44 protein-coding genes and 1 tRNA gene are annotated in these 44,217 nt (G+C 68.2%); 20 read left to right on the top strand and 25 right to left on the bottom strand.

The annotated features are described in order from the left end of the window. The coding region (locus ON27_RS08420) for a zinc-binding dehydrogenase (protein WP_043722060.1) at positions 1 to 836 on the bottom strand (836 nt) is incomplete at its 3' end. A gap of 505 nt (positions 837 to 1,341) precedes the next feature. Between ON27_RS08420 and ON27_RS08415 the strand changes: the two genes are divergently transcribed. Continuing rightward, on the top strand, positions 1,342 to 1,851 hold the full coding sequence (locus ON27_RS08415; protein ID WP_373282752.1) for a glycine-rich domain-containing protein: 510 nt from the start codon (positions 1,342 to 1,344) through the stop codon (positions 1,849 to 1,851). 1 nt (position 1,852) lies between these two features. On the opposite strand, the gene ON27_RS08410 is transcribed toward ON27_RS08415, so the two are convergent. The 3 genes from ON27_RS08410 to ON27_RS08400 are packed head-to-tail and all read right to left on the bottom strand — an operon-like array spanning position 1,853 to position 5,659. Beyond that, on the bottom strand, positions 1,853 to 3,625 hold the full coding sequence (locus ON27_RS08410) for an SDR family oxidoreductase (RefSeq protein WP_043722053.1): 1,773 nt from the start codon (positions 3,623 to 3,625) through the stop codon (positions 1,853 to 1,855). 31 nt (positions 3,626 to 3,656) lie between these two features. After that, entirely contained in the window at positions 3,657 to 4,754 is a 1,098-nt protein-coding gene (locus ON27_RS08405; protein ID WP_373282753.1) for a PDR/VanB family oxidoreductase, read from the bottom strand. 2 nt (positions 4,755 to 4,756) lie between these two features. After that, positions 4,757 to 5,659, bottom strand: coding sequence for a metal-dependent hydrolase (locus ON27_RS08400; protein ID WP_043722048.1), 903 nt, complete (start codon positions 5,657 to 5,659; stop codon positions 4,757 to 4,759). A 190-nt stretch (positions 5,660 to 5,849) separates the two neighbouring features. Between ON27_RS08400 and ON27_RS08395 the strand changes: the two genes are divergently transcribed. Beyond that, positions 5,850 to 7,241: a WS/DGAT/MGAT family O-acyltransferase gene (locus ON27_RS08395; RefSeq protein ID WP_043722045.1), complete on the top strand. Its 1,392-nt coding sequence runs from the start codon at positions 5,850 to 5,852 to the stop codon at positions 7,239 to 7,241. Between the two features lie 40 nt (positions 7,242 to 7,281). On the opposite strand, the gene ON27_RS08390 is transcribed toward ON27_RS08395, so the two are convergent. Then, positions 7,282 to 8,178: an alpha/beta fold hydrolase gene (locus tag ON27_RS08390; RefSeq protein ID WP_051046347.1), complete on the bottom strand. Its 897-nt coding sequence runs from the start codon at positions 8,176 to 8,178 to the stop codon at positions 7,282 to 7,284. A 202-nt stretch (positions 8,179 to 8,380) separates the two neighbouring features. Between ON27_RS08390 and ON27_RS08385 the strand changes: the two genes are divergently transcribed. Then, the gene (locus ON27_RS08385) at positions 8,381 to 9,124 is read left to right on the top strand and encodes a glucose 1-dehydrogenase (RefSeq protein WP_043722042.1); all 744 of its coding nucleotides are present in this window, start codon (positions 8,381 to 8,383) and stop codon (positions 9,122 to 9,124) included. A gap of 1 nt (position 9,125) precedes the next feature. On the opposite strand, the gene ON27_RS08380 is transcribed toward ON27_RS08385, so the two are convergent. Beyond that, positions 9,126 to 10,127 carry a YdcF family protein gene (locus tag ON27_RS08380; RefSeq protein WP_043722039.1) on the bottom strand — a complete coding sequence of 334 codons (1,002 nt, stop codon included), beginning with the start codon at positions 10,125 to 10,127 and terminating at the stop codon, positions 9,126 to 9,128. Between the two features lie 186 nt (positions 10,128 to 10,313). Between ON27_RS08380 and ON27_RS08375 the strand changes: the two genes are divergently transcribed. Continuing rightward, positions 10,314 to 11,522 carry a lipase family protein gene (locus tag ON27_RS08375; protein WP_083887437.1) on the top strand — a complete coding sequence of 403 codons (1,209 nt, stop codon included), beginning with the start codon at positions 10,314 to 10,316 and terminating at the stop codon, positions 11,520 to 11,522. An 80-nt stretch (positions 11,523 to 11,602) separates the two neighbouring features. Then, positions 11,603 to 12,628 carry an FAD-dependent monooxygenase gene (locus tag ON27_RS08370; protein WP_043722035.1) on the top strand — a complete coding sequence of 342 codons (1,026 nt, stop codon included), beginning with the start codon at positions 11,603 to 11,605 and terminating at the stop codon, positions 12,626 to 12,628. On the opposite strand, the gene mbp1 is transcribed toward ON27_RS08370, so the two are convergent. Beyond that, entirely contained in the window at positions 12,625 to 12,876 is a 252-nt protein-coding gene (gene mbp1 / locus ON27_RS08365; RefSeq protein ID WP_043722032.1) for a microaggregate-binding protein 1, read from the bottom strand. The genes ON27_RS08370 and mbp1 overlap by 4 nt on opposite strands. A 238-nt stretch (positions 12,877 to 13,114) precedes the next feature. Here mbp1 and ON27_RS08360 point away from each other — a divergent pair, with 238 nt between their 5' ends. Further along, the gene (locus ON27_RS08360) at positions 13,115 to 13,513 is read left to right on the top strand and encodes a DUF6010 family protein (RefSeq protein ID WP_043722031.1); all 399 of its coding nucleotides are present in this window, start codon (positions 13,115 to 13,117) and stop codon (positions 13,511 to 13,513) included. 89 nt (positions 13,514 to 13,602) lie between these two features. On the opposite strand, the gene ON27_RS45780 is transcribed toward ON27_RS08360, so the two are convergent. The 4 genes from ON27_RS45780 to ON27_RS08340 form a co-directional block, all read right to left on the bottom strand. Beyond that, a complete protein-coding gene (locus tag ON27_RS45780) occupies positions 13,603 to 13,833 on the bottom strand; it encodes a restriction endonuclease (protein WP_373282751.1) in 231 nt (76 codons plus the stop codon). A gap of 86 nt (positions 13,834 to 13,919) precedes the next feature. Further along, complete coding sequence (locus ON27_RS08350) at positions 13,920 to 14,360, bottom strand: NUDIX hydrolase (protein WP_043722029.1); 441 nt, start codon at positions 14,358 to 14,360, stop codon at positions 13,920 to 13,922. 6 nt (positions 14,361 to 14,366) lie between these two features. After that, positions 14,367 to 15,620, bottom strand: coding sequence for a DegT/DnrJ/EryC1/StrS family aminotransferase (locus tag ON27_RS08345; protein WP_043722028.1), 1,254 nt, complete (start codon positions 15,618 to 15,620; stop codon positions 14,367 to 14,369). After that, positions 15,617 to 16,678 carry a Gfo/Idh/MocA family protein gene (locus ON27_RS08340; protein ID WP_043722027.1) on the bottom strand — a complete coding sequence of 354 codons (1,062 nt, stop codon included), beginning with the start codon at positions 16,676 to 16,678 and terminating at the stop codon, positions 15,617 to 15,619. The genes ON27_RS08345 and ON27_RS08340 overlap by 4 nt, the downstream gene beginning before the upstream one ends. Before the next feature lie 286 nt (positions 16,679 to 16,964). Between ON27_RS08340 and ON27_RS08335 the strand changes: the two genes are divergently transcribed. Beyond that, positions 16,965 to 18,203: an NsdA family TPR-like regulatory protein gene (locus ON27_RS08335; RefSeq protein ID WP_043722026.1), complete on the top strand. Its 1,239-nt coding sequence runs from the start codon at positions 16,965 to 16,967 to the stop codon at positions 18,201 to 18,203. Then, the gene (locus tag ON27_RS08330) at positions 18,179 to 19,081 is read left to right on the top strand and encodes a phosphotransferase enzyme family protein (RefSeq protein WP_245559865.1); all 903 of its coding nucleotides are present in this window, start codon (positions 18,179 to 18,181) and stop codon (positions 19,079 to 19,081) included. Before ON27_RS08335 ends, ON27_RS08330 begins: the two co-directional genes overlap by 25 nt. A 649-nt stretch (positions 19,082 to 19,730) precedes the next feature. On the opposite strand, the gene ON27_RS39775 is transcribed toward ON27_RS08330, so the two are convergent. Continuing rightward, a complete protein-coding gene (locus ON27_RS39775; protein ID WP_051046346.1) occupies positions 19,731 to 20,471 on the bottom strand; it encodes a MerR family transcriptional regulator in 741 nt (246 codons plus the stop codon). Between ON27_RS39775 and ON27_RS43850 the strand changes: the two genes are divergently transcribed. After that, on the top strand, positions 20,471 to 20,872 hold the full coding sequence (locus tag ON27_RS43850) for a phage integrase central domain-containing protein (protein WP_169334493.1): 402 nt from the start codon (positions 20,471 to 20,473) through the stop codon (positions 20,870 to 20,872). The two genes, ON27_RS39775 and ON27_RS43850, sit on opposite strands and share 1 nt — an antisense overlap. After that, positions 20,841 to 21,431: a site-specific integrase gene (locus tag ON27_RS08320; RefSeq protein ID WP_051046344.1), complete on the top strand. Its 591-nt coding sequence runs from the start codon at positions 20,841 to 20,843 to the stop codon at positions 21,429 to 21,431. The genes ON27_RS43850 and ON27_RS08320 overlap by 32 nt, the downstream gene beginning before the upstream one ends. 81 nt (positions 21,432 to 21,512) lie before the next feature. On the opposite strand, the gene ON27_RS08315 is transcribed toward ON27_RS08320, so the two are convergent. Further along, positions 21,513 to 21,585, bottom strand: a tRNA-Asn gene (locus tag ON27_RS08315). Between the two features lie 202 nt (positions 21,586 to 21,787). Between ON27_RS08315 and ON27_RS08310 the strand changes: the two genes are divergently transcribed. After that, on the top strand, positions 21,788 to 22,033 hold the full coding sequence (locus tag ON27_RS08310) for a hypothetical protein (protein WP_043688781.1): 246 nt from the start codon (positions 21,788 to 21,790) through the stop codon (positions 22,031 to 22,033). 81 nt (positions 22,034 to 22,114) lie between these two features. Here ON27_RS08310 and dnaG read toward each other — a convergent pair whose 3' ends face one another. From dnaG to ON27_RS08295, 3 genes are all read right to left on the bottom strand, one after another. Then, entirely contained in the window at positions 22,115 to 24,034 is a 1,920-nt protein-coding gene (gene dnaG, locus ON27_RS08305; RefSeq protein ID WP_043722025.1) for a DNA primase, read from the bottom strand. A 110-nt stretch (positions 24,035 to 24,144) separates the two neighbouring features. Beyond that, on the bottom strand, positions 24,145 to 24,894 hold the full coding sequence (locus ON27_RS08300) for a Mut7-C RNAse domain-containing protein (RefSeq protein ID WP_043722024.1): 750 nt from the start codon (positions 24,892 to 24,894) through the stop codon (positions 24,145 to 24,147). Next, on the bottom strand, positions 24,891 to 26,045 hold the full coding sequence (locus ON27_RS08295; protein ID WP_043722020.1) for an FIST signal transduction protein: 1,155 nt from the start codon (positions 26,043 to 26,045) through the stop codon (positions 24,891 to 24,893). Before ON27_RS08295 ends, ON27_RS08300 begins: the two co-directional genes overlap by 4 nt. Positions 26,046 to 26,418: 373 nt before the next feature. On the opposite strand from ON27_RS08295, the gene ON27_RS08290 reads away from it, so the two are divergent. Then, the gene (locus ON27_RS08290) at positions 26,419 to 29,124 is read left to right on the top strand and encodes a hypothetical protein (RefSeq protein WP_043722017.1); all 2,706 of its coding nucleotides are present in this window, start codon (positions 26,419 to 26,421) and stop codon (positions 29,122 to 29,124) included. A 13-nt stretch (positions 29,125 to 29,137) separates the two neighbouring features. On the opposite strand, the gene ON27_RS08285 is transcribed toward ON27_RS08290, so the two are convergent. The 3 genes from ON27_RS08285 to ON27_RS08275 all read right to left on the bottom strand — a co-directional run bounded on the left by ON27_RS08285 (position 29,138) and on the right by ON27_RS08275 (position 31,859). Then, on the bottom strand, positions 29,138 to 30,397 hold the full coding sequence (locus ON27_RS08285; RefSeq protein ID WP_043722013.1) for a deoxyguanosinetriphosphate triphosphohydrolase: 1,260 nt from the start codon (positions 30,395 to 30,397) through the stop codon (positions 29,138 to 29,140). 6 nt (positions 30,398 to 30,403) lie between these two features. Beyond that, positions 30,404 to 31,084: a YdcF family protein gene (locus tag ON27_RS08280; RefSeq protein WP_043722073.1), complete on the bottom strand. Its 681-nt coding sequence runs from the start codon at positions 31,082 to 31,084 to the stop codon at positions 30,404 to 30,406. 97 nt (positions 31,085 to 31,181) lie between these two features. After that, a complete protein-coding gene (locus ON27_RS08275) occupies positions 31,182 to 31,859 on the bottom strand; it encodes an MBL fold metallo-hydrolase (protein WP_043722011.1) in 678 nt (225 codons plus the stop codon). Between the two features lie 30 nt (positions 31,860 to 31,889). Here ON27_RS08275 and ON27_RS08270 point away from each other — a divergent pair, with 30 nt between their 5' ends. After that, complete coding sequence (locus ON27_RS08270; protein WP_051046351.1) at positions 31,890 to 33,881, top strand: TPM domain-containing protein; 1,992 nt, start codon at positions 31,890 to 31,892, stop codon at positions 33,879 to 33,881. A gap of 48 nt (positions 33,882 to 33,929) precedes the next feature. Then, positions 33,930 to 34,748 (top strand): MerR family transcriptional regulator, encoded by an 819-nt coding sequence (locus ON27_RS08265; RefSeq protein WP_043722007.1) that lies wholly within the window; start codon positions 33,930 to 33,932, stop codon positions 34,746 to 34,748. Positions 34,749 to 34,793: 45 nt separating this feature from the next. Here ON27_RS08265 and ON27_RS08260 read toward each other — a convergent pair whose 3' ends face one another. Continuing rightward, a complete protein-coding gene (locus tag ON27_RS08260; RefSeq protein WP_043722006.1) occupies positions 34,794 to 36,056 on the bottom strand; it encodes a phthiocerol/phthiodiolone dimycocerosyl transferase family protein in 1,263 nt (420 codons plus the stop codon). 70 nt (positions 36,057 to 36,126) lie between these two features. Here ON27_RS08260 and ON27_RS08255 point away from each other — a divergent pair, with 70 nt between their 5' ends. Both ON27_RS08255 and ON27_RS08250 read left to right on the top strand, forming a co-directional pair. Further along, positions 36,127 to 36,732 (top strand): TenA family protein, encoded by a 606-nt coding sequence (locus ON27_RS08255; RefSeq protein WP_043722005.1) that lies wholly within the window; start codon positions 36,127 to 36,129, stop codon positions 36,730 to 36,732. A 57-nt stretch (positions 36,733 to 36,789) separates the two neighbouring features. Next, on the top strand, positions 36,790 to 37,179 hold the full coding sequence (locus ON27_RS08250; RefSeq protein WP_051046350.1) for a DUF1707 domain-containing protein: 390 nt from the start codon (positions 36,790 to 36,792) through the stop codon (positions 37,177 to 37,179). A 49-nt stretch (positions 37,180 to 37,228) separates the two neighbouring features. On the opposite strand, the gene ON27_RS08245 is transcribed toward ON27_RS08250, so the two are convergent. Continuing rightward, positions 37,229 to 38,620: a glycine--tRNA ligase gene (locus tag ON27_RS08245; protein ID WP_043722004.1), complete on the bottom strand. Its 1,392-nt coding sequence runs from the start codon at positions 38,618 to 38,620 to the stop codon at positions 37,229 to 37,231. A 194-nt stretch (positions 38,621 to 38,814) separates the two neighbouring features. Here ON27_RS08245 and ON27_RS08240 point away from each other — a divergent pair, with 194 nt between their 5' ends. Then, positions 38,815 to 39,165, top strand: coding sequence for an ArsR/SmtB family transcription factor (locus ON27_RS08240; protein WP_043688763.1), 351 nt, complete (start codon positions 38,815 to 38,817; stop codon positions 39,163 to 39,165). A gap of 3 nt (positions 39,166 to 39,168) precedes the next feature. Further along, on the top strand, positions 39,169 to 39,603 hold the full coding sequence (locus ON27_RS08235; RefSeq protein WP_043722002.1) for a Fur family transcriptional regulator: 435 nt from the start codon (positions 39,169 to 39,171) through the stop codon (positions 39,601 to 39,603). Positions 39,604 to 39,925: 322 nt separating this feature from the next. On the opposite strand, the gene ON27_RS08230 is transcribed toward ON27_RS08235, so the two are convergent. Beyond that, positions 39,926 to 40,897 (bottom strand): ABC transporter permease, encoded by a 972-nt coding sequence (locus ON27_RS08230; RefSeq protein ID WP_043722001.1) that lies wholly within the window; start codon positions 40,895 to 40,897, stop codon positions 39,926 to 39,928. Positions 40,898 to 40,999: 102 nt separating this feature from the next. Here ON27_RS08230 and ON27_RS08225 point away from each other — a divergent pair, with 102 nt between their 5' ends. Next, positions 41,000 to 41,617: a TetR/AcrR family transcriptional regulator gene (locus tag ON27_RS08225; protein ID WP_043721999.1), complete on the top strand. Its 618-nt coding sequence runs from the start codon at positions 41,000 to 41,002 to the stop codon at positions 41,615 to 41,617. Positions 41,618 to 41,633: 16 nt separating this feature from the next. Here the strand turns inward: ON27_RS08225 and ON27_RS08220 are convergent, their stop codons facing one another. Next, positions 41,634 to 42,044 (bottom strand): YbjN domain-containing protein, encoded by a 411-nt coding sequence (locus tag ON27_RS08220; RefSeq protein WP_043722068.1) that lies wholly within the window; start codon positions 42,042 to 42,044, stop codon positions 41,634 to 41,636. Between the two features lie 14 nt (positions 42,045 to 42,058). Continuing rightward, entirely contained in the window at positions 42,059 to 42,877 is an 819-nt protein-coding gene (locus ON27_RS08215; protein WP_043721996.1) for an isoprenyl transferase, read from the bottom strand. Positions 42,878 to 42,998: 121 nt separating this feature from the next. Between ON27_RS08215 and ON27_RS08210 the strand changes: the two genes are divergently transcribed. After that, entirely contained in the window at positions 42,999 to 43,379 is a 381-nt protein-coding gene (locus ON27_RS08210; protein WP_157227120.1) for an Aca2/YdiL-like domain-containing protein, read from the top strand. Here ON27_RS08210 and recO read toward each other — a convergent pair. Continuing rightward, positions 43,336 to 44,187, bottom strand: coding sequence for a DNA repair protein RecO (recO, locus tag ON27_RS08205; protein WP_245559863.1), 852 nt, complete (start codon positions 44,185 to 44,187; stop codon positions 43,336 to 43,338). The genes ON27_RS08210 and recO overlap by 44 nt on opposite strands. Positions 44,188 to 44,217: the final 30 nt, after the last annotated feature.

Raw genomic sequence — 44,217 nt, 5'->3', positions numbered from 1 at the left:
TCCCCGCCGGTGACGTCGAACAGCCCGTAGACGCTGATGTCGCGCGCCGCTGCGGCCTCGCGGTCCACCGCGGCGAACTCTCCTGCGGCGGCGCCGTATCCGAGGAAACGCCCGCCGTCCGCGGTGGCCGTGAGGGCGGCCTCGCCGAGCGCGCCGCCCGCCCCGTCGAACACGACGTGCGCGCCCGCTCCCCCGGTCGCGGCGCGCGCCTTGGCCGCCCAGTCGGGTTCGGAGTAGTCGACCACCTCGTTCGCTCCGAGTCGCTGGGCGAGTTCGAGCTTCGCGGCGCCGCGTGCGGCGGCGACGACGTTCGCGCCCGCCGCGCGGAGGAGCTGGATCAGCAGGATTCCCAGTCCACCGGCCGCGGCGGTGATCAGTACCCATTCGCCGGGCCGGACCGCGGCGCGGTCGAAGACGGCGAGCGCCGTCCTGCCGTCGTGGGCGAGAGCGACAGCTTGCGGCGCGGTCAGCCCGTCGGGCAAGGCGACCAGTGTGTCCACCTTGGCCAGTGCTTTCTCGGCGTATCCGCCGATCGGCAAGCCACCGCCGATGCCGCTGGCCGCGGTCGGCGTCGACACCCGCTTGCCCACCCAGTCCGGGTCGACGCCGGGGCCGACCGACGCCACCACACCGGCGACAGCGCCGCCGGGCACATAGGGCAGCTCGATCTTGAAGAAGTCGGTGCCCCAGCCGCCGCGCAGCCGGGTATCCAGGAACATCACATCCGCGGCGGCCACGTCGACGACCACCTCTCCCGGTCCGGCCACCGGATCCGGTAGCTCTCGCACCACGAGCACTTCCGGTCCACCGAACTCATCGGCTTGTACAGCCCGCATGACGCACCCTTCGTTGTTCCTTGCCGTTTCGGACGAAGATCAGCATGGAACCTGAAGGGCAGTTGAGGTCAAGTCGTGTCAGGAACCGCCGCCACAGCTGGAACTACTGCCCCCGCCACAGCTGGAGCTGCTGCCCCCGCCGCAACTGGAACTGCTCCCGCCACTACAGCTGGAGCTGCTCCCCCCGCCACAACTGCTGCCGTGGTGGTGATGGTCGTGGTGGTGATGCCCGCCTCCGCCGTGCGGTTGGTCGAAGCCGCCGATCAGACCGGCGCCGCCGGCTGCCCAGAACGGATCCGTTGATCCCCCCTCGTTGTGTCCCCCGACTCGCCACCCACCGTAGGGCGGCGGTGGAAACCGATCGCGTTGCGATCGCAGGACGACGATTACGACGATGATCGGAACCGCCACGAGGAGCAGCACCATCAACAGGATGAACAGAACGATGAGTGCGCTCATGTCAAGACGGTAGCCGTCCATGGGGCCGCACGTACAGTGAACTGTGGTGAACTTCAGGTTCCGTCGATCCGCGGCGGGCGAGATCGATCTCGCGACCGTGCGCGCCGCGGTCGAGGCACTGGAATTGCCGGAGGCCGTCTTCAAGACCTGCCCCTGGCAGCCGCGAGCGCTGGTGGCCGAGGGATTGCGGCAGTGGCTGCTGTGCTGCGGCGCCGCCATGCGTGACGACCAGGTGATCGGCATGCCGTCGCACGCGGTGGACGAGGCGTGGCACGGGTTCATCCTGTGCACCAAGCGCTACGCCGAGTTCTGCGCGCGCGCCTACGGCCGCTTCCTGCACCACTTCCCGGAAGGCGCCGGGCCGCCGATCGATGCGCACGGAACCATGGCCGAGCAGCTCGGCCGCACCGTGGTGGCGTGGTCGTTCGTGGCGGCTCCGGGCGAGGAATGCGTGCTCTGGGATCTGGATCGGCGGGTGGGTGTGGAGCAGCCGTGGGGCATCGGGCCCGAGCGAGTCGTGGCGATCGAGGCCGAACTCGCCCGCACCCTCGCCTGAGTCAGGTGAGCTTCACCCGCGCCGCCAGGAATCGCACGACAGCGGGCGTGAGCCGCCCGAAGTGATACTGCAGGTGAGCCTCCGGCGTCACCGGCACGATGCTGCGATCCCGCTGTAGGGCGCGCACGATCTGCTCGGCCACCTTCTCCGGGCCGTAACGGCGCATGCGGTAGAGGTTGTCGTAACGCTCTTGCTTGCGCTTCTCCTCCTCCGCGCTGACGCCGGAGAACCGCGTGCGCGCCACGATATTGGTGTGCACGATTCCCGGGCAGATGGTGTGCACGGAGATTCCGCGCGCGGCCAGTTCCGCACGCACGCAGTCGGAGAACATGAACACCGCCGACTTGCTGGTGGAATACGCGCTGAACCCCTGCTGCGGGCTGTAGGCCGCCATGCTGGAGAGGTTCACGATGTGCCCGCCGAGGCCGCGCTCGGCCATGGCGGGCCCGAAGGCACGGCAGCCGTTCACCACACCGCCGAGGTTGATCCGCATCACCCGGTCGAAGTCGGCCGACGACGTTTCGAAGAACCCACCGGCCTGGCCGATCCCGGCGTTGTTGATCAGGATGTCCGGGACGCCGTGGTCCTGCAGCACCGTCGCGGCGTGCGATCGCATCTCGTCCTCGTCGGCGACGTCCAGCCGATAGACATGCGCTACACCGTTTTCGGCGGCGATCAGCTCGGCGGTCTCCTTCGCTGCGGCGAGGTCGATGTCGGAGAGCACGATCTCGGCGCCGCGGCGGGCCAGTGCGAGGGCGGTGGCACGGCCGATGCCGCTGCCGCCGCCCGTGATGACGACCAGCTGGTCGTCGAACGGCCGTGCGGACCGGCCGGTTTCGGCGCGGCGCAGCGTGCGCGGCGGCTGCGCGCCGCCGAGGGTGTCGATGAGTTCGGTGGTCGCGGTGGCCAGCAGTTCCGGATGCGAGAACGGCATCCAGTGCCCGGCGCGCACGTCGCGCCGCCACAGCCGTTCGGTCCACTTGTGTTCGTCGTCGAATCCCGCGGGACGCACGGCGACGTCGCGCCCGGCGACGATCAGCTGCACCGGCACCTCGGTGCGCCGCTCGCGGGGCGCGAGCATGCGCCGCACGATGTTCGCGCGGTAGATCAGCAAGCCGTCGACCAGGTCGGCGCGGAAGGTGGGCCCGAGACGCACATTCGACGGCGCGGTCTCGTTCATGACCGAGACCACTTGCCGCCAGAAGCGTTCGGTGCCGATCAGGCCGAAGGCGGCGCGCGGCAGCACGGGTGTCATGAAGAAGAAGGTGTACGCCGACGACAGCAGCTGGGTGAACGGCTGCCATACGTTGCGCGGCGTCGGACGCGAGAGCCTGCTGCGAATCCACTTGCCGACGTGATCCAGGTTCGGGCCCGACACCGAGGTGAACGACGCGACCCGGGCGGCGGCACGCGGCTCGCACACCGCTTCCCACACCTGCACCGAACCCCAGTCGTGCGCGAGGACGTGCACCGGCCGGTCGGGGCTCACGGCGTCGGCGACCGCGTAGAAGTCGGCGGCCAGGCGGTCCAGCCGGAAGTCGTCGGTACGCCGGGTGCGGGTGGAGCGCCCGTGCCCGCGAGTGTCGTAGGCGACCACGTGGAACCGGCGAGCCAACAGTGGCGCCACCGCGTCCCAGAGGTGGTGGGTATCGGGCCAGCCGTGCACCAGCACGACGGTTTCCGCGGTGGGATCACCGTATTCGTAGACGGCGAGGTCGAATTCACCGCTGCGCACGGTGCGTTCGGCCACCGGAAGTGGTTCGGTGGTGGTCATCGGGTTTCTCCTTGACGGACCGGAGGGCGGGTCACAGATCGAGCACGAGCCGCCCGCCGTCGGCGCGTGAGACGCACACGAGCATCTCGCCCGCCTCGTATTCGGCGGCGGTGAGCACCGTGTCGCGGTGGTCGGGTTCGCCTGCCAGCACCCGCACCTTGCACGTGCGGCAGAAGCCCTGCCTGCACGAGTACGGGCGGTCGGGACGAGAGGCGAGGATCGTGTCGAGGGCGCTGCGGTCCGCGCCGACCTCCACAACCTCACCCGTGGAGGCGAACTGGATCTCGAACGGCTTCCCGTTCACGATCGGCGGTGGTGAGAATCGTTCGGAATGCAGCTCCACATAGGGCGTTCGACGCACTGCGTCGGCGATCACGGTGATCATCGGCGCCGGGCCGCAGCAGTAGATCGCGGTATCGGATCCGACGCCGGGCAGCAGGTCGCTCGCGTCGGGCAGCCCGTGCGCGTCGTCCGTGCGCACGACTACGCGGTCGCCGAATCCCGCGATCTCGTCGAGGAACGGCAAGGTGTCACGGCTGCGCCCGGTGTACACCATCGACCATTCGATCCCCAACCGGTGCGCCAGCCGCGCCATCGGCAGGATCGGCGTGATCCCGATGCCACCGGCCACGAAATGCGGACGATCGGCCGCGGATCCGTGTCCGGGCACGGCGAACGGGAACGCGTTACGCGGCCCGCGCACCACGATCGGCGACCCCACCGCGAGGGCATCGTGCACCTCCACGGAACCGCCGCCGCCTTCCGGGATGCGACGCACCGCCACCCGGTAGGCACGAAGGTCGGCGGGGTCGCCGCACAGCGAGTACTGCCGCAGCCGGCCGGAGGGCAGTTCGAGGTCGAGATGGGCACCGGGCCGCCAGGACGGCAGCACGCGCCCGTCGGGGGCGGCCAGTCGCAGGCTCACCACGTCCTGATCGCGCGCCTCGATCCGCCGCTCGGTGACCACCAGCGCCAGCCGCCGGTCGTCCACCCTCGGCCGTGGATCGCGCCGGTTGACCAGCGTGGTCCAGCGCAGTCGCGCCGAGGCCACCGCGTCGAGCACCCGCACGGCGCGGTCGCGCTCGCGCTTGCCGAACAGGTCCGCGGGTAGTTGGCCGGGAACGGGCAGCCTCACGAGGCGATCGCCTGCGCCGCCGGGGATTTGGCCAGGTAGGCCACCGCCTGCGCGGTGGAGCCGACCGTCTCCGGGTTGTAGCCGGGCTGGAGCGTGCTCAGCGCGCTCCACAGCAGCGAGGGGACGCCGGGCAACGCGCCGCGCCACATCGCGCCGAAGACCCGCGCCAGCAACCGGGGATAGCCGAGATCGGGAAGCTCGCGGTCCTGGTGGACCATGAATTTGGTGCCGCGCACCACCAAGGTCAGGAAGATCGGGAACACCAGCAGCATGAGGGCCGCGCGCCGCACGTATCCGGCGCCGAAATAGACCGCCACGTCGTGCGCGACGTGCCGGTGCTCGACTTCCTCCGCTCCGTGCCAGCGGAACAGGTCCGCCATGCGCGGATCGGCGCCGAACCGTTCCAGGTCCGCGTTGAGCACCCAGTCGCCGAGGTAGGCGAAGAAGTGTTCCAGGCACGCGATGAAGGCCAGCCGCTCGACCAGCACCTGTCGTTCGGCGACGCCTTCGACATCCCGCGGTCCGAGCGTCCTGCGGAACAGGTACTCGGCCTGGCGCAGATAGGGCCCGGGATCGATGCCGTGCACGGCGAGCACTTCGTGCAGCACCTTGTCGTGCGTCTCGGCGTGCATCGATTCCTGACCGATGAAGCCGAGCATCGCCTCACGCAGCTTTTCGTCCCGCACGTAGGGCAGTGCCTCGGCATACGTGGCACAGAACATCCGCTCGCCCTCGGGAAGAAGGAGGTTCAGCGAATTGATCAGGTGCGAGGCGATGGGCTCGCCGGGCATCCAGTGCAGCGGCGTGCCCGCCCAGTCGAAGCGCACGTTGCGGGCGTGCAGCGCCACGGCGCCGGGGTCTGTCTCGGGTCGCCGCCCGGCCTTGCGAAGTAGCTTCATCGGTACTCCTCGATCCTCACTCGCCACCGCGCGATTCCTACATGTCCGTAGTAAGGACTATACACATACATGGAACTTTCGGTAACACACAAAAGCGCATTGCGCACTGTACGGTGACACGACTTCGCGACAGTGGTCACACCGGCGATTTCCGACCCGAAATTAGAACGCGTTCTAGTAGGCTTTCGCTATGGAACGATTGACCGGATTGGATGCCAGCTTCCTGTACTTCGAAACCGGGACCCAGCATCTGCACGTGTGCGCGCTGCTGCTCCTCGACCCGTCCTCGGGCGACTACTCGTTCGAGGGTTTCAAAGCCGAACTAGCCCGGCGACTTCCCCTCATTCCGCAGATGCGCCGCCGCTTGTACGAGGTGCCGTTGCACCTCGACCATCCCGTCTGGGTGGAGGACCGGAATTTCGACCTCGACTACCACCTGCGCCGCATCGCGATCGCCGCGCCGGCCGGGCGGCGCGAACTCGCCGAACTCGTCGGGGACATCGCCAGCCGTCCCATGGATCGCGACCGCCCGCTCTGGGAGATGTCCGTGGTGGAGGGCCTCGACGACGGGAAAGTGGCGGTGATCTGCAAATACCACCACGCCGCGGTGGACGGCATCACCGGCGCCAACCTGATGATGCACCTGTGCGACCCGGAGCCGGGCGTCACGAAGACGGTGCCCGACGACGAGTGGCGCCCCGAACCCGAGCCAAGCGACTGGCAATTGCTGGCCGAAGCGGTGGTGAAGTTCCCGACCCGAGCGGGCATCGTCGGCATGCTGCCCAAGACGGTCGGCGTCGTCGCCGGATTCGCGCAGCGCCGCCGGGAGAACAAGGCGGGCATGGCGATACCCTTCTCCGCTCCGCGCACGCCGTTCAATCTCGCCATCACGCCGCATCGCACGGTCGCGTTCACCGAGGCCGAATTGGACGCGGTCAAGGAGATCCGCTCCGCCTTCGGCGTCAAGGTGAACGACGTCGTGCTCACCGTGGTCGCCGGCGCGCTGCGCGCCTATCTGACGGAGCGCGGCGAGCTGCCGGACCGCTCGCTCATCGCGTCGGTTCCGGTGTCGGTGCACGAGTCCACCCGGCATAAGGCGGGGGTCAACAAGGTGTCGACGCTGTTCGCGCGGCTCGGCACCGACCTCGCCGACCCGGTGGAACGCCTGCGCGAGGTGGCCGAGAACAATCGCGGAGCCAAGGAAGAGCACGAAGTGATGGGCGCGGACTTCCTGCAGGACTGGTCGAAATACGCCCCGCCGAACACCTTCCGGCTCGCGGCCAGGATGTACTCCTCGCTCAAGCTGGCCGAGAAACACCCCGTGGTGCACAACCTGGTGGTGTCGAATGTGCCCGGCCCGCCGATGCCGCTGTACTTCCTCGGCATCCGGGTGGACGGGATGTACCCGTTCGGGCCGGTGTTCCACGGCGCGGGCCTGACGGTCACTGTGCTGTCCAACAACGACAAACTGAACTTCGGCTTCATCGCCTGCAAGGAACTGGTGCCCGACATCGCGGCGCTCGCCGACGCCGTACCCGGTGTGGTCTCCGAACTGCTGTCCGCGGCGCGGAAATCGGGCTAGCCCCGGCGTCCTGTCCGCCACCGCCGTCGGACAGGACCGATCAGATCTTCGCGGCGACGGTCTCGCAGGCTTCGAGCAATACGGGAACGAAACGGTCGGCTTCCAGCACGCAGGAAGCGTGCCCGGCCTCGACCAGGTGCGTGCTCGCCCCCGGGATCAAGGTCGCCATCTCCACCTGCCGATAGACCGGAATCGCCCGGTCCCGGGTCGTGATCACCACGGCCGTCGGCATCCTGAGCTCCGGCAGCCACGCCGTCGCGTCGAAGCGCCCGACCGCTGCGAGCACTTGGGTGAGCGCCCACCCGCTGGTGCTGCGGAACTCGTCGAGCGCCCAGCGATTCAATCGGCCCGGCGTCCAGGTGACCTCCGGAAGCTCGGGTAGGCGGCCCGCGAGCTTCTCGGCACGGCGATAGGAATACGGCTCGACCGCCGCGGCCAAGACGCCGAAGGTGCGGTGAAAAGCGTGCTCACGCCATTTCTCCCGAAATCTGTACGGCGTCGCGCAGAGCACCAGACCGCTCACCCGGTCCGGATGACGACGCCCGGCCAGCAGGCTGACGATCCCGCCCAGCGAGAACCCCGCGCACATGGCCCGTTCGACCCGCAGCGCGTCGAGGACCGCCGCGACGTCGTCGGCACAGTCCTCCAAGGTGAACCGCTCGGAGCGGATGCCGCGCCCGTGCCACCGCTGGTCGAAGAGGATCACGCGATATCGCTGGGCCAGGGCGGCAAGTGACGGGAACCAGGTGAGGTAGGCGGTGCAGGCGGTGGCGTGCAGGAGCACCAGCGCGGGCGCGTGCTCCGGACCGGGGATGTCGACCACGTAGGTCCGGCCCCGCCCCGGCAGTTCGACCAGTCGGCCACCGGCCACCTCGGCGATGTCCGGCACCCGGAAACGTGCGCCGAACCGCGCCACGCTGCGGCCGGGGTTCGTCATGGCGCACCTCCCTGGCGGTCTCGCGACTAGAACACGTTCTATCCGATCATGGCACAGTCGCGCGCCGGGCGCGCCGAAGGCGGCGCGGCACCGGCCATCGCCACCGCCGAGCGCCCGCCTGGGCTACTGTCGCGAGACGCGCGCACAGGACGCGCTTCTGTAACGTGTTACAGGAGAAGTTCGAGAGACGGAGGTACCCCGGATGGGGCGGTTGACCGGCAAGGTGGCGTTGATCAGCGGCGGAGCGCGCGGCATGGGCGCGGCGCACGCCAGGGCGCTGGTCGCCGAAGACGCGCGCGTGGTGCTGGGCGACGTGCTCGACGACGAGGGCGCCGCGGTCGCCGCGGAACTCGGCGACAACGCGGTCTACGCGCACCTCGACGTGCGCGAGCCGGACGACTGGCGCAAAGCCGTGAGCGAGGCGGTGGAGCGGTTCGGTTCGCTGAGTGTGCTGGTGAACAACGCGGGCATCGCGAACGGCAACCTGCTCGTCGCGTTCGAGCTGGCCGAATGGCAGCGGATCATCGACATCAACCTCACCGGCACGTTCCTCGGCATGCAGGCCGCGACCCCCGCGATGATCGAGGCGGGCGGCGGCTCGATCATCAACATCTCCTCCGTCGAGGGCATGCGCGGCAGCCCCGGCCTGCACGGCTACACGGCCACCAAGTTCGCCGTGCGCGGGCTCACCAAGTCCACCGCGCTCGAACTGGCGCAGTACAAGATCCGGGTGAATTCGGTACACCCCGGCCTGATCCGGACCCCGATGACGGAGAACATCCCCGAGGACTTCCTGCAGATCCCGCTCGGTCGCGCCGCCGACCCGGCCGAGGTCTCCGCCCTGGTGACCTTCCTGGCCAGCGACGAATCGTCGTACTCGACCGGAGCGGAGTTCGTCATCGACGGCGGCCTCACCGTGGGCGTTCCGCACAAGAGCTTCGGCTGAGTCACCCGCGGGTGGCGAGCACGGCGAGCGGCGGCAGCGACACCAGCGCGGCGCACGCGATCAGGGTGCTCCACTTGTAGGCCACCAGCAGCGCGGCGAATTCGCGCAGGAACGCGCTCGGCAGGTAGTAGAAGGCGGTCCTGGCACCGGTCACCTCGGCGTCGAGGTCGAGGCGGCGCGCCAGGATCGCCGTGCGCAGAATGTGGAAATTGCTGGTCACCAGCACCATTCGGGTTGTGGGGCCGCGCTCGCCGAGCAGCCGCTTGGTGAACAGCAGATTCTCCTCGGTGGTGCCCGACCGGTCCTCGAGGATCACGCGGTCGCCGGGCACCCCGTGGTCGATCAGGTAGTCCGCCATCGCCGCCGCTTCGGAGACCTCCTCGTCGGATCCTCGACCGCCACTGGCGATCAGCAGCGGTTCGCGGCCCCGCTCGGCTTCGCCGCGGTAGACCTCGATCGCCCGGTCCAAGCGCGCCGCCAACAGCGGCGGCACGTCGCCGTCCACCAACCCGGCGCCGTGCACGACGATCGCGTCCATCTCAGGACGGTAGGACAGCAATCCGTAGCACAGCGAATACACCAGGAATGCCGCGAACAGGAAACCGATGTAGCTGATCGACATCGTCAGCGATGCCAGAAGCACAACCACCCAGAGGCTTTCGGTGAGCAGTGCGAGGGCGAGCACGACGTACGGCGCCAGCAGCGCGATGCCGAGCCCGAGCGGCAGCAGATTCGGAAGACGCCAGCCTTCACGGCGTACCAATTGCACGCCGTTGGCTATCGACAGCCCTGCCGGCACCAGTATCAGCAGCGGCGACAAAAGCACGAACAGTGGGGCGAGCACGACGGGCAGATCACCGTCGGCGACCAGGCTCACTACCCACGCGCCGACGAACGCCGTCCCCAGTAGCAGGTACACACCGTGACCCAACCGCCTGCGGTCCCTGCGGAATCGCACTCCGAACACACCGAGCAGGACCACCCCGACGACCAGCAGAAGCACCGGGTCACGGTAGCCGACGGGTGAGCGGAGCGCCCGGCGGCGCGGCTTCCTCGGCCTTTTCCGATCGTCCCCTAAAGTGTGCAGGTCCGGGAATCGGCCGCAGGCGACCGGTATCCGGAGCATTCGACTTCAGCACACCAGCGTTTCGGAACAGCACATCGTGACGAATGGGAGTCGCCGAAAGCCATGCTTCGATTGGTCATCGCCACCGCCGTGGCCGCGCTCTGTCTGATCACACCGCAGGGTCTGATCACACCGCAGGCCGTGGCGCAGCCGATCTATCCCGAACCCGATCCGGACCCGTTCTACGCCACTCCGGCCGGGCTCGACCGCGCCGCGCCGGGCGAGGTCCTCGCGGTACGGCCGATGCCAGGACTGATCGCGTTCCCCGGCGCGAGGGTCACGATGGTCAAGTTCCGCTCGACGAACTCCGCGGGCGAGCCGATCGCGGCCACCACCACCGTGCTGACCCCGCCGAATGCCGCCCCTGGCGGGCCGCTGTTGTCCTATCAGCACATCATCAACGCCCTCGGCACCCACTGCGCGGTCTCCCGCGTGCTCTACACCAGCGACCCCAACCTGGCCGTGCGCGAAGCACCCGCGCTCAATGCCCTGCTGCTGCGCGGCTGGTCGGTCACTCTCCCCGACCATCTCGGGCCCACCAGCGCCTACGGCGCCGCGAAGCTCGGCGGCATGATCACCCTGGACGGCATCCGCGCCGCGCGGCGAGTCGCGGAGCTGGGCCTGGCCGACAGCCGCGTCACCATGCTCGGCTACTCCGGTGGCGGCATGGCGACCACGTGGGCGGCCGCGCTCGCGCCGACCTACGCGCCGGAACTGCCGATCATCGGCGCCGCCGCGGGCGGAGTGCCGATGAACCTGGTCAAGATGATCGAGGGCCTCGGCTACGCGCCGCATGCGGCATTCGGCCTCGCCTTCGCCGCGGCCATCGGACTGGAGCGGGAGTACCCGGCCCGGCTGCCGGTGAGCGATTACCTCAACTCGGCCGGGCTGTCGTTCCGCGACCGGATCGCCGACAGTTGCACCAACGAGATCCTGCTGGCCGGTGCGGGCCGCGGCATCGTGGACGTCGCGGCCTCGCATTCGCTGGCCGAAGACGAGCGCGCACGCGGCGTGCTCGAGGAGAACAGCCTGGAACTCTACGAGGGCATCCCGGCCGCACCGGTCTACCAGTGGCGCGCGGAGCACGACGCCTTGATCCCGGTCGATTCGATCGACGCGACGGTACGGCGATACTGCGAGGCGGGCGTTCCGGTGCAGTACGAGAAGTTCTCCAGCCCCGACCATCTGTCCACAGCGGTGCTGGGAGTGCCGTCGGCACTCGCATGGCTGGAAGCACGCTTCTACGGTGTGCCCGCGCCGAGTAATTGCTGAGTGGTCGCGATTCGGCGCGCGGGTCGCCGACGGGCGCGATCGGCCGTGCGACTGCCGCGCGAGGCTCTACGCTGGACCGCATGGTCACCATCATCGGTGGAGGAATCGCCGGGACCGTTCTCGCCGGAGCCCTTGCCGCCCAGCGGATTCCGGTACGTGTCTATGAAAGCCAGCCCTCCGTCGGCGCGGGCGCCTTCCTCGTGCTGGACGACCGTGCGCACGCCGCACTGACCACCCTCGGGGTGTCCGCCGACCGGCTGGACGAAGTCGCGCATCCGGTCGACGCCTTACGGGTCGAATACCAACCGGCCGAGGCTCGTTTCGGGCCGAGCCGGGGCCATCGGCTGTACTTGCGTGCCGAACTCATGTCGGTGCTGACCGATTTCGCCACTGCCACAGCGGCGGAATTCCATTACGACACCACCGTGACCGACATCGACGAAGGCGTGCTGTCCAGCGGCGATACCCGGTTACCCACCGACGAGGTCGTCATCGCGGCCGACGGCATCGACTCCCTCGCGCGTCAGCGCATCGAACCGGAACGCGTCCCCGAGTACGCGGGTCAGGTCGTCTTCTACGGTCGCACCGAGCGGCCTCGAGCGTTGCGCACCAAGAGCGCGGTGTTGCACTTCGACGGCCGGATCGGCGAAGACGGGCGGCCGACCGGCGCTTTCGGTCACTACTGGGACGAGACGATTTCCGTCTGGTTCGCCAGGGTCACTCGCCCCGCCCTTCCCCCGCAAGACCTCGGATTCCATCCGGCAGCGCGATGGGCCGAACTCGTTCGTACCACCGCCCCCGGAATCTCGGACGTTGTCGATCTCTTGCTCGCGGAGACGCGAACCGTGCACGTCTCGAACGCGCGCAACGTACCTTTCGCCGCCGCTGCTCCCCCACGGCTTCCGCTGATCCTCTGCGGCGACGCCGATCACGCCATCACCCCTGCCGAAGGAGTCGGCGCGCGCGACGCGATCGAGGACGCGGCAGCCATCTTTCGAGCCTTGACCACGGGTTCCTCGCTCGCGGAGGCGATGGCGGCCCGGCGGCGGCAGATCGCCGCCGACCGGGAACGGGTGGTGCCACCCTACCGCCGCACCGGGGACTAGGCGTCCTTGCTGCTCTCGTAAGCGCTCTGCCGCGCTTCGTCGAGATCGGCTTCCGAACGCGCCTTGGCGGCCTCGGCTTCCTTCTGCGCCGCCTCCCGCTGGGATTCGGCCTTGTCCTGCTGCGCGCGACCCTCTTTCTTCAGGTCTTCGTCACCGGTGATGACGCCCGCAGTCTCCTTCGCCTTGCCCTTGATGTCCTCGACGACACCTTCGACAGCTTCCCGGGGTCCGCTCTGATGCTCCGGCATCGCATACCTCCCAATCACTAGTCGGCTGACATCCGCCGCATACCCGGGTCGGTGCGGATCAATCAGCCTGTGACCGCGGCCACGTGTCCTATCCAGAACTCGTGCCTGGGTCCATACACACACTGCTACCGGAGAATTGGCGAGTTTCCGTTGGCACCTGTCGTAAATGCCCCTGGGAGAGGGCAGCCGACTGGATAGTTTCGGTTGCGAAGCCGCCCCACCGCATCAGGAGTGACCGATGGCAACCTATATCGCACCGGTGTTGATCGGCATCCTGTACGCGCTGGCGATGTCCCTGATCCCCGAACCGCAACGCCGCCGCTTCAACGCCATCATGGTCGCCGGCGCGGGCGCCGCCTACCTCAGCGGCGGCGGCTTCGGCGGCTGGGAATTCGCCTTCACCGCCGCAGTCACCTACTGCGCCTACCGCGGCCTCGAATCCTGGACCTTCATCGGCACGGCCTGGCTCCTGCACACCGCCTGGGACCTGCTCCACCACCTCAAAGGCAACCCCATCATCCCGTTCGCCCACGACTCATCCCTCGGCTGCGCCATTTGCGATCCGGTGATCGCGGTGTGGTGCTTCTGCGGCGGGCCATCGCTGTTCCACCTTCGGCGCAAAGCCGTTGTTCCCTGAATCACGTTGTATCGCTTGCATTAGGCGGCGGACAACCAGCGCAATTCGCGGTGGTCGCGAGTTGTCGTTTACAGGCCCAGACGGAGTCCTCAATCCCAGGGAGCGGGACCGGTCCCGGAGTTCCATGCGGCCAGTGCGCGGTTGTCGACGAGTCGAATACCGCTTCGGGCTGCTGTCGCGCGAGCGGGCCCGGTGAAAGACGCTGTCGCGACCAGGGCAGCGATATCGAACTGGTGCCAGGTCATCAATCCACCGACCAGCTGGTGCATCTCCCGGTCCCCGACCCGCCGATTGTGACCAGTAGGGACTGCACCAGTCAACGTAGCCCGCTCCGTTCAGGAGCGGACTACTGGGCGTTGCGGAGACTACGGTTTGTACCCGTCGGCGCAACGATTTGACTGTGCGGTCAGCTCGCGCGGTACCGCGCCAGAACCTGCTTCACGGCATCCGTGACCGGTGGCTCTTCGACCAGGCTGGTCCAGGTGTAGGCGTCGTGTTCTGTCAGTTCCACGGGCGCGGCATGGCCGACGTCGACGGTGAAGTTGAACTGTCGACTCTTCTTGCCACTGCCGGACTGGTAATCGAACTCGCCGAGGTAGTTCGTGACGGCGGTGACCTCAAGGCCGGTCTCTTCCTTGACTTCCCGGATGAGGGCTTCGTCGATGGATTCGCCGGGATCGACTTTGCCACTCGGGAGTTCCCAGATCCCACCCATGAAGTCGTCGGCGGCGCGTTGCAGTAGAAGGACTTTGCCGCCGTGCTGGACGACGGCACCGACGACGAGTTGCTGTACCTCGTCCCGGTCGGCTTCACGTGTCAACTTCTCCAGCAGTGTTGTCTCGATCATCGAGCCCTATCCTTTCAGGTCGGCGTGGTGGGTGATCACTTTGTGCAGTGCTTCGATGTAGCGGTCGACGAGCGGCAGGTCCTCGTCTCGATGCCAAACAGGGAGCTTGAGAGTTGCGTGGTGCAGCGCTTCCGCCTGCGGGTAGTCACCGGGGGCGTAGGCCAGTTTGCCGGTGAACGCGGGGAACAGCGGACCTGGCACTTGGAACAGCGGCAGGAGATTGAGGGGGCAGGTTGATCCTGGTCGGTCGAACTCAGTGCAGCCCTCGGCCTGCAATGCGGCGTGGAAGCGCTCCACAGGCACGTCATCGAAGAATTCACCGTGGTAGAGGATCGTGAGTCCGTACCAGGCTGGTCGGGTGTGCGGTTCGTGCCAGGTGATGGTCAGGCCGGGCTCGCGCTGGAGTTGGTCGTGGATGTGCTCGGCGATGCGTTGACGTCCTGTGAGGTAGTTATCCAGATGTGGAAGTTGTTCCAGCGCGAAGGCTGCGGCCAGCGGGTGGATGCGATGTTTGAGTCCCATCCCGGTCAAGACGTAGCGGCTGAGGTCGGAGCCGGCTGGGATTTCGTTTCGGCACCGCTTGTTGTACTGGCCGTGCAGCAAGACGCGGTGGTACACCTCCTCGTTATCGGTGAGGATGAAGCCGCCTTCTCCTGCTGACAGTGGTTTCGGCCCGTTCATGCTGAACGCGGCGGCTTGTCCGAACGTGCCGAGCTTCTGCTCACCGATGCTTGCCCCGTGAGCGTGGGAAGCGTCTTCGAGCAGCAGTAAGCCATGAGCATCCGCCACGGTTTTCAGGCGTCGAATTTGCGCGGGTATCCCCCACATATGCGTTACCACGATGGCTTTGGTTTGCTTGGTAATGCGTCGCGGCAGGTCGACCGGATCGAGGTTGCCACTGGCGTCGCAATCGGCGAGTACGGGGGTAGCGCCCAAGTGCAGCAGCGGTGTGGCGGTGGCGAAGAAGGTATACGCAGGGACAATCACCTCATCACCTGGCCCGATGCCGCAGGCGGCGTACATGGAGTACAGCGCAGCGGTGCCTGAGCTGGTGAGGACGGCATAGCGGGTACCGAAGTAGTGCTGTAGCGCGTCTTCGAGTCGGGCGATGACACCGGAGCGGTCGTAGATCGAGATGCCCTCGTCGAGCTGATCGAGGATGGCGATGCCGGTGGCCTCGGTCAGTGGGGGCCATGCAAAGTGCGGTGCGGTTTCGGTTATGACGGGTGGGCCACCGAGCAGCGCCAGTGGTGAGGTCACAAGAGCTCCTTGGGATTGATGTGGGTGTGGGTGCGTGCGGCCTCGTAGCAGGCGGTGACGAAGGCCATGTGAGCGAGGTTTTCGGCGGGACCGCTGAGGTTCGGTCGCGTGCCGTCGATGACTCGGTGGAAGTAGTCGATCTGGCAGGCCGCGGCTGATGGCCAGGCTTGTTCCCGACGCAACGACTCGATGACCTCGCCGCTGTTGGTCAGCCGGCGGATGCGGCCGCGTTCCAGATGTACGACGCCGTCAGACCCGACGAGCCGGATCTCTTCGGTCTTCGGCCCGATGAACCGCGAGAGCAGCAACGAGCCATAGAGGCCGCTGTCGTAGGAAAAGTGGACGAGCGCGGTGTCTTCGGCGTCATAGCGTCGGTCCGGCCGCGCACCGACCGACAGCTCGGCTGTGATGGTGTCGGGCAATCCGAAGTACCACAGGAGCAGGTCGATGAGGTGGTAGCCCATGTCGATCACGCAGCCGCCGCCCGCCTTGGCGGTCTGGCCGCGCCAGCCCTCGGATGGATCATCGACATGCACGGTGTAGCGGGCGTCGATCAGAAATGGCGTGCCGATCTGATCAGCGAGCTGCGGGAAGCTCGTATAGATCGGATTGAATCGCCGTTGCAGCGTGACCATCAGCTCGATGCCGGACCGTTCGCACAACTGCGCCAGTCCGTTGGCCTCGACCAGGTCGGTGGCGAACGGCTTCTCCTTGAGGACGTGGACCTTATGCTCCGCGGCCGACTCGATCACCGCCCGACCGACATCGTGCGGCACGCAGACCACCACGAGGTCGAGCGCCTCGGCCTCGAACATTTCGCGATGATCGGCGAAGCCGGGCACCTGATGCACTGTTTCCTGCTCGCGCACGACACTCGCATCCTCATCACAGACGGCGGCCAGCTCGACGTGGTGCGAGGCTACGAGTGCTGGAAGGTGATCGTTGATCGCCTGGCGCCCGAGGCCCACCACACCGGCTCGTAGTGTTGTGCTGCGGTCAGCGATACGGCGCGATGTTCGCCATCCGGATTCGATGTCCAGGCGGCTGATGCGCGACACCGGTGCCGCGCCGAGCGCACCTCGAACCGATTCACATGGTCTCATTCGATCCCCCAACTGATCGTCGTGCAGACGGCCCCTGCGTATGGGAGCCGTCGTCTCAGCCTCACGCACGCGACGCGTCTAGAAGAGGGCAAGTTACGGGGCAGATAATCTGCCCGACCGAGCGTCGGTGCTGCTGGATAGACTGAACCGACCGATATCGGCGAGGGGACGCATGCAACCGAACGTGCAACTCCAGCAGCGACGAGAAGCGACTCCGTCGCGAGTGACACCTGGTCAGGTGATGGGCCGCGCCGAGCTGGCCGAGGCCGTCAACACCTACATCTGGCACCAGCACGGTCAGCGCCGCGAACTCGATGCCCACACCATCGCCCGCTACGAGCGCGGCACCGTCCGCTGGCCCAACAAGCTCTACCGCGAAGCGTTCCGCGCCATCCTGCAGGCGACCGATAGCGAACTGGGCTTCGTACCGAATCCCAGGCGCCGCGAAACGCCAGCAATGCCGGACCGCACGCTCGCAATCAACCTGTTCAGCCCTTTCGACCCAGCCAGCGGTCCTGCCCACTATTTCGGCCCGGATGTCGAGGATAAGCCGATCGGCCGTGTCGGCATGATCGAGGTCATCAACATCCAAACAGCTACCCGCACAATCGCGTCCGCGGAGAACCTCCGTGGCGGCGGCTCGATCAGCCTTATCGCGGGCAGACAACTTGGCCGCTTCGCGCGGCTACTCGATGCGAAGGCGTCGCCGAGCACCCGCAGGGCCCTGCTCGAAGCGATTGGCAACCTCGGCAGCGTCGCCGGATATGCAGCCTTCGACATCGGCGATCACGCCGCGGCTGACCGAAGGTTCCGGCTCGCACTCTGGTGCGCCGACACAGCCGGATCCTGGGAACTGCGCGCCAGCACGCTCGCCGACATGGCACGCAAGATGGCATATGTCGGCAACGCTGATGGCGGATTATCGCTCATCGAGCTGGCCCAGGTGCGATCCGACCGGCTGTCCGCCACAACCCGCGCCATGCTCAGTGCCCTACGCGCCCAATACTTGGCCGCCATGAAACGACCCGACGAAGCACTCTCCGAAGTGGCACGCGCCGACGAATACTTCGCCCAGCGCAGCCCCGCCACCGACGCTCCCTGGCTGTGCTTCTACGACGAGGCCGAGCACCTCGGCAGCACCGGCAAGGCCCTGATCCCGATCGCACAGGCGCAGCACCGAATCGATCTGGCCGCACCAAGAATCCAGCGGGCCGTCGAACTTCAATCCGCGGAATACCCCCGCTCCCAAACGTTCTCGCTCACCCGACTGGCAACATTGACCATGCAGCTCGGCGATCCGAAGGAAGCAGTCGCCCTGGGAATCCGTGCCGCCGCACAGGCCAGCCAGCTCGATTCCCATCGCATCCACAACGAACTGCAGCGATTGGCCGCTGCTTCGTCACCTCACCGGCGAATGCGCGATGTCGTGGAACTGCGCGAGGTCATCACCAGCCGATGTCCGGCGAGAGCAGCGCCATGACTGCCACAACGGTATCCAGGGAAGTACTGGCGAAAGCCGCCCAGCAAGCCGGGCTCAAGCTGCATCAGCCAGAGGCAATCCGCGAAGGATCTCACGCCATTTACCGGATCAGTGACATCGTGGCGCGGATCGGAAGGCGCGGCAGCCTGGAGGATGCCGAGCGAGAACTGCGCGTATCGGGATGGCTCAATAGTTCCGGCATCCCGACCGTGGAGGCGGTATCGGAACTGCCTCAGCCGATCGTTGTCGACGACCGCCCCGTCACCTGGTGGCACCTCATCCCGGAACATCGGCCAGCCACGCCTGCCGAACTCGGAGCCATGCTCCGTGCGTTCCATTCGTTGACACCGCCAGCCGATTTCGAGCTGCCGAGATACGACCCCTTCGGTGATCTTCGCGAGCGATTGGCGACCGCTGGCGTGGTGGACGTCGACGACCGAACGTGGCTGCTGGCACGCTACGACGAGCTGCGTAAACAATATGACGAGCTGCCAGATCCTCTGCGCCTCAGTGTTATTCATGGCGATGCCTGGCAAGGCAACCTGGTCGTGCCCCCATCAAATATTCCGACGGTGCTGGATCTCGACAAGGTGTCGCTTGGCCGTCCGGAATGGGATCTCGTGCAACTGGCCGTTGACTACACCGACTTCGCGCGAGTCCCCGACGCCGACTACCTGTCCTTCGTGAGCACCTATGGTGGCTACGACGTCACGACCCGGCCAGACTTCCGCGTATTCGCCGATATCCAAGAACTCAGATGGGTCGGGTTTGCCCTCGAACGAACCTGCGCAAGCAGAACTGCTGCGACGCAGGCGAATCATCGAATCGCGTGCCTCCGCGGAGCAGTGCCGCTGCCGTGGCAGTGGGAAGCGCTGTAACGACGGTGTCACCAGAACGCCCCCGTGCCCGCATAGGCGGCGATCACACAGTCCATTCGGCGCAGTCGCGCGTATCTCAGTGTACAGCGGAGGGACGACACAGTCAGCTTCCACGACTGTGACCGTGAGAGCCTCCGATTATTGGCCGAGGGCGTGTGAGATCCGGTCATCGGTGAATGCAGCTTGCAGCGCATCCGGCTGAGATTAATAGAACCGATGACGCAGACCTTGACGTCACGATAGCGAATTCAACGTGGTCGACGCTGTGCCTGAGGCTGCACAGTGTGGTCAGCTCGTTCTGCACGTCAGCGCTCCGCGCCGCCGCACACGCTGACCATATAGCATTTCGAACTAGTTGATCAGCTAATACTGATGATGATGGCGACGGTGTGCCGTTCAGACCGCACGTTGATGTGTATGTGCTCGGCTGCACCCTCCACTCCCCATGCGATCAGTCCAGTGACAAGGCCCGCAAAAATGGCGCCCGGCATCTTGGCGGGGTTCGTCGTCCAGGCCGAACTCCGACCAGGGGCTGGCTCAGCTGATGTGCGGCTGGGGGACTCTGCCCCCGGTGCGATTGTGCGGTTCTCCTCCAATGCCTGTCTCTTGTTCTGCATGCGCCAGCCCCGCATGGACCGATCCCAGCCGATCATGCGATGAGCAGGTCGGCCAGCATGGTGGCCTCGATTTCTGCATGTTCGGCTGTGGCGCTGTCGAACAACCTTCGCATCTCGGCCGTAGTGATTCCGTTGGGGGAATCGATTCCGGTCAGTAGCGTCGCCATCTCCGTCGGGGTGAAGTGTCTTCCGTCGTCGTGAAGCAGCAAATGCGCTGCAGCATGGGCCATTACAGCGCGATTCAGCATCGGTTTTGGACTGTGTCGATAGAACACCAACCAATCGTGCTGGCGGGCAAACGCCAACTGGCACCACCCCCCCATTTGCTCCCGCAGCGGCAGCCATACAACACTGCGGTCTATTTCGCGTTCAAGCGACGCGGAGAGGTCCGCCGTGGTCCAATCGCGGGGCAACGCCAGTCGGTCGACTAGGCCATGCATATCGGCCTTCTTCCCTGGCAGTTGGTTTATCAGAAACTCGGCGAGCCGCCGCTGTGCGGCAAACACACGCTCCTGCTCATGCCAGCAGGCTGCCAGCACATGCTGATCATCCGGATGCGCGACGATCTCGCGGATCCTGGCCAGCGGCAAACCCAGTTTTCGGAGCCGCCCAATGCGGCGTGCCTGTGGCAGTTGTGTCAACGCATACCATCGGTAGCCGCTATGCGAATCGACGCGCGCGGGCAGCAATATTCCCAATTCCTCATACTGTAGTAACGCCTTCCTGGACAGCCCTGCCAGATGGCCGAACGCCCTGATAGCCAGCAACACCATTGCCTCCTACTCCACGGAATTTCCTTGTTGTCGAGAGTGCCGTCGCCCCCAAGGGACAGGTCAACTTCCACGTTGCCCAGCTCACCAATACGAGTGTTCGCCGATCAGCGCTCGGCAGCCTGCGTGTGTGGGAAGCCACCACCTCCCGCATCGACGCCCACCTCAAGCGCATCGTGCTCGACGGCCACCGCGAGAGGGCGCGCCGACAGCGGGTCATCCTCTCGGAGATGATGAGCATGGCCGTCCACCACGACGCCATCGACCGCAACCCCGTCCGCGAAATCGCAGATCTGCCCCGCAAGCGCCAGAAGCCGCGCGCGGCCGACCTGGAGACCCCTCGCCGAGCTTCGGACCCAACTCCAGGATTGGGTGGACGGGGAGCTCCTCGATGGAGCGCCTAGCTACACCTACGGCCCGAGACGCAACCCTCAAGTCCTCGATGTCGCCGACGTCGAACTCGGCACCGGCCCGCGCCCCGGCGAAGCACTCGCCCTGCGCTGGTGTGATGTCGATCTGGGCGCCCAGCCGCCGCGAATCATCTTCTCCGGCACGATCGTCCGCATCAAAGGCAAGGGCCTGATCCGCCAGGAATGGACCAAGACCGACTCCGGCTACCGGACCGTCGTCCTACCTCAGTTCGTTGTCGACACCCTCCGCCGCGTCAAAGCAGAGGCCATCGAGAACGAACCGGACCTCGTCTTCCCCAACCGCGACGGCGGCATCTGGGACCCCCACAATTTCAACCGGCTGTGGCGTCAAGCACGCGGAGAGAAGTTCGCATGGGTCAGCCCCAAAACCTTCCGCAAGACCGTCGCATCCCTCATCGCCGACCAATACGGCCCCCAAGCCGCCGCCCAGCAACTCGGCCACGCCAACGACTCCGTCACCAAACGCCACTACATCGACCAACCGACCGAAGCACCCGACTTCACCGCAGCCCTGGGACGCCTCGCGGGATGAAAACGTGTCGTTTCCGTGTCGTTCGACCCCCCCGAAACGGACAAAACCAGGGTCGAACTGATACGTTCGCCCTGGTCGCAGCTCCCCCATCTGGACTCGAACCAGAAACCTGCCGATTAACAGTCGGCTGCTCTGCCAATTGAGCTATAGGGGATTGCCCTTGGCTCGTCCGGTTGGTATCGGGCGGGCCGAGGAGAAACTCTAGCGTATCGCTGGGCGGGAGCCCAAATCGTGGCGCTACCTGCTGAGTTGTCCCGGGGGACGAGGTCGGGGCTGGGGGGATCCGGATCGACAGGCGGGAGGGGCTTCGGGCAGGATGGGGGCGGCGAACTGGCAACTGGGAGGAGCACATCGAGATGCTGCGGTTGATCATCGGCGTGGCGGCCGGGTACGTACTCGGTAGCAAGGCCGGGCGGGCTCGCTACGAACAGATCAGCGCCGCGACCCGCGCGCTGACCGAGAGCCCGGTGACCCGCAAGCTCGTGCTCGTCGGCAGGCAGAAACTGGCGGACAAGCTCAGTACCCGCCCCCGCCTCGAGCCCATGGAGCCGCTGGACGAGCGGACCACCGTCTTGGTCCCGCACGACCAGCTCCGCCGCTGACCTGGAGCTTTCCGCCCGACGAGCGGATTCCTCGCACGCCTGGAGCAATGTGCGAGGAATCACGCCGAGGAAGTAGGGGTCCTAGGCCCCGGTGGCGAAGTCCCCGTGGTTGCCCATCGCCTGGGTGAGCAGGCTCTTGCGGTACTGCTCCAGGGCCACGAGGTCGCCGAAGAGGGCGAAGTAGGCGTCCGGCTGTTCGGTCGAGGAGACCCGCTGGAGCTTGGACTTGAGTTCGGCGATCTGCCTGCCCACCCAGGCCTCCTGGGTGCGTGCCAGCACACCGGCGACGAAGCGCGGGATATCGGCCTCCGTTTTCACCGGTAGCGGCTCGTTGGCCAGTTCCGACAGCATGGCGCGCACGGTCAGGTCGTCGGTGCGGTCCGCGACGGCGTTGACCCACTCGGCGCCGCCCAGCCCGGCCGCCGTACCGCCCGCCTCCGCGATCAGCGTGCGCAGGACAGCGTAGGCGGGGTGGGTGAAGGCTTCGGCCTCGAGCGCGTCGAAACCCGCCCCCGCCATCGCCGGGTATTGGAGCGCGGCGGCCAGCGTCTGACGTTGCGGCAGGAGCGTGGGATCGTTCGGATTCGGCCGTGCCGCAGGGTGTTCGGCGACCACGTCACGCTGCGCGGCCGGAGGCGGGACACCCGGGCGGCCGCCACCGCTGCGGTGCCGCTTGGCTTCCTCGCCGACCCGGCGCACCACCGTCTGGATGTCGTCCCAGCCGACCCAGCCGGCCAGTTTGGTGGCGTAGGCCTTGCGCAGGGCGTTGTCCTTGATCTGGGCGACCACCGGCACCGCGCGGCGCAACGCCTCCACCTGCCCCTCGGCAGTGTCCAGATTGTGGTCGGCGAGCAGGCCGCGAATCACGAACTCGTACAGCGGGGTTCGGCGGGCGACCAGGTCGCGCACGGCCGCGTCACCGGAGTGCTGCCGCAGTTCGCACGGGTCCTGCCCGTCCGGAGCGATCGCGATGTAGGTCTGGCCGGCCAGCTTCTGATCGCCGGAGAACGCTTTCAGAGCCGCTGCCTGGCCCGCGGCGTCGCCGTCGAAGGTGTAGATGATCTCCCCGCGCCAGAAGTTGTCGTCCATCATCAGGCGGCGCAGCAGGGCGAGGTGCTCGTCACCGAAGGCGGTGCCGCACGAGGCGACGGCGGTCTTCACCCCGGCCAGGTGCATCGCCATGACGTCGGTGTAGCCCTCGACCACGACCGCCTGGTGGCCCTTGGCGATCTCACGCTTGGCGTGGTCGAGGCCGAACAGCACCTGAGATTTCTTGTACAGCAGGGTTTCCGGCGTGTTGATGTACTTGCCGGGCATGGTGTCGTCGTCGAAGAGCTTGCGGGCGCCGAAGCCGATGACGTCGCCGGAGAGGTTGCGGATCGGCCACAGCAGCCGCCGGTGGAAGCGGTCGATCGGGCCGCGCTGCCCCTGCCGGGACAGCCCGGCCGCCTCCAGCTCCTTGAAGTCGAACCCCTTACGAAGCAGGTGCTTGGTGAGTTTGTCCCAACCGGCGGGGGCGTAGCCGCAGCCGAAATGGTGCGCGGCCGCCGCGTCGAAATTGCGCTCGGTGAGATACTTGCGCGCGGTCTCGGCTTCCGGCTCGCGCAGCTGGGCCATGTAGAACTCGTGCGCGGCCGCGTTCGCCGCGACCAGCCGGGACCGGGTGCCGCGGTCGCGCTGCACCGAGGTGCCGCCACCCTCGTAGTTGATCTGGTACCCGATCCGGTCGGCGAGCTGCTCGACCGACTCGACGAACCCGACGTGCTCGATCTTCTGCAGGAAGGCGAACACATCGCCGCCCTCGCCGCAGCCGAAGCAGTGGAACAGGCCGTGATTGGGCCGCACGTGGAACGACGGCGACTTCTCGTCATGGAACGGGCACAGGCCCTTCATGGAGTCGGCTCCGGCGCGCTTGAGGGCGACGTACTCGCCCACCACGTCTTCGATCCGGACGCGTTCGCGTATTGCCGCGATATCGCGATCTGGAAGTCGTCCGGCCACGGCAGTGAGTCTAGGCGAACGCGGGGCCGACGCGCCCGGGCGGCTCCGCACAGCGCGTCCGGCCGAACCGGCCCTCGACCGGCGTGGCCAGGAACCGCTCGCCCGATCGATCAGGGCCGGTCCAGCTTCGCGAGGATCGCCGCGACCGTCTCGGACAGCCGGGCCTGGTGCGAACCCTGCCAGTAGACGCGGCCGCACTCACGGCACTGCCGGAACGCGTCGTAGTAACGCCGGGTGAGCGGTTCCAGCCGATCCTCGACCTCGGCTTTGGCGACTTCGGCGACGGCGCCGCCACAGCGCAGGCAGCGGGTGAACGGCGCGAGGCGCGCGAGGAGGTCGAGTCGCCGGATCACCTCCACGACCTGCTCCACCGGCTGGTCGGACCGGATGTATACGCCATGGGTGACGTTCCGGCGCTTCAGCAATCCGCGATCCCGGGTGAGCAGAATCCGATGCTCGGCCGCCGACACCTCCGCCAGTTCGGCGTCCTCGGCGTCCCACCGGCAGTGCACGTCGAGGCCCATCAGCCGCATCAGCCTGGCGAGACCGCCGAGATTCACGTCCGCGAGGAACCGGGGCGTGCGCAACGGGTGCGGGCGGACCTTGGTCACCCCGCCGATGTCGAGTGTCTCGAACACCGGATACGCGGTGATCCGCCCGCCGGTGCGTGGCTGGTGGTCGAAGTCCACCAGCTGCCCGTCGACCAGGACCAGGTCGACCTCCGTGTGCGGGATGCCGGTGGCCTCGATGACGTCCTTGACGGTCTGGTGCGGGCGGAACGGCCGCCGCAGGGCGGTGTACCGCTCGTCGGGCCGCAGGAAATCGTTCAGCTCGGCGTAGACCCTCAGCTCGACGCTCATTCGAGGAACAGCGCCATCGACGCGGTGAAGCCGTGCAGCGCGTTGCGGCCCGCGATGGGCCCGATCTCGCCCGCGGCGAAGAAGCCCGCGAGCGGGATGCCGTCGAGCAAGTCCTCGATCGTCGTGGCGTCGTGATCGGCCACCCCGAACATCCGGCGGCCGCGTCCGTTGCAGGTGAACAGCAGCGCACCGGCCGGGCGGCCGGAAAGGTGCGTGCGTGCCCGCGCGAGGGCGGCGCGCAGGTCCTGGTCTGCTCCGACCGCGTCACGGACCTGGAACTGCACGGTCGTGCCGACTTCGACCACCTCGCCGACCTCGATCGCGCCACTGTTCGGATCGGCGCCGAGCAGGCCGCGGACCAGGAAATCGCCTTGGCCGGGCTCGGCCAGGTGCTCGTCCACCACGAAGCCGATCTGCAGGCCGCGGGCGAGTTGTTCCTGCTGGTCGGGCGGCAGTACGGCGACTATCTCGCGCAACCGCTCGATCGGCGGCTGCCCACCGAGCCCGGTGATGACGGTGCCGTCCGCGCCGGTGATGGTGTAGGGATAGCCGATCGGGCGGCAGCCCTGCGAGACGATCGGCACGTTGTGCAGACCCGGAAGACGCACGCCGACCGCACCGGAGGTCACCACGGCGTGGTCGCGGAACAATCGGCTGCCTTCCGGGCCGCGGCCGCCGCTCACCAACCCGCCCATCACGACGGTGCCGGGCAGATCGGTGTTGACGTACTCGAGCAGCAAGTCGGCCGGGAACGAATACGGGTCGGGCAGCAGCAAGTGGAAGTCGCGCGCGGCCTTGTCGAAGCGGTAACCCGCGAGCAGTCCGCCGCTCGCCGTCCGGAGGAAGTCCAGCTGGAAGGTCTCAGCAGCGGGCAGGCCGGAGGCCAGCCATACCGTCACGGCGGGCTCGTCCTCGATCTCGCGGCGGCCCGCGACGATCGCCTGCGCCACGCACCCGACCAGCGCGGGCACCCGGACCGTCCGGTGAACGCCGGACAGCACCTCCACGGCCTCGTCGGTATGCGCGCGGGAGGCGAGCAGCACGGCCAGCGACGGTGCTTCGCCCGCGAGTTGCTCACGGGCGATCGCTGTGGCCTCCATGCCGGCCTGCCGCGCGCCGAGGGCGGTGGAGAGCCCTACTCCGATCCGCACCCTTCCATGGTAGCCAACCAGGCAAGATGAGGATGTTGTTGTCGCGCAAGGCATTTCGTAAACGATGCCATCGCATGGTCCGTCTGCCAGGTGATAACGCGACTTCGGGACCGCTCGGTACAGCGGACGAGGCCACTTCGTGACCGGACAGACCCGCCACCGTTGCACCCTGGCGACCAGGATCGGCGCATGTTGCGATCCGATAGCTGCCCGCCGGTCGCGGCTGGCCCTCCGCCTTCCCAACCCCGAGAGGTCGCGCGGATCTGAGTGACAATAGCCGACACCACAGTCTGCTTTCGGCGATGCGAGATCAGAATGTCGGCACAGGCCAGTGCACCGCGGCAAGACCTGATGAGGACAAGCGGGAGACATCGTGAGTCAGCCGTCGCGGATCGACACGGCCGAACTGCACGCGATGGTGTCGACGTTGGAGCGGCTCATCGCGGAGGCCGCGCGCACGGTCGGCGAGTTGAAGGCGACCATCGCGTCCGCCGAGGCGAAAGTCGGCGGCGACCGTCGCGAACAGCGCGACGAATCGCTTGTTCCCGCGCGAACCGACGCGGCAGCCACCCACGAACACACGGCCGAAGCGCTCGTTCCCGCCCCAACCGACACCGCAGCCACCCACGAACACGCAGCCGAAGCGCTCGTTCCCGCCCGAACCGATACCGCAGCCGCCCACGAGCGCACGGCCGCATCGATGGCCGAGTCCGGGCGCGTGGCGATGCCCACCCCGTGGTCGCGTAGACCTCCGGCGACGCCTTGGTCCAGACGCGTGGTCAGGCCGTGCCCGAGCGTGCCCAGCGCGCCGGTTCGAGTGGCCGCGCCACGCGTGACAGGCGTCCCGATAGCCGAACTGTCACCGCCCGCACGGCAACCGGCCGTGCCGCGACACTCGGATTTCGGGTTCAGCGGTGGGCGGACCGGCGCTGACGACTCCGGCTCCGTCCGGCGAACCGATGACGACTCCCCGTCCACTCCACAGGTCGCCGTCACAGCCGACGCGCCGCCGATCCGAAGGTCTGAGCGCGCGGACGAGCCCGCGCCCGCCCTGCGGGCCGACGCTGCGGCCATCCGACCGATCGATGTCGTCGCGGACTCTTCACCGATCCGGCGTACCGGCGCGGCGCCTATCCCACACCGCGAGGATTCCCATGCGAAAGCCGACACCGCTCCCCCTTCGGAGCCGGTCCCTCCGACTACCCACGGCTTGCTCCCCGTTCAGCGGAACACCGCCGTGCCCGTCGAGGAAGGCGGTATCCGGCCCGTCCAGGAGACCGAACACGCCTCCGCACCACCAGCCGACACCGAGCACCTGCGGCTAAACGACGCCAGGGCTGGTGTCCCTCAGGCGAACACGGGACAACTCGATACCGCGGACGACTCCTCATCCGTCCCGGAAATCGCCATCGCGCAGGAAGCCGAGCCCGTCCCCCCGATCGACACCGTCGCCGAACCAGTCGCCCTAGAGCCATCCGACGCCGCGAATCCCGCAAGCCCCCGACCAGCCGGCTCCCCACCACGAGTCGGTAACAGTCACCGCCCCGAACTCATCTCACCGCTCGACCTCGCGAACTGCCTCGCATCGGTCCAGCGAACCGTTCCGCGATCCCCCGAATCCGCCGCCTCATGGCGTCCGGCATCCACCCAGCAGCCCGGCATGGGCGATTCGGCACTCAGCCAGCAGCTCGAGGCCGCTGACGACAGCGCAGCCGACGGGAAGACCGCCCACCCAGCCGCCGCCCAGCGGGCCGATCCCGCACCTACCGGGTCCGCCACCCCGTGGGGCACCGCACCCGTTCGCGAGCCCGAAACACTCCAAGACTCCGCCCTCGTCGAAGGCACAGCCGCCGTCCAGCAGACCGACCACCCGCGCCCTTCCGCAGCCGAGCAGCCGATGAACTCGCCCATCCAGCAGGGCGATTCCGCCGACGGCCCCGCGCTCGGCCCACGGTCCGAAGCCCCGAGCCGGCTCGCCTCGAACGAGCACTCCGCGACTCGAGACGATCCCGGACACATCGAGCACGCCACCGACCCCGTCCCGAGCGACACCGTCACCGGCTCGGCTTCCTCTCCCTGGATCGGCATCTCGCACCGCAGGGACGCCACCCCGTCCATCGCGGATTCGAAGGACACCGCCGAAGCCCACGGGAACGATCGCCGACCGCACCCACAGACCAGCGGCACAGGCTTGTTCACGCCCACCCCGCGGACCGATCCCGTCGCCCAAGGCGATCCCCTGGACCACCGGGCTCCTGTGCGGCGGACCGCTGACCCAGCCGCCCGGCCATCGGATCGGCAGGCCACCGCCGCGCCGCGCGACCGCGCCCACGACTCCGCACCCGGGCATCGACCTGCCCCCGCACGCGGCGAACGCGGGGACACCGGGCACCGCCCCCCGCAAACACCGCAGACCGGCACCACCAACGCTTCCGAGGTGAGCCGGATCGCCCAGGAGTTGTCGCAGCGGCACGGCGTGAAGATCGTCGGGTTCGGTGCCACGGATATCGACGTGCAGGCGGTCCGTGAGATCGTTTCCGCCATCGATGAGCTGCTGGCGAAATACCCGATTCCGCTGCGGGGCGTGGAACTCACCGACGATCCGGAATCACGTCCGAGGCCGAATCCCACAACGGTGACGGAAGACTCGCCCGAGGTTTGGCTCGTCCTGGCCAAACCTGCCCCGCATCCGTCAGGTGCGGTGGCCGAACAGCAGACGCGACGAATCTTTCGCAGGCGCGGGCCCGTCGAGCGGCCGGTGTATACGACGGTCGTCCGCGAATTCGCGCGGGCTTTGGACGTCGCGGGCGGTTTCCGGGCTCGCCAAGAAGCGTTGCGGACGTTGATCAACGAGTCCCTTCTCCGCGGCGGCAGTGGCGCCGGTCTGCTGGACCCCGGCCGTGCTCTGGTGGAGGGCTTCACCGAGGTGGTCCTGCGGGGGGATCGCGCGGGTGCGTCGGCGAAGGAACTGCACGCGGCACTGGTGAAGATGGCGCGCGCGGAATCGACCGATCAGCCGGAAGCCACCGACCCACCGGATGCCACCGACCTGCCGAGTTCCACCGACCTGTCGGCGTGACGCCCCCTGCGCGCTAGGCGTCCAAGTGGACCGCGACTCGTTCCAGCCGGCTCTCGGTGTAGGAGGCGATCTGATCCACGACGACGCGCACGCGGGCGGTGTCGTCGGATGCGGCGTTCCAGAACGGCAGCAGCAGCGGGTCGAGGCTGTGCGGAGCGGTCGCCAGCAACCGATCGGCCACGGCGAGGATGCGTTCGCGCTGGGCGGCCTGCCGCAACCGGTGCGCCGAGTCGGACATCACGTAGCGCAACGCGACGGTCTTCAGCAGGGCCACCTCGGCGGCGACGATGCGCGGCACCTCGAGGTCGGCGGCATAGCGGGACAAGGGTTCCTCGCCCGCCACCTCCCGGGTCGCCATGATCGCGGCGGTGGCGAAGCGGCCGACCAGCTCGCTGGTGAGACGCTTCAGCGCGACCGAGGCGGTGAACGTGCCGTCGTAGCCGGAGGCCGCCGCGACCACCGGCAGTTCCGACAGCCGTTGCGCGGCGGCGATCAGTTCGTCGGCCGCCAGCGAGTGCTGGAACTGCCCCAGCGCCGCCAGGGCGTCCTGTTCGGCGGGGTCGGCCAGCGCGCGCAGATCGATCCGGCCCGCGAGGACACCGTCCTCGACGTCGTGCACCGAGTAGGCGACGTCGTCGGACCAGTCCATGATCTGGCATTCGAGGGCGCGTCGCCGGTCCGGCGCACCCTTGCGGATCCACTCCAGGCGCTCGATGTCGACCTCGTAGGCGCCGAACTTGGTGCCGGGACCCGTTCGGCCCCACGGGTATTTGATCGCCGCGTCCAGCGCGGCGCGAGTGAGATTGAGGCCCGCGCTGACGCCGTCGGGTTCGAGCACTTTGGGTTCGAGGCGGGTGAGGATGCGCAAGTTCTGCGCGTTGCCTTCGAAACCGCCGTATGCGTCGGCGAAGGTGTCGAGAGCTTTCTCCCCGTTGTGACCGTAGGGCGGGTGGCCGATGTCATGGGCGAGACCGGCCAGGTCGACCAGGTCCGGGTCACAGCCGAGACCGTCGGCGATGCTGCGGCCGATCTGGGCCACTTCCAGGGAATGGGTGAGCCGGGTGCGCGGGGTGTCGCCCTCACGGGGACCCATGACCTGCGTTTTGTCGGCCAGCCTGCGCAGGGCCGCGGAGTGCAGCACGCGGGCGCGGTCGCGGGCGAACTCGGTGCGGTGACCGGTCTCGAACTCACTGCGCGGCGGGCCGAGCCCCGCGGTCTTGGCGCCCTCGACGACGATGCGTTCGGTGTCGTGATCGGTGTACCGGGCGCTCATCGGGTCTCACTGTCCAGCCGTGTATGCGAAGTCCGCGGAGAAGTGGGTGAACTGGTACCAGAGCAGGGCGCCGGTCTCCCTGGCGATGCCGTGCGCCTGGGATTCGCGCGTGTGGACGGCGGGGCCGGTTCTGGTCGGCGCGGTCCACGCGGCCAGTCCCTCGTCCCTGGCCATGGTGCGGGTGCGCAGCGAGTGCCAGGGATCGCTGACCAGCACCGCCGACGACATGTCGCGCGCACGCATCGCCGTCGCCACGGCCTCGACGCTGCGCAGCGTGTCCGAGCCGGTTTCGACGGCCAGGATCTTGTCGCCGGGCACCCCCCGCGCCTGCAAGTAGTTCTTGCCCGACGCGGCTTCGGTGAACAGATCGCCCTCCTGCTTGCCGCCCACGGTGATGACCCGCGGCGCGACACCGGCCCGGAACAGCCGGTAAGCCCGGTCGAGTCGCGCTTCGAACACCGAGGACGGCGTTCCGGAGTACTGGGCCGCGCCGAGGACGACGATCGCGTCGGCCTTGGTGTAGTCATCGATGCGCGCCACCTGCCACACACGGAAGGCGGTCCCGCCGACCAGCACCGCCCCCATCACCACCGAACCGATGACCAGCCGCCGTGCCCAGCGCAGCAACCCCGCGCCGAAGCCCTGCGGCCGGGCCGGGTCCGGAGCCGGGAGAGCTCGGGTGCGCATCGTTGGCAAATCCACTCCCCAAGTCTGCCAGTAGCGGCATCACAGACCGGTAACTGTCGGACCTGGATACCGGCTCCGCGCGCACCTTCGCCGACGGTTACCAGCCGCGCGCTCGCCAAGCCGGAAGGTCGGGGCGCTCGGCGCCGAGGGTGGTGTCGTCACCGTGCCCGGGGTAGACGACGGTGTCGTCGGGGTAGCGGTCGAAGAGTTTCGTCGAGACGTCGGTGAAGAGGGAGGCGAAGTCCTCCGGTGCGGTGGTACGGCCGACGCCGCCGGGGAACAGCGAGTCCCCGGTGAACAGGTGGGTGCGGCCCGCTCCGTCGGTGAGCGCCAGGGTGATCGAGCCGGGCGTGTGGCCGCGCAGGTGGATGACCTCGAAGACCAGATCGCCGACCGCGACGGCGTCGCCTTCGGCGAGCAGCCGGTCCGGGCGCACCGGCAGCGGGCCGGCGTCGAGCGGATGGGCCGCGGTGGGCGCGCCGGTGGCGGCGGCGGTCTCCCGCAGCGCCATCCAGTGGTCTCGGTGCTGATGCGTGGTGACGATCAGCTCGACCTGCCCCGGCGCCTCCTGCTCGAGCAGGGCGGCGATGCGCGGCGCCTCGTTGGCGGCGTCGATGAGCAGGGCGGCGCCGGTGGCGGTGCACTGCACCAGGTAGCAGTTGTTGTCCATGCCGCCGACGGACATCTTGACGATGCGGGCGCCGGGGACGTCGCGCTGCTGCGGGTTGGAATCCGCTGACACGTGGCCGCTGTACGGGCGATCGATGGTGATCACGAAACGATGCTAGCGAGCTACATTCGTGCCATGTCATCGCCGCCGCGGATCCGCCTCGCTCGCATGTTCGCGATCAGCGTTCTGCTCGCCGTGATCGCCCTGGCCGGGGCTCCCCTGGCCGCGGCGCAACCACCGCTGCGGATGGACACCTACGTGGAGGACCGGGCCGGAGCGCTCGACGAGGGTCAGCGCGACCAGCTGCGCAACGCGGTGAACCGGCTCTACGCCGATCAGCGGATCCGGCTGTGGGTCGTGTACGTGCGCGACTTCGACGGCCTCACCCCGCAGGAGTGGTCCGCGCGCACCGCGTCGCTGTCCGGGTTCGGCGGGCGCGATCTTCTGCTGGCCGTCGCCACCGAGGATCGCGCGTACTGGTTGGCGGGCGAACTACCCAGCGGCGTGAGCGAGTCCGAACTCGACGGCCTCGTGATCCGAGAGGTCGAACCCGCCCTGCGCGACGGCCGCTGGGCCGATGCCGGGATCGCGACGGCCGACGGGCTGGACGTGGCCATGAGTGGCGGTGGGGTGAGCGGCCGAGCGCTGCTCGTCCTCGGTGTGCTCGTCATCCTCGGGGCGGGCGGCCTGGTGTGGTACGCGCGCAAACGACGGCGCGACCGGTCGGAGGCCGAGCTGGCGGCGGCGCGGCAGGTGGACCCGGAGAACACCGCGGCGCTGTCGGCACTGTCATTGGACGCGCTGCACGCGCGCTCGCGCGAGGCGCTCGTGGAGATCGACAACGCGATCCGCACCAGCGGCGAGGAACTCGATCTCGCCACGAGCGAGTTCGGCGCCACCGCCACCGTCCCCTTCCGCACCGCCCTCGACAACGCGAAAGCCGCTGTCGCCGAGGCATTCTCGATGCGGCAACGGCTCGACGACGCCATCCCGGAGACGGCGGACGAACAGCGCGCACTGCTGGTCGGCCTGATCGGCACGGTGGGCCGCGCCGACCGGGAACTCGACGCGCAGGTCGCCGCCTTCGACGCCATGCGCGACCTGCTGCTCGACGCCCCGGCGCGGCTGGACGCTCTGACCAGGGACATCGTGGACGTCACCGCCCGGGTCCCGGCGTCGGAGGCCGAGCTCGACCGGCTCACCGCCACCCATCCGCCGAGTGTGCTCGCGCCGATCGAGGACAACGTGCGGATGGCGCGGGAGCGGATCGCTTTCGCGGAGCAGAGCATCGACGCGGGACGGTCGGCCCTCACCGAGCCGGTCGGCGAGCAGGGCGGCGCGGTCGCCGCCATCCGGTCGGCCGAAGCCGCGATCGGTCAGGCCCGAGCCCTGCTCGACGCGGTCGACAACGCGTCCGGAGCCATTCGGCAAGCCCGCGACGGCCTTCCCGCCGTGCTGGACGAACTGCGCCGCGACATCGCCTCCGCCGCCGAACTCTCCGGTTACGGCGGGCCGGAACTGGCGGATGCCCGCACCGCCGCGCAGTCCGCGCTGGACCAGGCGACCGGATCGGCGGACACCGACCCGCTGAGCGCCTTCCACGACGCGGTCACCGCCGATGCCGAACTCGACCGTGCCGTCGCCGCCGCCACCGACCGCAGACAGGCCGCCGAGGACCTGCGGCGCAGGCTCGAGCACGCGCTCACCGACGCGGGCGCGCGGATCGGCGCGGCCGCCGACTACCTCGCCACCCGGCGCGGCGGCGTCGACGCCGAAGCGCGCACCCGGCTCTCGGAAGCACAGCGCAACCTCGACGAGGCGCGGCGGATGAGCGCGGACGACCCCGCCACGGCGCTGCGGCACGCCCGCACGGCGGCGGATCTGGCCGGGCGCGCGCTGCGGGCGGCCCAGGCCAGTGTGCGCGCCTGGGAGTCGGCGCAGAGTCCCTACGGCGGCGCCCACTCCGGGTCGGTGCTCGGCGGCGTCAACACGGGGGCCGTGCTCGGCGGCATCCTGCTCGAAGGACTGCTGCGAGGAGCGGCGGGCGGCGGGCGCGGCGGCTGGAGCCCCGGCTCGTTCGGCGGTTCGTCGGGCTCCCGGCGGATCGGCCGCGGCGGACGATTCTGACCACGCCTTGACCCTGACACCGTGTGAGGCCATAGACCGGGACTCGTCATGTTGAGTATCGGAGACTTCGCCAGACACGGACAGGTGTCGGTGCGCATGCTGCGCCATTACGACGCGATCGGGCTGCTGCGGCCCGACCGGGTCGACGCCGTCAGCGGTTACCGCTATTACGAGGCGGGACAGCTGGCACGGCTCAATCGCGTCGTCGCGCTGAAGGAACTCGGCTTCACCCTCGACCAGGTGCGCCGGATCCTGGACGAGCGGGTGGGCGGCGCCGAACTGCGCGGCATGCTCATGCTGCGCCGCGCCGAGCTCGAGCAGCGCATCACGAGCGACCGCGCCCGCCTGACCCAGGTCGAGACGAGGCTTCGCGTCATCGAGAAGGAGGGCTTCATGCCTGCCCACGATGTGGTGATCAAATCCGTCCCCGCTGTCCGAGTAGCCGAGGTGACCGGTGTCGCCAATGATTTCGAACCCGGCACGATCGGGCCGGTGATCGGTCCGTTGTTCGAGGACCTGTGCGCTCGGCTGGCGCGCGCCGAGGTCACACCGGTGGGTCCCGGGATCGCGTACTACGAGCAGCGCGCGGACGGCACGATCCTCGCCCACGCCGCGATGCCGGTCGACCTCGATCCGGACGGTGGGCACGATTTCGCGGTGGTGGACCTGCCCGCCATCGAGCGGGCCGCGACCGTGGTCCATCGCGGCAGCATGGAGCGGGTCCTGGAACCCTGGCAGGCGCTCGGTCGCTGGATCGACGAGAACGGCTACCGCATCAGCGGGCCCAGCCGCGAGGTGACCCTGGTCTATACCGAGGACACCGCGGGCTGGGTCACCGAGTTGCAGGAGCCCGTCCAGCCGAAATGAGACCGGGCCGTGGCGGCTCGTCCGCCACGGCCCGTCCCGGGACGGTCAGCCGGCGCGCACCGCCGACAACGCGGTCAGCTCGGATCGCACCTCCTCGAGCAGGTCTTCGGTGGGCGCGCCGCCGCCGAGCACGCCGACGGTCAGCTCACCCGCGAAGGTGTAGACGAGATAGGTCACCGCGGCCGACGCGCCCGCGGAGGGGCGAGGATGCGCGGACAGGTACACGATCTCGTAATCGGTCGGTTCGAGGCCCGCGGGCATGCGGAACTGGGGAACGACTCCGGTATTGGTCACCGCGATATGCCCGGCCAGCGAGTGAATCCTGGTCGCACCGTAGTAGTCCGGGAAATGCAGCACGGACTGCTGCACGACGCCTTCGGCCAGATCGTGCGTCAACCGGGCCGAAACGCGCTGGGCCAGTGTGACAACGCTCGCCTCTGGATCCACCTCGGCCGCGAAGGCGGCCATCCCCGCCATATTGGTGCCCGCCGCCGCGGCGACCGGTGGCCGCAGCCGAGTACGCAGGTCCACCGGGTACAGGCAGCCCAGCGGCGTCGCGCCACCGGCGGCCACCCGCGCGTACGCCCGCAACAGCGCCGCGGTGAGCAGGCCGTTCACCGTCACGCCGGTCTTGCGGCCCAGGTCGACGATCCTCGCGGTCGCCGCTCGGTCCAACCGCAGGCGCGGCGGGCGAGCCAGCGTGCTCGGCGCGGGCCGCGCGCTGTCGGGCGGTGGCGTCCGCTGCTCGGGCGGCAGCGGCACGGTCACGTCCTCGAATCCGGAGAGCGCGGCCCTGGCGATTCCCCGCGCGGCGACATGCCACTCCACCGATTGCGGAATACCTTGCGGGACAATGCTCGCTGGTCGACCGTCGACAAGGTCGGTATAGCAGTCCCACAGCCGTGCCAGTAGTTCGACACAGTGCCCCGCGTCGGCGACACTGTGGTGCGCGAACAGCGTGACGCGCCACTCGCCCGTACCCGCGCCGACCACGTCGAGATAGGCCAGCTGCACCGCGGGATCCACGGCGGGGATGCCGATCGCCGCCACCTCACCCTCCCGTACGAACGCGGGCACCCACGCGCGCTCGTTCGCCTCCAGCAGATAACCCTGCCCCGTGCCGTCTTCCGCGATCCGGCAGCCGATCACCGGATACGCGCGCCGCAACGCCGCGAACGCCTCCCCAAGCGCCGTCACGTCGAGTGCGCCCCGCACCGACACCGACCGGCCCGTGTAGGTCCCGTGCCGCACGAACCGCTGCTCCGATGGCGCCAGCGGCCGGATCGAAGCGTCCTCATCCCACAACATGCCGCAAGAGTGCGGCACCACCGGCACGGGTGCAAACCGACCGGGCGGGCGAATGCGGAAGACTGCCGGTATGAGTCTCGCGGCGCATCTGGAGCAGATCGGTCTTCCTTCGGTGGAGGAACAGCTGGCCCATCCCACCGTGGTCGGTATCGCCCAGGGCACACTGCCCGAACCGGTGTTCCGGTCCTGGTTGGAGCAGGACTATCTGTTCCTGCTCGACTACGTCCGCGTATTCGCCCGCCTCGCGTGGCAGGCTCCGGCCGCCCACCTCGGCGACCTGGTCGACCTCGCGCACACCACCTACCACGAGGAACTGTCGCTGCACCGCTCGCTGGCCGCCGAGTTCGGCGCCGACCTCGACGGCGCCGCGAAAGGCGCACCGTGCGCGGCGTACACGGCGTTTCTCTTGGACTCGGCCGCGTCCTATGGCGAAGGGCTCGCCGCCCTCTACCCGTGCATGTGGGGTTACTCGACACTGGGCGCGCGGCTGGCCCGGCGCCCGCCCGCCGAACCGCGCTACCGCCGCTGGGTCGACACCTACGCCGATCCGGGATTCGCCGCCCTCACCCGCCGCTGCGCACAGATGCTCGACGAGTCCGGCGCCGATCCGGCACGCGCGGAGGAACTGTTCCGCGAAGGACTGCGGCACGAGCTGGCGTTCTGGGATGTTCCGTGAATCTTGTTGCACAGATGGTCATCCCACACCACAGGGCCGGTGACCTACGCTGACATCGTGAGTCAGGATCACGTGCGGGCGTCCGACGCCGATCGCGAGAAGATCATCGACCGGCTGCGGCTGGCGATGAACGAAGGCAGGCTGACGCTGCCCGAATTCGACGAACGGCTGCAACAGGTGTACGCCGCCAAGACCTACGGCGAGCTGACGCCGCTGCTGTCCGACCTTCCCGCGCACCGGCAATCGCAGCAGGCGCGCGGTGCCGGCATTCCGCAGTGGATCACGATCATGTGGATTCCGTGGGTGTTCGTCAACGTGTTGTGCGTGGCGATCTACCTGGCCACCGGCGCGGGCTACTTCTGGCCGTTCTGGGTCGCCGCGCCGTGGGGGTTCGCGCTGCTCATTCCGACCACGATCGGCATGATCACGCGTAAGAAGAACTGCTGAACGACAGCGTCCCGGGGCCGGTCACGACCCCGGGGACGCCGCGGCGGGTTCAGGCGCCGATCAGATGCTGGGCGAGGTAGCCCTCCACCTTGTCCAGCGCGATGCGCTCCTGGGTCATCGTGTCGCGCTCGCGGATGGTCACCGCCTGGTCCTCGAGCGTCTCGAAGTCGACGGTGATGCAGAATGGCGTGCCGATCTCGTCCTGGCGGCGGTAGCGGCGGCCGATGGCGCCCGCGTCGTCGAACTCGACATTCCAGTTCTTGCGCAGCTGCGCGGCCAGGTCCTTGGCCTTCGGGGTGAGATCGGCGTTGCGCGAGAGCGGAAGCACCGCCGCCTTCACCGGCGCGAGGCGGCGATCCAGGCGCAGCACCGTGCGGGTGTCCACGCCGCCCTTGGCGTTGGGCGCCTCGTCCTCGGCGTAGGCGTCGACCAGGAAGGCCATCAGCGAGCGGGTGAGGCCCGCCGCGGGCTCGATGACGTACGGAATGTAGCGCTCGTTGGTGGTCTGGTCGAAGAAGCTCAGCTCGGTGCCGGAGTGCTCGGAGTGCGTCTTCAGGTCGAAGTCGGTGCGGTTGGCGACGCCCTCCAGCTCACCCCACTCGTTGCCCTGGAAGCCGAAGCGGTACTCGATGTCGGTGGTGCCCGCCGAGTAGTGCGAGAGCTTGTCCTTCGGGTGCTCGAACAGCCGCAGGTTCTCCGCGGCGATGCCGAGATCGGTGTACCAGGAGAACCGCGTCTCGATCCAGTACTTGTGCCACTCCACGTCCTCGCCCGGCTTGACGAAGTACTCCATCTCCATCTGCTCGAATTCGCGGGTGCGGAAGATGAAATTGCCGGGGGTGATCTCGTTGCGGAAGCTCTTGCCGATCTGCGCGATGCCGAACGGCGGCTTCTTGCGCGCGGTCGTCATCACGTTGGCGAAGTTCACGAAGATGCCCTGGGCGGTCTCCGGGCGCAGGTAGTGCAGGCCCTCCTCGGACTCGATCGGGCCGAGGTAGGTCTTGAGCATCATGTTGAAGTCGCGCGGCTCGGTCCAGCGGCCGACGGTGCCGCAGTTGGGGCACGCGATGAGGTCCATCGAGACCGTGTCCGGGTCATCGATCTTGTTCTTCAGCGCGTACGCCTCCTGCAGGTGGTCCTGCCGGAAGCGGTGGTGGCAGTTCAGGCACTCGACCAGCGGGTCGTTGAACACGCCGACGTGGCCCGACGCCACCCACACCTGGCGGGGCAGGATCACCGACGAGTCGAGACCGACGACGTCCTCGCGGCTGGTGACCATGGCGCGCCACCACTGCTTCTTGATGTTCTCCTTGAGCTCGACACCCAGCGGACCGTAATCCCATGCCGACTTGGTGCCTCCGTAGATCTCACCGCACGGGTACACCAGACCCCGGCGCTTGGCGAGGTTGGCAACGGTGTCCACCTTCGACTTGGGTGCCACGCGAGAATTCTCCATCCACTGCGAGTCGGATTCTTGTTGCCTCGACACGATAGTTCGGCGTCGACGCTGCGATTTGTGCCCAGCCTATCGGCAGGCCCGGCGCCGGTTTCAACCGCACGGTTCGGCGCGCCCGTTTGACATGCGCACCTGTGCATACGCAAACTGGTAATGCTTTCCATTAAGGAGTTGGTGACATGACCGCCGAGACCGCCGCGGCACCGCCGCACAACCCGTATCGGTCGCCCGGCCCGGCGCCGGTCCCCGCACGCACCGTGCTGGAGGACGCGGGCGAGCTGTTACGGGCGCTGGCAGCGCCGGTACGGATTGCTATCGTGCTGCAGTTGCGCGAGTCGCCGCGCTGCGTCCACGAATTGGTCGACGCGCTCGGCGTCACGCAACCACTTGTCAGTCAACATCTTCGCATCCTCAAGGCCGCCGGTGTCGTGCACGGTGAGCGTTCGGGTCGCGAGGTGCTCTACGAACTCGTCGACGACCATCTGGCGCACATCGTCGTCGACGCCGTCGCGCACGCCGAGGAAGGGTGATTCGTGCCAGACAACACGGCCGCTCCGCAGAAACCGGTCGGTATCCGCAGCACCAGGCAGCGCAGCGCCATCGCCGCGCTGCTCGGTGACATCGATGAGTTCCGCTCCGCCCAGGACCTACACGACGAGCTGCGCAAACGTGGCGAGGGCATCGGCCTGACCACGGTCTACCGGACGCTGCAGTCGCTGGCCGACGCGGGCATGGTGGACGTGCTGCGCACCGACTCCGGCGAGTCGGTCTACCGGCAGTGCTCCACCGGCCACCATCACCACCTGGTGTGCAGGCATTGCGGCCGCACCGTGGAGGTGGAAGGCCCGACCGTGGAGGCGTGGGCCGAGGCCATCGCGCACGAGCACGGCTTCACCGAGATCAGCCACACCTTGGAGGTGTTCGGCACCTGCACGTCCTGCGAGACGGCGCGCCGGCGCAACAGGTGATCGCCCGTCTTCCGGCGCACCCGGCCGAGGCGGCCGCACCGGCGTGTCTTGCCGGGCATCGTGAAGCACGGCCGCGCCGAACTACCGGGTAGGCGCTGGCTGCCCGCACGGCTCGATGACGCGGAGCGCGCCGCGCGAACCTGTCTGCTGCCGCCCGCCGTCCGAACGAGGCTGCCACATCGGCGTCGGCGTCACCCGGCACGCGCGAAAGCGGCCCGGCCACCGTTCGGTGGCCGGGTCGCTCAGGGACAGGGCTCGGGTAACCGCACCGTCCTTCACCGGCAGCGGACCGCTCTCGTCCGAGAACGCCCGCGTGACCGATTCAGCTGACGGGCATCGCGTTCCGCGCCGCAGCCGGAGCGTCGGCCGGTCGACCGCGCAGCGTGCCGACGGCCAGCAGCGTGAGCGCCAACGCGCCCCACACCAGCAGCACCACCAGGGGGCCGGTCGCGGCGGCACCGTCGAAGAACGCCACCGAGCGCAGCAGTGACGCGGCGGCTCCGGGCGGCAGCAACTGTCCGACGACGCCCCACGGCTGCGGCAACAGCTCCGGCGCCGACGTGGCCGCCGAGAACGGGTTGCCGATCAGCAGCATGGTCAGCGCGGCGAGGCCGACCCCCGCCGTACCGATCACGGCGGCGAGGCCCACCACCGCCCCCGCGACCGCGAACGACACCAGCCCGGCCACCGAAGCGAGCACCAGGTACGACCCGGGCACCACCGACAGCCAGCCCTGAATGATCGCCATGCTCAGCAGCCCGCCCGCGACGCCGAAGGTGACCAGGCCGATCACCCGTCCGCCGAACGCGGGAATCAACAGAGCCAGCAGCACGCCCGCCGCGATGCCGGACATGACCAACGGCAGCACCATCGCGCCGAACGCGGTCCCGCGCGGATCGTCCGAGTCGGCCGCGACCACGTCCTCGACCCGGGCGGCGGGCGCGCCGGAGAGCTGCTGCCCGATCTGGGTGAGCTGCTGCGCGACCGCGGGACTCGCGCCGGAGGCGACCAGCACGCGCGGCGGCCCGTCGCCGGTGACGACGGCCCCGTAGACCTCCCGGTTCTCGATCGCGGCACGGGCTGCGGCCTCGTCCGCGGGCGTGCTGATCTCGAACGCGCCCGGACTGTGCTCGGCGAGCTTGCCGCTGACCATCGCGGCTTGCGGACCGGTGACGGCCAGCGGCAGGTCACGGGGGCCGATATTGGCGGCCGGCCAGGCGAATGCGATCAGCATCAGCGCCTGGAGCAGGGCGGCGCCGAGACCGAGAGCGAACGCCCGCTGCGTGGTGTTCATGGCCTACTCCTAAAAATCGAATGCTCGTTCTTTTTAGTTGCGCCTACCGTCGCACGGGTCCCGGCAGTTGTCAAGAACGAATATTCGTTTTATTTTTGGATCATGCCCCGAGTCACCGAAGAGCACCTCGAACGCCGCAGGCAGCAGATCCTCGACGCCGCGCGGCGCTGCTTCACGCGCAAGGGCTTCCACGAGACCTCGATGCAGGACGTGTTCACCGAGTCCGGGCTCTCGGCCGGTGCGGTGTACCGCTACTTCAAGAGCAAGGACGAGTTGGTCACGGCCTTGGCCACGGAGACGACGGTGTCGCTGCGCGTAGCCATGGGCCACGCGATGAACCGCGAGCCGCTGCCCACGCCCGCCGAACTGATCGCCATGATCGCCGAGGAGGTCGTGCGGCGCAGCGGGCCCGATGGTCCGGTGCGGCTGGCGCCACAGGCCTGGGCGCTTGCCCTGGTGCATCCCGGTGCGGCGGTGATGGTCCGCGAGACGATGATCGCGATGCGCGCGCTGTGGGTGAACTACGCCGAACGCATGCGCGACAAGGGCTGGCTACCCGAAGACGCCGACGCCGACGCCGTGGGCAAAGCGATCATCGGACTGCTGCCGGGATTCATCCTCCAGCACCTCATCATCGGCGACCTCGACCCGCAAACCCTGGCGCTCGGCGTGCGCACCCTGCTCCCCTACGGCGAAACCACCGGCCCGAACGAGAGCTGATCGGGCGGCCGCGACCTCAGGGCAGCAGACCTTTCCTGGAACGGCTCGCGTTGGACAGCACGAGCAGCAGCATCGTGGTGAGGGCCTGATCGTCCAAACCCGCGGCGGGGAAGGTGTAGCGCAGGATGACGTCGGCGAGGTTGCCGCGGCCGATCACGGTCAGCGAGCCGAATTGCAGCGCGTTGTTGCGCTCGGCCACGCGCTTGTGCAGTTGCGGCTTCAGCGGCCGGTCCCAGGCCAGCACGCAGGTGAGGCTCAGCACGTCCAAGCCGGGCGCCAGGTTCACCGCGCGCAGCGAGGACAGCGCGCCCTCGTACTCGAAGCCCAGCGACCCCTCGGGGTCGACGCGCACGTCGATGCCGTAGCTCGACAGGCAGGCTCCGGCCCGTGCTTGCAGTTCCTGCTCCGGGGTCACCGCTGCGTCCATATCCGTGCCGCCGTTCACTTGGTCCCGCCGAAACGGCGGTCCCGCGCAGCGTACTGCAGACATGCCTCCCACAGGTTGCGCCGATCGAAGTCCGGGAAAAGCGTGTCCTGGTAGACGAATTCGGCGTAGGCCGACTGCCAGATGAGGAAGTTGGAGCTGCGGAACTCGCCCGACGGACGCAGGAACAGGTCCACGTCCGGCATATCCGGCTCGTCCAGGTATTTCGCCACCGTCGCCTCGGTGACCTTCTCCGGATCGATCTCGCCCGCCGCCACCCGGCGCGCGATCTCCCTTGCGGCGTCGGCGATCTCGGCGCGGCCACCGTAGTTGACGCACATGGTCAGCGTCATCACCGTGTTGTCCTTGGTGAGCTCCTCGGCGACCTCGAGCTCCTTGATCACGCTGCGCCACAGTCGCGGGCGGCGACCCGCCCAGCGCACCCGCACGCCCATCTCGTGCATCTCGTCACGGCGGCGGCGGATCACGTCACGGTTGAAGCCCATGAGGAAGCGCACCTCCTCGGGGCTGCGCCGCCAGTTCTCGGTGGAGAAGGCATAGGCCGACAGCCACTTGACGCCGATCTCGATGCAGCCCTCGACGGTGTCCATCAGCACCGCCTCACCACGCTCGTGGCCGGCGGTGCGGGGCAACCCGCGTTCCTGTGCCCAGCGGCCGTTACCGTCCATCACGAGCGCGACGTGCGACGGGACCAATTCCGGCGGCAGTTTCGGCGGCCGGGCTCCCGACGGATGCGGCGCGGGCGGGCGAACAGCGCCCGCGGGCTTCGGCTCGGTCGCGGTAGCGGAGTCTCGGCGGAGGATCACGGCCTCCATCCTGCCTGATCGCCGCCACTGCCCTGCCGCCGCGTTGCTTCCTGGCGAATTCCGCGGTTCGAACCGGCATCGGTGACTTATTCTTTTCCCTATCGTGATACTGGGGAGGGGTTTCTCGGACGTGAGCGATTTACCAGGCACCGGGACCGCGGCGGGTTTCCGAGCCACTCGCGAATTACTCGGCCTCCCGGTCCCTTGGTGCGCGCGTTTCTTCGCGGTCGCGGAACGCACCGTCGAGCGATGGGAGAAGGGGGCCTTCCAAATCCCCGACAGTGTGGCACGCGAACTCGCCGCCCTCGCGGACGAGACCGAACAGGTGGTGGAGGCAATGGTCGACGCCATCGACTCCGGGGAGATCTCACCCCGCCTGCACACTTATCGAACCAACGACGATTACGCCAAACACGAACCGGACACGCGATACCCCGCCACCTGGCATCGCGCGGTGTGCGCGCGCGTCATGATCGAGCTGCCCCAGGTAGAACTTCAATTCGTGGAGTGAGCGGCTGCTCGGCCTCCGCCCGGTCCGGCGAGCCCGGAACATGGACTCCGTCCGGCAGCACTTTTTCCGGCTGTGGCCCGGACCGCTCGATCAACGGCAAGGTGCGCAGTTGACGTTCCAGATGCCACTGCAAGTGCGCCGCGACCAGCCCGCTCGCTTGCCTGCGCACACCGGCGGGCGTCGTCTCGACGCGCTCCCAGTCCCCGCGCAACAACGCGACCAGCAGGTCGAGCACTCCGGGACCGGGTGTCGCCGCGCCCGGCGGACGGCAGTGCACGCACACCGCGCCACCGGCCGCGACATGGAACGCGCGATGCGGACCCGGCGTCGCGCACTTGGCGCACTCGTTCAAAGCGGGCGCCCAGCCCGCGAAACCCATAGCGCGCAACAGGAACGCGTCCAGGATCAGTTCGTGCGGCCGCTGCTTGGCCGCGATGGCGCGCAGGGCGCTCGCGGTGAGCGCGTGCAACCGGGGCGCGGGCGCGTGCTCCTCGCCTGCCAGTCGTTCCGCGGTCTCCAAAACGGCGCACGCGGTGGTGTAGCGCCCGTAATCGTCGATGATGTCGGCGGCGAACGCCTCCATCGTGTGCACCTGAGTGACGGTGTCCAGCGTGCGCCCCGGATACAACTGCACGTCGATGTAGGAGAACGGCTCCAACCGCGCTCCGAACCTCGACTTGGTGCGCCGTACCCCCTTGGCCACCGCGCGAACCAGTCCATGCTGTCGCGTGAGCAACGTGACGATGCGATCCGCCTCACCCAGCTTGTGCTGGCGAACCACTACCGCCTCGTCCCGATACAACCGCACGGGGTGAGTCTAATAGGGTGTTTGATTTCC

Source organism: Nocardia asiatica NBRC 100129 (assembly GCF_000308415.1).
GTDB lineage: Bacteria > Actinomycetota > Actinomycetes > Mycobacteriales > Mycobacteriaceae > Nocardia > Nocardia asiatica.
The sequence above is the reverse complement of the archived record's forward strand: the minus strand, read 5'-3'. Positions and strand labels throughout refer to the sequence as shown.

Coding starts and splice junctions, on each gene's coding strand:
- ON27_RS08410 (WP_043722053.1), bottom strand. CDS start 3,625: ATGACCACCACCGAACCACTTCCGGTGGCCGAACGCACCGTGCGCAGC.
- ON27_RS08400 (WP_043722048.1), bottom strand. CDS start 5,659: ATGAAGCTACTTCGCAAGGCCGGGCGGCGACCCGAGACAGACCCCGGC.
- ON27_RS08395 (WP_043722045.1), top strand. CDS start 5,850: ATGGAACGATTGACCGGATTGGATGCCAGCTTCCTGTACTTCGAAACC.
- ON27_RS08390 (WP_051046347.1), bottom strand. CDS start 8,178: ATGACGAACCCCGGCCGCAGCGTGGCGCGGTTCGGCGCACGTTTCCGG.
- ON27_RS08385 (WP_043722042.1), top strand. CDS start 8,381: ATGGGGCGGTTGACCGGCAAGGTGGCGTTGATCAGCGGCGGAGCGCGC.
- ON27_RS08375 (WP_083887437.1), top strand. CDS start 10,314: ATGCTTCGATTGGTCATCGCCACCGCCGTGGCCGCGCTCTGTCTGATC.
- ON27_RS08370 (WP_043722035.1), top strand. CDS start 11,603: ATGGTCACCATCATCGGTGGAGGAATCGCCGGGACCGTTCTCGCCGGA.
- mbp1 (WP_043722032.1), bottom strand. CDS start 12,876: ATGCCGGAGCATCAGAGCGGACCCCGGGAAGCTGTCGAAGGTGTCGTC.
- ON27_RS08360 (WP_043722031.1), top strand. CDS start 13,115: ATGGCAACCTATATCGCACCGGTGTTGATCGGCATCCTGTACGCGCTG.
- ON27_RS08350 (WP_043722029.1), bottom strand. CDS start 14,360: ATGATCGAGACAACACTGCTGGAGAAGTTGACACGTGAAGCCGACCGG.
- ON27_RS08335 (WP_043722026.1), top strand. CDS start 16,965: ATGGGCCGCGCCGAGCTGGCCGAGGCCGTCAACACCTACATCTGGCAC.
- ON27_RS08330 (WP_245559865.1), top strand. CDS start 18,179: ATGTCCGGCGAGAGCAGCGCCATGACTGCCACAACGGTATCCAGGGAA.
- ON27_RS39775 (WP_051046346.1), bottom strand. CDS start 20,471: ATGGTGTTGCTGGCTATCAGGGCGTTCGGCCATCTGGCAGGGCTGTCC.
- ON27_RS08310 (WP_043688781.1), top strand. CDS start 21,788: ATGCTGCGGTTGATCATCGGCGTGGCGGCCGGGTACGTACTCGGTAGC.
- ON27_RS08300 (WP_043722024.1), bottom strand. CDS start 24,894: ATGAGCGTCGAGCTGAGGGTCTACGCCGAGCTGAACGATTTCCTGCGG.
- ON27_RS08285 (WP_043722013.1), bottom strand. CDS start 30,397: ATGAGCGCCCGGTACACCGATCACGACACCGAACGCATCGTCGTCGAG.
- ON27_RS08280 (WP_043722073.1), bottom strand. CDS start 31,084: ATGCGCACCCGAGCTCTCCCGGCTCCGGACCCGGCCCGGCCGCAGGGC.
- ON27_RS08270 (WP_051046351.1), top strand. CDS start 31,890: ATGTCATCGCCGCCGCGGATCCGCCTCGCTCGCATGTTCGCGATCAGC.
- ON27_RS08265 (WP_043722007.1), top strand. CDS start 33,930: ATGTTGAGTATCGGAGACTTCGCCAGACACGGACAGGTGTCGGTGCGC.
- ON27_RS08260 (WP_043722006.1), bottom strand. CDS start 36,056: ATGTTGTGGGATGAGGACGCTTCGATCCGGCCGCTGGCGCCATCGGAG.
- ON27_RS08255 (WP_043722005.1), top strand. CDS start 36,127: ATGAGTCTCGCGGCGCATCTGGAGCAGATCGGTCTTCCTTCGGTGGAG.
- ON27_RS08240 (WP_043688763.1), top strand. CDS start 38,815: ATGACCGCCGAGACCGCCGCGGCACCGCCGCACAACCCGTATCGGTCG.
- ON27_RS08230 (WP_043722001.1), bottom strand. CDS start 40,897: ATGAACACCACGCAGCGGGCGTTCGCTCTCGGTCTCGGCGCCGCCCTG.
- ON27_RS08225 (WP_043721999.1), top strand. CDS start 41,000: ATGCCCCGAGTCACCGAAGAGCACCTCGAACGCCGCAGGCAGCAGATC.
- ON27_RS08220 (WP_043722068.1), bottom strand. CDS start 42,044: ATGGACGCAGCGGTGACCCCGGAGCAGGAACTGCAAGCACGGGCCGGA.
- ON27_RS08215 (WP_043721996.1), bottom strand. CDS start 42,877: ATGGAGGCCGTGATCCTCCGCCGAGACTCCGCTACCGCGACCGAGCCG.